This window comes from Agrobacterium radiobacter (assembly GCF_040801995.1).
In the GTDB taxonomy this organism is placed as follows: Bacteria; Pseudomonadota; Alphaproteobacteria; order Rhizobiales; family Rhizobiaceae; genus Agrobacterium; species Agrobacterium radiobacter.
Map to the genome: position 1 here is coordinate 2,644,498 of NZ_JBEGHX010000001.1, position 56,443 is coordinate 2,700,940.

At 59.2% G+C, this 56,443-nt stretch carries 54 protein-coding genes and 1 tRNA gene (2 of these 55 running past the window's edge); 32 read left to right on the plus strand and 23 right to left on the minus strand.

The genetic code is table 11. The annotated features are described in order from the left end of the window. The 9 genes from polA to MRBLRC7O_RS13000 all read left to right on the plus strand — a co-directional run. Positions 1–239, plus strand: the end of a protein-coding gene (gene polA / locus MRBLRC7O_RS12960; RefSeq protein WP_060727128.1) for a DNA polymerase I. 2,761 nt of this gene lie to the left of the window's left edge; the window shows 239 of its 3,000 coding nt (coding positions 2,762–3,000); its start codon lies off the left edge, out of view; it ends in the stop codon at positions 237–239. A gap of 266 nt (positions 240–505) precedes the next feature. Continuing rightward, on the plus strand, positions 506–691 hold the full coding sequence (gene rpmF / locus MRBLRC7O_RS12965; RefSeq protein ID WP_003507205.1) for a 50S ribosomal protein L32: 186 nt from the start codon (positions 506–508) through the stop codon (positions 689–691). 186 nt (positions 692–877) lie between these two features. Further along, a complete protein-coding gene (locus tag MRBLRC7O_RS12970; protein WP_060722720.1) occupies positions 878–2,680 on the plus strand; it encodes a sensor histidine kinase in 1,803 nt (600 codons plus the stop codon). Beyond that, positions 2,677–4,023, plus strand: a complete 1,347-nt coding sequence (locus tag MRBLRC7O_RS12975; RefSeq protein WP_080865692.1) for a sigma-54-dependent transcriptional regulator — start codon at positions 2,677–2,679, stop codon at positions 4,021–4,023. Before MRBLRC7O_RS12970 ends, MRBLRC7O_RS12975 begins: the two co-directional genes overlap by 4 nt. 197 nt (positions 4,024–4,220) lie before the next feature. After that, positions 4,221–5,204 (plus strand): tripartite tricarboxylate transporter substrate-binding protein, encoded by a 984-nt coding sequence (locus tag MRBLRC7O_RS12980; RefSeq protein WP_060723017.1) that lies wholly within the window; start codon positions 4,221–4,223, stop codon positions 5,202–5,204. 97 nt (positions 5,205–5,301) lie between these two features. Then, on the plus strand, positions 5,302–5,763 hold the full coding sequence (locus tag MRBLRC7O_RS12985) for a tripartite tricarboxylate transporter TctB family protein (RefSeq protein WP_035213079.1): 462 nt from the start codon (positions 5,302–5,304) through the stop codon (positions 5,761–5,763). 9 nt (positions 5,764–5,772) lie between these two features. Continuing rightward, positions 5,773–7,278, plus strand: a complete 1,506-nt coding sequence (locus MRBLRC7O_RS12990; RefSeq protein WP_003507211.1) for a tripartite tricarboxylate transporter permease — start codon at positions 5,773–5,775, stop codon at positions 7,276–7,278. Positions 7,279–7,426: 148 nt separating this feature from the next. After that, positions 7,427–7,639, plus strand: a complete 213-nt coding sequence (locus tag MRBLRC7O_RS12995; protein WP_035213112.1) for a SlyX family protein — start codon at positions 7,427–7,429, stop codon at positions 7,637–7,639. A 13-nt stretch (positions 7,640–7,652) separates the two neighbouring features. Continuing rightward, positions 7,653–8,204, plus strand: a complete 552-nt coding sequence (locus MRBLRC7O_RS13000; RefSeq protein ID WP_080865694.1) for a DUF924 family protein — start codon at positions 7,653–7,655, stop codon at positions 8,202–8,204. A gap of 67 nt (positions 8,205–8,271) precedes the next feature. Here MRBLRC7O_RS13000 and dnaJ read toward each other — a convergent pair whose 3' ends face one another. The 3 genes from dnaJ to MRBLRC7O_RS13015 form a co-directional block, all read right to left on the minus strand. Beyond that, on the minus strand, positions 8,272–9,408 hold the full coding sequence (dnaJ, locus tag MRBLRC7O_RS13005) for a molecular chaperone DnaJ (RefSeq protein WP_004439156.1): 1,137 nt from the start codon (positions 9,406–9,408) through the stop codon (positions 8,272–8,274). An 89-nt stretch (positions 9,409–9,497) separates the two neighbouring features. Next, entirely contained in the window at positions 9,498–11,399 is a 1,902-nt protein-coding gene (gene dnaK, locus MRBLRC7O_RS13010; RefSeq protein ID WP_080865696.1) for a molecular chaperone DnaK, read from the minus strand. A 296-nt stretch (positions 11,400–11,695) separates the two neighbouring features. Further along, positions 11,696–11,785 (minus strand) — tRNA-Ser (locus tag MRBLRC7O_RS13015). A 219-nt stretch (positions 11,786–12,004) separates the two neighbouring features. On the opposite strand from MRBLRC7O_RS13015, the gene MRBLRC7O_RS13020 reads away from it, so the two are divergent. From MRBLRC7O_RS13020 to deoA, 10 genes are all read left to right on the plus strand, one after another. Further along, positions 12,005–12,322, plus strand: coding sequence for a hypothetical protein (locus tag MRBLRC7O_RS13020; RefSeq protein ID WP_003507229.1), 318 nt, complete (start codon positions 12,005–12,007; stop codon positions 12,320–12,322). Between the two features lie 76 nt (positions 12,323–12,398). Further along, positions 12,399–13,049 carry a peptide-methionine (S)-S-oxide reductase MsrA gene (gene msrA / locus MRBLRC7O_RS13025; RefSeq protein WP_003507231.1) on the plus strand — a complete coding sequence of 217 codons (651 nt, stop codon included), beginning with the start codon at positions 12,399–12,401 and terminating at the stop codon, positions 13,047–13,049. A 215-nt stretch (positions 13,050–13,264) separates the two neighbouring features. After that, the gene (locus MRBLRC7O_RS13030; protein ID WP_003507232.1) at positions 13,265–14,257 is read left to right on the plus strand and encodes a BMP family lipoprotein; all 993 of its coding nucleotides are present in this window, start codon (positions 13,265–13,267) and stop codon (positions 14,255–14,257) included. 83 nt (positions 14,258–14,340) lie between these two features. Beyond that, positions 14,341–15,846, plus strand: a complete 1,506-nt coding sequence (locus tag MRBLRC7O_RS13035; protein WP_080865699.1) for an ABC transporter ATP-binding protein — start codon at positions 14,341–14,343, stop codon at positions 15,844–15,846. A gap of 7 nt (positions 15,847–15,853) precedes the next feature. After that, a complete protein-coding gene (locus MRBLRC7O_RS13040) occupies positions 15,854–16,957 on the plus strand; it encodes an ABC transporter permease (protein ID WP_003507236.1) in 1,104 nt (367 codons plus the stop codon). A 6-nt stretch (positions 16,958–16,963) separates the two neighbouring features. Beyond that, entirely contained in the window at positions 16,964–17,935 is a 972-nt protein-coding gene (locus MRBLRC7O_RS13045; RefSeq protein WP_003507239.1) for an ABC transporter permease, read from the plus strand. Between the two features lie 4 nt (positions 17,936–17,939). Beyond that, positions 17,940–18,344: a cytidine deaminase gene (locus MRBLRC7O_RS13050; protein ID WP_003507241.1), complete on the plus strand. Its 405-nt coding sequence runs from the start codon at positions 17,940–17,942 to the stop codon at positions 18,342–18,344. Continuing rightward, positions 18,344–19,144 (plus strand): purine-nucleoside phosphorylase, encoded by an 801-nt coding sequence (locus MRBLRC7O_RS13055; RefSeq protein WP_003507243.1) that lies wholly within the window; start codon positions 18,344–18,346, stop codon positions 19,142–19,144. Before MRBLRC7O_RS13050 ends, MRBLRC7O_RS13055 begins: the two co-directional genes overlap by 1 nt. Before the next feature lie 2 nt (positions 19,145–19,146). Continuing rightward, positions 19,147–19,920 carry a deoxyribose-phosphate aldolase gene (deoC, locus tag MRBLRC7O_RS13060; protein ID WP_003507245.1) on the plus strand — a complete coding sequence of 258 codons (774 nt, stop codon included), beginning with the start codon at positions 19,147–19,149 and terminating at the stop codon, positions 19,918–19,920. Then, entirely contained in the window at positions 19,917–21,233 is a 1,317-nt protein-coding gene (deoA, locus tag MRBLRC7O_RS13065) for a thymidine phosphorylase (RefSeq protein WP_080570326.1), read from the plus strand. Before deoC ends, deoA begins: the two co-directional genes overlap by 4 nt. On the opposite strand, the gene MRBLRC7O_RS13070 is transcribed toward deoA, so the two are convergent. From MRBLRC7O_RS13070 to cyoA, 9 genes are all read right to left on the minus strand, one after another. Then, the gene (locus tag MRBLRC7O_RS13070) at positions 21,226–21,747 is read right to left on the minus strand and encodes a TIGR02281 family clan AA aspartic protease (protein WP_003507249.1); all 522 of its coding nucleotides are present in this window, start codon (positions 21,745–21,747) and stop codon (positions 21,226–21,228) included. The two genes, deoA and MRBLRC7O_RS13070, sit on opposite strands and share 8 nt — an antisense overlap. Positions 21,748–21,880: 133 nt before the next feature. Continuing rightward, the gene (upp, locus tag MRBLRC7O_RS13075; RefSeq protein WP_003493096.1) at positions 21,881–22,510 is read right to left on the minus strand and encodes a uracil phosphoribosyltransferase; all 630 of its coding nucleotides are present in this window, start codon (positions 22,508–22,510) and stop codon (positions 21,881–21,883) included. A gap of 96 nt (positions 22,511–22,606) precedes the next feature. Beyond that, positions 22,607–23,584 (minus strand): adenosine deaminase, encoded by a 978-nt coding sequence (locus tag MRBLRC7O_RS13080; RefSeq protein ID WP_003507251.1) that lies wholly within the window; start codon positions 23,582–23,584, stop codon positions 22,607–22,609. Further along, on the minus strand, positions 23,581–24,801 hold the full coding sequence (locus MRBLRC7O_RS13085; protein WP_003507252.1) for a phosphopentomutase: 1,221 nt from the start codon (positions 24,799–24,801) through the stop codon (positions 23,581–23,583). Before MRBLRC7O_RS13085 ends, MRBLRC7O_RS13080 begins: the two co-directional genes overlap by 4 nt. Positions 24,802–24,914: 113 nt before the next feature. Next, complete coding sequence (locus tag MRBLRC7O_RS13090) at positions 24,915–25,676, minus strand: SURF1 family protein (protein ID WP_003507254.1); 762 nt, start codon at positions 25,674–25,676, stop codon at positions 24,915–24,917. 168 nt (positions 25,677–25,844) lie between these two features. Beyond that, a complete protein-coding gene (cyoD, locus tag MRBLRC7O_RS13095; RefSeq protein WP_003507255.1) occupies positions 25,845–26,237 on the minus strand; it encodes a cytochrome o ubiquinol oxidase subunit IV in 393 nt (130 codons plus the stop codon). Further along, positions 26,237–26,860, minus strand: a complete 624-nt coding sequence (cyoC, locus tag MRBLRC7O_RS13100) for a cytochrome o ubiquinol oxidase subunit III (RefSeq protein ID WP_367727437.1) — start codon at positions 26,858–26,860, stop codon at positions 26,237–26,239. The genes cyoD and cyoC overlap by 1 nt, the downstream gene beginning before the upstream one ends. Before the next feature lie 6 nt (positions 26,861–26,866). Next, the gene (gene cyoB / locus MRBLRC7O_RS13105; RefSeq protein WP_003507257.1) at positions 26,867–28,870 is read right to left on the minus strand and encodes a cytochrome o ubiquinol oxidase subunit I; all 2,004 of its coding nucleotides are present in this window, start codon (positions 28,868–28,870) and stop codon (positions 26,867–26,869) included. A gap of 72 nt (positions 28,871–28,942) precedes the next feature. Next, positions 28,943–30,073, minus strand: coding sequence for a ubiquinol oxidase subunit II (cyoA, locus tag MRBLRC7O_RS13110; protein WP_003507258.1), 1,131 nt, complete (start codon positions 30,071–30,073; stop codon positions 28,943–28,945). A 249-nt stretch (positions 30,074–30,322) separates the two neighbouring features. Here cyoA and MRBLRC7O_RS13115 point away from each other — a divergent pair, with 249 nt between their 5' ends. The 3 genes from MRBLRC7O_RS13115 to MRBLRC7O_RS13125 all read left to right on the plus strand — a co-directional run bounded on the left by MRBLRC7O_RS13115 (position 30,323) and on the right by MRBLRC7O_RS13125 (position 39,322). Continuing rightward, entirely contained in the window at positions 30,323–31,651 is a 1,329-nt protein-coding gene (locus tag MRBLRC7O_RS13115; RefSeq protein ID WP_003507259.1) for an MFS transporter, read from the plus strand. Positions 31,652–32,057: 406 nt separating this feature from the next. After that, positions 32,058–37,559, plus strand: coding sequence for a glutamate synthase-related protein (locus tag MRBLRC7O_RS13120; RefSeq protein ID WP_080865705.1), 5,502 nt, complete (start codon positions 32,058–32,060; stop codon positions 37,557–37,559). Beyond that, on the plus strand, positions 37,556–39,322 hold the full coding sequence (locus tag MRBLRC7O_RS13125; RefSeq protein WP_077998528.1) for a diflavin oxidoreductase: 1,767 nt from the start codon (positions 37,556–37,558) through the stop codon (positions 39,320–39,322). The genes MRBLRC7O_RS13120 and MRBLRC7O_RS13125 overlap by 4 nt, the downstream gene beginning before the upstream one ends. A 42-nt stretch (positions 39,323–39,364) precedes the next feature. Here MRBLRC7O_RS13125 and MRBLRC7O_RS13130 read toward each other — a convergent pair whose 3' ends face one another. The 5 genes from MRBLRC7O_RS13130 to fabA all read right to left on the minus strand — a co-directional run bounded on the left by MRBLRC7O_RS13130 (position 39,365) and on the right by fabA (position 43,366). Then, positions 39,365–39,958, minus strand: coding sequence for a TadE/TadG family type IV pilus assembly protein (locus MRBLRC7O_RS13130; RefSeq protein ID WP_060727113.1), 594 nt, complete (start codon positions 39,956–39,958; stop codon positions 39,365–39,367). Next, the gene (locus MRBLRC7O_RS13135) at positions 39,955–40,551 is read right to left on the minus strand and encodes a TadE/TadG family type IV pilus assembly protein (protein WP_003507270.1); all 597 of its coding nucleotides are present in this window, start codon (positions 40,549–40,551) and stop codon (positions 39,955–39,957) included. The genes MRBLRC7O_RS13130 and MRBLRC7O_RS13135 overlap by 4 nt, the downstream gene beginning before the upstream one ends. A 187-nt stretch (positions 40,552–40,738) precedes the next feature. Continuing rightward, positions 40,739–41,545 (minus strand): enoyl-ACP reductase FabI, encoded by an 807-nt coding sequence (fabI, locus tag MRBLRC7O_RS13140; RefSeq protein ID WP_003507271.1) that lies wholly within the window; start codon positions 41,543–41,545, stop codon positions 40,739–40,741. Positions 41,546–41,551: 6 nt separating this feature from the next. Beyond that, positions 41,552–42,775, minus strand: a complete 1,224-nt coding sequence (gene fabB / locus MRBLRC7O_RS13145) for a beta-ketoacyl-ACP synthase I (RefSeq protein WP_060722740.1) — start codon at positions 42,773–42,775, stop codon at positions 41,552–41,554. Between the two features lie 75 nt (positions 42,776–42,850). Then, on the minus strand, positions 42,851–43,366 hold the full coding sequence (fabA, locus tag MRBLRC7O_RS13150; RefSeq protein ID WP_003507274.1) for a 3-hydroxyacyl-[acyl-carrier-protein] dehydratase FabA: 516 nt from the start codon (positions 43,364–43,366) through the stop codon (positions 42,851–42,853). A 316-nt stretch (positions 43,367–43,682) separates the two neighbouring features. Here fabA and irrA point away from each other — a divergent pair, with 316 nt between their 5' ends. Further along, the gene (irrA, locus tag MRBLRC7O_RS13155; RefSeq protein ID WP_003507276.1) at positions 43,683–44,102 is read left to right on the plus strand and encodes an iron response transcriptional regulator IrrA; all 420 of its coding nucleotides are present in this window, start codon (positions 43,683–43,685) and stop codon (positions 44,100–44,102) included. Positions 44,103–44,178: 76 nt separating this feature from the next. On the opposite strand, the gene MRBLRC7O_RS13160 is transcribed toward irrA, so the two are convergent. Then, positions 44,179–44,817: a trimeric intracellular cation channel family protein gene (locus MRBLRC7O_RS13160; RefSeq protein ID WP_003507278.1), complete on the minus strand. Its 639-nt coding sequence runs from the start codon at positions 44,815–44,817 to the stop codon at positions 44,179–44,181. 78 nt (positions 44,818–44,895) lie between these two features. Between MRBLRC7O_RS13160 and MRBLRC7O_RS13165 the strand changes: the two genes are divergently transcribed. Further along, positions 44,896–45,414 (plus strand): hypothetical protein, encoded by a 519-nt coding sequence (locus MRBLRC7O_RS13165; protein ID WP_060722742.1) that lies wholly within the window; start codon positions 44,896–44,898, stop codon positions 45,412–45,414. 12 nt (positions 45,415–45,426) lie between these two features. Here MRBLRC7O_RS13165 and MRBLRC7O_RS13170 read toward each other — a convergent pair whose 3' ends face one another. Then, positions 45,427–46,137, minus strand: coding sequence for a YoaK family protein (locus MRBLRC7O_RS13170; protein ID WP_080865708.1), 711 nt, complete (start codon positions 46,135–46,137; stop codon positions 45,427–45,429). A 208-nt stretch (positions 46,138–46,345) separates the two neighbouring features. Here MRBLRC7O_RS13170 and MRBLRC7O_RS13175 point away from each other — a divergent pair, with 208 nt between their 5' ends. From MRBLRC7O_RS13175 to MRBLRC7O_RS13210, 8 genes are all read left to right on the plus strand, one after another. Continuing rightward, positions 46,346–47,287, plus strand: a complete 942-nt coding sequence (locus MRBLRC7O_RS13175) for an ABC transporter substrate-binding protein (RefSeq protein ID WP_060722744.1) — start codon at positions 46,346–46,348, stop codon at positions 47,285–47,287. 140 nt (positions 47,288–47,427) lie between these two features. Further along, positions 47,428–48,201 (plus strand): ABC transporter permease, encoded by a 774-nt coding sequence (locus MRBLRC7O_RS13180; RefSeq protein ID WP_003507293.1) that lies wholly within the window; start codon positions 47,428–47,430, stop codon positions 48,199–48,201. Then, positions 48,201–48,986 (plus strand): ABC transporter ATP-binding protein, encoded by a 786-nt coding sequence (locus tag MRBLRC7O_RS13185; RefSeq protein WP_003507294.1) that lies wholly within the window; start codon positions 48,201–48,203, stop codon positions 48,984–48,986. Before MRBLRC7O_RS13180 ends, MRBLRC7O_RS13185 begins: the two co-directional genes overlap by 1 nt. 34 nt (positions 48,987–49,020) lie before the next feature. Next, positions 49,021–49,758 (plus strand): histidine utilization transcriptional repressor HutC, encoded by a 738-nt coding sequence (gene hutC, locus MRBLRC7O_RS13190; protein ID WP_003507296.1) that lies wholly within the window; start codon positions 49,021–49,023, stop codon positions 49,756–49,758. Positions 49,759–49,951: 193 nt separating this feature from the next. Next, positions 49,952–51,109 carry a tonB-system energizer ExbB gene (gene exbB / locus MRBLRC7O_RS13195; protein WP_003507298.1) on the plus strand — a complete coding sequence of 386 codons (1,158 nt, stop codon included), beginning with the start codon at positions 49,952–49,954 and terminating at the stop codon, positions 51,107–51,109. A gap of 6 nt (positions 51,110–51,115) precedes the next feature. Continuing rightward, complete coding sequence (gene exbD, locus MRBLRC7O_RS13200) at positions 51,116–51,601, plus strand: TonB system transport protein ExbD (protein WP_003507299.1); 486 nt, start codon at positions 51,116–51,118, stop codon at positions 51,599–51,601. Beyond that, positions 51,598–52,524 (plus strand): TonB family protein, encoded by a 927-nt coding sequence (locus MRBLRC7O_RS13205; protein WP_003507301.1) that lies wholly within the window; start codon positions 51,598–51,600, stop codon positions 52,522–52,524. Before exbD ends, MRBLRC7O_RS13205 begins: the two co-directional genes overlap by 4 nt. A gap of 133 nt (positions 52,525–52,657) precedes the next feature. Next, positions 52,658–53,647, plus strand: coding sequence for an Ldh family oxidoreductase (locus MRBLRC7O_RS13210; RefSeq protein ID WP_003507302.1), 990 nt, complete (start codon positions 52,658–52,660; stop codon positions 53,645–53,647). Between the two features lie 225 nt (positions 53,648–53,872). Here MRBLRC7O_RS13210 and MRBLRC7O_RS13215 read toward each other — a convergent pair whose 3' ends face one another. The 4 genes from MRBLRC7O_RS13215 to MRBLRC7O_RS13230 form a co-directional block, all read right to left on the minus strand. Continuing rightward, on the minus strand, positions 53,873–54,118 hold the full coding sequence (locus tag MRBLRC7O_RS13215; protein WP_003507304.1) for a helix-turn-helix domain-containing protein: 246 nt from the start codon (positions 54,116–54,118) through the stop codon (positions 53,873–53,875). 465 nt (positions 54,119–54,583) lie between these two features. Further along, a complete protein-coding gene (locus MRBLRC7O_RS13220) occupies positions 54,584–55,624 on the minus strand; it encodes an AraC family transcriptional regulator (protein ID WP_035213083.1) in 1,041 nt (346 codons plus the stop codon). An 87-nt stretch (positions 55,625–55,711) separates the two neighbouring features. Continuing rightward, complete coding sequence (phnN, locus tag MRBLRC7O_RS13225) at positions 55,712–56,311, minus strand: phosphonate metabolism protein/1,5-bisphosphokinase (PRPP-forming) PhnN (protein WP_003507307.1); 600 nt, start codon at positions 56,309–56,311, stop codon at positions 55,712–55,714. Further along, positions 56,308–56,443, minus strand: the end of a protein-coding gene (locus MRBLRC7O_RS13230) for an alpha-D-ribose 1-methylphosphonate 5-triphosphate diphosphatase (protein ID WP_003507308.1). The gene runs 1,001 nt beyond the window's last position; 136 of the gene's 1,137 nt are visible here — the last part of the coding sequence; its start codon lies off the right edge, out of view — the gene reads right to left on this strand; its stop codon occupies positions 56,308–56,310. Before MRBLRC7O_RS13230 ends, phnN begins: the two co-directional genes overlap by 4 nt.

Here is a 56,443-nt window from a genome sequence, read left to right on the forward strand (position 1 = left end):
ATATCATCCGCCGTGCCATGGTCCGCATCGAGCCCGCGCTGGAGGCGGAAAAACTTTCCGCCCGCATGCTGTTGCAGGTGCATGACGAACTCATCTTCGAAGTCGAGGAAGCGGAGATCGAAAAGACCTTGCCCGTCGTCGTCTCTGTCATGGAAAACGCGGCCATGCCGGCGATTTCGATGAAGGTGCCGCTGAAAGTGGATGCTCGCGCGGCCGACAATTGGGATGAGGCGCACTGATCGGCGAACCGGCTTTCTGTGAATTCCGGGACATGAACCACTTCAAGGAGCGCGTCATTTTCGATAAGACGTGAGCCATGATTTGCGATGCCTGACGATCGCTTGTTGCGCTTATTCCGCTGAATCGGAAAAAATGCGCGTCAGGGCTGGTCAAAGCCCGTTTGGGCATGTATAAGCGCGCCAAATTTCCGATATCGAGACATCCGACATTCGGCCTTTGGTTCTGGCCGGTTCCGTTGTTTCGCCGCTTAAGTGGAGTAACAAAAATGGCTGTACCAAAAAGAAAAACAAGCCCGTCCAAGCGTGGCATGCGCCGCTCGGCTGACGGTCTCAAGTCTGCGACCTACGTTGAAGACAAGAACTCCGGCGAACTGCGCCGTCCGCACCATATCGATCTGAAGACCGGTATGTATCGCGGTCGTCAGGTTCTGACGCCGAAGGAAAGCGCATAAGCTTTTCTGAAATCATCTTTGCAAAAAACCGGTCCTCGTGGCCGGTTTTTTGTTTTTTGGACTGTCTGGCTGCCTTTTCCGCTCACTTGGAAAATTCGGCCGCTCCACCTACACTCTTTTAGGGAGAGCAGGTTTGATGCCTGCAACAGGAGGGGAGCTTCGGTGAAATATCGCTGGATTTTGTTGATGCTTCTCAGCTTCGGTCTCGGTTATGGCGCCGTGACGAGAGGCGGCGGCATCATTGCGGAAAGCTATTTCGGCGAAATGTCCGAGCAGGGCCGCACGACCCTCCGGTTGGCTGTCTCCGCTCTCGGCGGGCTTTTGAACCGTTACGAACCGCTGCCCGCCTTGATCGCCGATCACGACGACATTGAGGAACTGGTCGCACATCCCAAGGATGCCGAACTGCGCCAGCGCGCCAATGTCTACCTCAAATCTATTAACACCTTGCTGGAATCCTCCGATATCTACATCATCACGCTCGACGGGGAGACCATCGCCGCCAGCAACTATGATGGTCCGACGAGTTTCGTTGGTGAGAATTTCAGCTACCGCCCTTATTTTCAGGATGCCGCGAAGGGCTTGCAGTCGCGGTTCTTCGCGCTTGGCACCACCTCCCATAAGCGCGGCTATTATTTTTCCGCGCCCATCCTCTTCAATGAGGAAATCAAGGGCGTCATCGTCTTCAAGGTCGATATTGAAGGCATAGAGGCCTCATTCGGCGATGGTGAGAACCGAATTCTGGTCTCGGACCCTGAGGGCATCATCTTCATGACCGGAACGCCGCAATGGCTTTATTCCGGTCTGATGCCGCTGACGCCCGAACGGCTGGCACGAACGGAGGCTTCCCGCCGGTATGCCAATGCCACCCTCAAGGAACTGCCGCTGAAAAACGGCAATTTCGGTTCGCATCAGCTGATGACGATCGTCCAGGACGACGGCGAGAGGGAATATATGCTCCTGTCACAGCCCATGCCCGATGCCGGTTGGACGGTCAGCGTGCTGATGGATACAGGTTCGCTCAGGACGCAGGTCAAGACCGCGATGATCGCGATAATCCTGTGCCTGTGTCTGGCCGCCGCCGTGATTGCGGCCATGCTGCAAAGACGGCGGCGTCTGCGCGAACGGCTGATCCATCAGGCAGAGGCGCAGGCGGAACTGGAACGCCGGGTGGAGGAGCGCACTGCCGATCTGGCGCGGGTGAACCAGGAGATCGAACACGAAATCGCCGAACGCCGCCAGACGGAAAAACAGCTGCGCAAGATGCAGAACGATCTGGTGCAGGCCGGTAAGCTTGCAGCCCTCGGGCAGATGTCGGCGGCGCTGTCGCATGAGTTCAATCAGCCGCTTGCCGCGGCCAAGAACTATGCCGAAAATGCTTCGCTTCTCGTGGAGCGCGGGCGGCTGGAAGAGGTGACGGAAAACCTCAGGCGTATTTCAGGCCTTATCGACCGCATGGCGTCGATCAGCAAGCATCTCAGGAATTTCGCCCGCAAGCCCAACGAAAAAATGGCAGCGGTGGGTCTGGAGGCGGTGCTTCGGGATACGCTCGAAATTGTCGGTGCGCGGTTGAAGGCCGCCGATGCGGTGCTGGATGTTGATCTCGGGCCGGTGCAGCTTGCGGTGAAAGCCGGCCCGGTGAGATTGCAGCAGGTGCTCGTCAACATCATCTCCAACGCGGCCGATGCTGTGGAAGGGCGCGAGGATCGCCATATTGCGCTGCAAGCCGTCCAGCATGGCCAGATGGTATCGATTTTTATCCGCGATCGTGGTCCCGGCGTGCCGGCGGCGATTTCGGAGCGCATTTTTGATCCCTTCTTCACCACCAAGGGTGTGGGACGCGGCCTCGGTCTGGGCCTGTCCATCTCCTATAATATCATCAAGGATTTTGGCGGCCAGTTGCGGGTGAGAAACCATGAAGAGGGTGGGGCGGAGTTCGAGATCGAATTGCCAGCCGCCGCCTGGCGTGTGGAGGCGGCTGCGGAATGACCATGTCGCGGGTCCTGTTGATTGATGACGAGGAGGAGCTGCGCTTTTCCACCGCGCAGGCGCTGGAGCTTTCCGGCTTTGCCGTCACCATGCTCGCGAGTGCCGAGCATGCGCTCGAACTCATCGGTTACAGCTTTGATGGCGTCGTGGTCAGCGATATCAGGATGCCCGGCATGGATGGCATGACGTTGCTGCAGAAGGTGCGCGAGCTCGATCCGGAAATACCTGTCATCCTGATGACGGGCCATGGTGATGTGCAGCTTGCGGTCAACGCCATGCGCAACGGTGCCTATGATTTCATCGAAAAGCCGTTCACGCCGCAATATCTCGCCGGCATCATCAAAAGGGCGAATGACCGGCGGGCGCTGGTGCTGGAAAACCGCCGCCTGAAGGCGGTGGCGGGCAAGCACGACGATCTCGAAACACGTCTGCCCGGCAGAACCCAGATCATGGTCGATCTGCGATACCGCATCCGCGCGATTGGCGCGACGGACGCCGATACGCTGATCGTCGGCGATACGGGCGCGGGCAAGGAGGTCGTGGCGCGCGCGCTTCACGATATCAGTGCCAGAAGCAACCGGCCCTTCGTTGCGATCAATTGCGCCGCCCTCCCGCAGACGTTGATCGAAAGCGAATTGTTCGGTCATGAGGCGGGTGCGTTTCCGGGCGCGCTGCGCCCGCGCTACGGCAAGTTCGAACATGCCCGCGGCGGCACGATCCTGCTGGACGAGATCGGCTCCATGCCCTTCGAATTGCAGGGCCGGTTTCTGCGTGTCCTGCAGGAACGGGTGATTACCCGTCTGGGCTCGAATGAAACGGTCGAACTCGATGTTCGCTTCATCGCCACAAGCAAGGTGGATCTGGAACAGGAAGTCGCGGCTGGCCGGTTCCGTGCCGATCTTCTTTATCGGCTCAACGTGGCGACACTTCTCGTGCCATCTCTCTCGCAGCGCAGTGCCGACATACCGCTCCTCTTCCTGCATCTCGTGCGGGAAGCTGCTGCGCGCTACGGGCGGGAAGACATGGAGGTGCCGCAAAATCTGCTCTCGGCCATCTCCCTTCGTGAGTGGCCGGGCAACGTGCGTGAATTGCGCAATGCCGCGGACCGTTTCGTTCTCGGCCTGGAAAGCGACGTTTCCGAAGGGTCGTTGCCGTTTCAGGCTGACGGAAAAGCGGCTCTTGCTGCAAGGGTCGCGGCTTATGAAAAGAGCCTGATCGCACATGCAATTGCCGCCCACGGCGGAAATCTGAAATCCGTCTATGAGGCGCTCGGCATTTCGCGCAAAACGCTCTATGAAAAAATGCAGAAATACGGGCTGCACCGGCACATGACCGAGGTGTAGTGGGTGGATTTCCACCCATGAATAGGTGCTTATGGGTCGAAATCCACCCATTGCCTCTCGCGATAGCGATAAAAGCGCATCCCGGTGCAATACCGCCATTGCTGAACGGCAATCCCGGATCGCAAATATGTCACCCCGGTCGCCATGGAGGAGCATGCGCGGCTGAAGTGGCGAACATTTTCATCCGGGAGGAATCGATGAAAATACTGAAGACAGTCACCGGCCTTGCTGCCGCCGCTGCCGTTTCCCTTTTTGCGCTGTCCGCATCCGCTCAGAACTATCCAGAGCGCAACATCACCATGGTCGTGCCCTTTGCAGCCGGCGGCCCGACGGATACGGTCGCGCGTCTTGTTGCTGAATCCATGTCCAAGGATCTCGGTCAGCAGATCATCGTCGAAAATGTCGGCGGCGCAGGCGGCACGCTGGGTGCTGGTCGTGTGGCATCGTCCGATCCGGACGGTTACACCGTCCTTCTCCACCATATCGGCATGGCCACCAGCGCCACGCTCTACCGCAAGCTCGCCTATGACACACTGAACGCCTTCGAATATGTTGGTCTCGTCACCGAAGTGCCGATGACGATCCTGTCGCGCAAGACCCTTGAGACGAAGGATCTGAAGGGTCTGATCGAATACGCCAAGGCGAACAAGGACAAGGTCACGGTTGCCAATGCCGGCATTGGCGCTGCCTCGCATCTCTGCGGCATGCTGTTCATGAGCGCCATCGAGACGCCACTGGTCACCGTTCCCTATAAGGGCACCGGGCCGGCCATGACCGATCTGCTCGGCGGCCAGGTCGACATCATGTGCGACCAGACCACCAACACCACCAAGCAGATTCAGGGCGGAACCGTGAAAGCCTATGCCGTAACCACGGCCAAGCGGCTGGACGTGCTGCCTGACGTGCCGACGGTCGTCGAGGCGGGCCTGCCGAAGCTTGAGGTTGGCATCTGGCACGGCATCTATACGCCCAAGGGCACGCCGGCTGAAATCAACGAAAAGCTCTCCAAGTCGCTGCAGGTCGCGCTGAAGGACAAGAATGTCGCGGCTCGTTTTGCAGAACTGGGCACCACGCCCTCTTCGGAAAGCGATGCGACGCCGGCGGCACTCAAGGCCAAGCTCGAAAGCGAAATCGCCCGCTGGAAGCCGGTGATCGAAGCTGCCGGCCAATATGCCGACTGATGAACGCGGAAGGACCGGCGGCATCGCCGCCGGTCGACCGTGATCATTTTAACAGGCGGACCGGTGTGATGCCGGCCGCGGTGGAGGGGCATCTTTCATGAAGTCATTATTTAATGACCCTGCCGAGGCAGTCTGCGGGGCAATTTTTATGGGACTTGGCGTCTTTTTCGCCTTGCAGTCCTATGGGCTGGAGATCGGAACCGCCTTTCGTATGGGGCCGGGCTATTTCCCGCTCGTTCTGGCAATTATCCTCATTCTGCTCGGTGGCATCATATTCCTCCGCTCAGCCCGCCCGGCCGGGGAAGGGATCGGAGCGATCGCATGGCGTGGCATATTCTTCATCCTGCCCGCGCCGATCTTCTTCGGTTTTACTGTCCGGGGTCTTGGTTTCGTGCCGGCGCTGTTTTTTAGCGCGCTCATCGCCTCCTTTGCCTCGCACAAGATGAGTCCGATCATGGCGATTATTCTTTCCGCAGCCATCACGGCCTTCTCCGTCGCTGTTTTCAATTACGGTCTCGGCCTGCCGTTCCAGCGCTTCGGCCCCTGGCTTAAATTTTGAGGTGCTGCGATGGATTTGCTTGATAATCTTGCTCTCGGTTTCGTCACTGCCTCATCGCTGGCAAACCTGTTCTTCTGCCTGATCGGCGTGCTGCTCGGCACCCTGATCGGCGTGTTGCCCGGCATCGGCGCGACGGCGACCATTGCCATGCTGCTGCCCATCACCTTTCAGCTCGAGCCCGTCTCGTCGCTGATCATGCTCGCCGGCATTTATTATGGCGCGCAATATGGCGGTTCCACCACGGCCATCCTGATCAACATGCCCGGCGAATCCTCCTCTGCCGTCACCGCCATCGATGGTTATCAGATGGCGCGCAAGGGCAAGGCAGGGGCTGCTCTCGCTATTGCCGCCATCGGTTCGTTCTTTGCCGGCACGGTTTCCACCTTCCTCGTGGCGATCTTTGCGCCGCCTCTGACCGCAATTGCGCTGGAGTTTGGTGCAGCGGAATATTTCTCGCTGATGGTCGTCGGCCTCGTTTCGTCCATCGCCCTTGCCCATGGCTCCATCGTCAAGGCGCTGGCCATGGTCGTGCTTGGTCTGCTGCTCGGTCTGGTCGGCACAGATATCTATAGTGGTACGCCGCGTTTCACCCTTGGCATCCGCGAATATGCCGATGGTCTGAACTTCGTCGCCGTGGCTGTGGGTGTCTTCGGTATCGCCGAAATCCTGCGCAACCTCGAAAACGAGCGCACCCGTTCGGTGCTGATCGCCAAGGTCAGCGGGCTGATGCCCACGCGGGAGGATTTCCGGAAAATGGTCGGCCCGGTGCTACGCGGCACGGCCATCGGTTCCGCGCTCGGCATCCTGCCGGGCGGCGGCGCCATCCTCGCGGCCTTTGCGTCCTACACGGTGGAAAAACGCGTCTCCAAGAACCCGGAGGAATTCGGGCATGGCGCGGTGGCCGGTGTGGCCGGTCCGGAATCGGCCAATAATGCCGGCGCCCAGACCTCCTTCATCCCGCTGCTCACGCTCGGCATCCCCGCCAATCCGGTGATGGCGCTGATGATTGGGGCGATGATCATTCAGGGGATCGTGCCGGGTCCAAACGTTGCAATCGAGCAGCCGGCGCTGTTCTGGGGCATCATTGCCTCCATGTGGATCGGTAACCTGATGCTCGTTGTCCTGAACCTGCCCCTGATCGGGCTGTGGGTTAAGCTATTGACGGTGCCCTATTACGTGCTGTTCCCCATCATCATGGCTTTCTGCGCCATCGGGGTTTATAGCGTCAATTCCAACGTCTTTGATCTCTATGCCGTCGCCTTCTTCGGCTTCATCGGCTACGTGCTGGTGAAATTGCGCTGCGAGCCGGCGCCGCTGCTCCTCGGTTTCGTGCTTGGCCCGCTCCTGGAGGAAAACCTGCGTCGCGCGATGATCCTGTCCCGCGGTGATCCAACCACCTTCGTCACCCGGCCGATCAGCGCCACACTGCTTTTCATCGCTTTGGCCGTGCTGATCGTCGTCTTCCTGCCAAGCGTGAAGAAGAAACGAGAAGAGGTTTTCGTAGAAGAAGACTAAGCAATATCAAACTTCCCGACGCCGGCGATGGAAACATCGCCGGCTTTTTCCGTTTCCGGATCACCATGACGAATTCGCTTCACGAAAGCGACATATGGTTGACTCGCAAGCTTTTAGGCCCAAGGAAGGGCTGGAAAGAGAGGTCGATATGACATCGGAAACCGAAAAACGGATCATCGCGCTCGAGGAGACGGTCGCGCATCAGGTGAAGGTGATAGAGGAACTGTCCGACCAGCTGGCGGAACAGTGGAAGGTGGTGGAGCAGACCCGCGCCAAGCTCGACCGCTTGACGGAGAGGTTCCTTAGCCTTGAGGAGCAATCGCTGGACGCGCCTGCGATCACCCGGCCGCCGCATTATTGATAGGGAAGAGCAGATGAAAAACGACACAGCCGCGCTTGCCGCCGATATCGTCGATTTCTGGAAGAAGGCCGGGCCGGACAAGTGGTTCGACAAGGATGCCGCCTTCGACAGTCATTTCCACGACCGTTTCCGCGATACCCATTTCGCGGCAGCACGGCGCGAACTGGATGACTGGCTGGAGGGTGCGGAAAGCAGCCTTGCGCTGATGCTTCTGCTGGATCAGTTTCCGCGCAATTGTTTTCGTGGCACCGCCCACATGTATGCCACAGACCCCCTGGCGCGGCTTTTCGCCGACGAGGCCATTCGCCGTGGCCATGATCAGGCCGTGAGCGAGGATTTGCGCGTCTTCTTCTACCTGCCCTTTTCCCATGCGGAGGATATCGCCGCCCAGCGGCGTGCCTGCGACCTGAACCAGCCGCTCGGCGGGCTTTATCTTCATCATGCCGAAGAGCATCGCGATATCGTTGAACGTTTCGGCCGTTTTCCGCATCGCAACGACATATTGCTGCGGGAAACGACATCAGAAGAACGGCAATATCTGGAAGAAGGCGGCTTTTCCGGCTGAGCCCAAAACGAAAACGCCGCCAGTCTCAAGGGATGGCGGCGTCCTAAAAGCTTGGGACCGGCGGAAATCAGCCGTCGAAGAATTCCTTCATCCGGGCAAAGAAGCCCGTCGATTCCGGATTGTTCTCCTTCGAGGAGAGCTGCTCGAACTCCTGCAACAGCTCGCGCTGACGCTTGCTGAGTTTCTGCGGCGTCTCGATCTGAATCTGGATATAGAGATCGCCCGTCTGCGCCGAACGCAGCACCGGCATGCCCTTGCCCTTCAGACGGAATTGCTTGCCCGGCTGGGTGCCCTCGGGAACCGTGACGCGTGACTTGGTGCCGTCGAGTGTCGTGACATCGAAGGTGCCGCCAAGCGCTGCCGTCGTCATGGAGATCGGTACGGTGCAATAAAGATCGGCACCGTCGCGCTGGAAGAACTCATGCGGACGCACGGACAGGAAGATATAGAGATCGCCCGCCGGACCGCCGCGCATGCCGGCCTCGCCTTCGCCCTGCAGGCGAATGCGGGTGCCGTCTTCGATACCCGAGGGAATGTTGACCGAGAGCGAGCGCTCTTCCGTTACACGGCCCTGACCATGGCACTTGCCGCACGGATCGGAGATCGTCTGCCCGCGGCCATGGCAGGTGGGGCAGGTGCGTTCCACCGAGAAGAAGCCCTGTGCTGCGCGCACGCGGCCGGAACCCTGACAGGTAGCGCAGGTCTTCGGCTGTGTACCTGGTTTGGCGCCAGAGCCCGAACAGACATCACAGGTGATCGAGGTAGGAACCCTGATCTGCGCCGTCTTGCCGGTGAAGGCTTCTTCCAGCGTGATTTCCATGTTGTAGCGAAGATCGGCGCCGCGTTCGCGCCCGCCGGAAGAGCGGCGCGCACGGCCACCACCCATCATCTCGCCGAAGATGTCCTCGAAGATGTCGGAGAAGCCGCCATTGGCGAAACCGCCGCCGCCAAAGCCGCCACCGCCGCCCATGCCGCCATTTTCAAATGCGGCGTGGCCGAAACGGTCATAGGCCGCGCGCTTCTGCGGGTCCTTCAGCGTTTCGTAGGCTTCGTTGATTTCTTTGAATTTCCGTTCGGAATCGGCATCATCAGGATTCTTGTCCGGATGGTACTTCATCGCGAGTTTGCGGAAGGCGCTTTTCAGCTCTTTTTCGTCCGCGGTCTTGCTGACGCCGAGTGTTTCGTAAAAGTCTGCTTTCGCCATTAAGTTAACAAGCCCCGCAAATGGATTTCCGGCTGCACTCGGCAGCCGGATGTCTTGCATATGTTGTCAGGAGACGGGAAGTCACGCGATTATGCGGACTTCTTGTCGTCCTTGATTTCTTCATAGTCGGCGTCGACGACGTCGTCCTTGCCGCCTTCAGAAGCATCACCGGCCTCCGCCTGCTGCGCTTCGTAAATGGCCTGACCAAGCTTCATGGAAACTTCCATGAGGGTCTGGGTCTTCGCCTGAATGTCGTCTGCGTCAGGCTCGGCGGCTTCGACAGCGGTCTTCAGGGCGGCTATGGCGTCTTCGATTGCCTTGCGGTCGGTCTCGGAAACCTTGTCACCATATTCCTTCACCGACTTTTCGGTGGAGTGAATGAGGCTTTCGGCCTGGTTTTTGGCTTCCACACCGGCGCGACGCTTCTTGTCGGCTTCGGCATTGGCTTCGGCGTCCTTGACCATCTTTTCGATGTCGGCGTCGGAAAGACCGCCGGAGGCCTGGATGCGGATCTGCTGTTCCTTGCCGGTGCCCTTGTCTTTCGCCGAAACCTGCACGATGCCGTTGGCGTCGATATCGAAGGTGACTTCGATCTGCGGAACGCCGCGCGGCGACGGTGGCAGGCCGACGAGGTCGAACTGGCCGAGCAGCTTGTTGTCCTGGGCCATTTCACGCTCGCCCTGCGAAACGCGGATGGTCACGGCCGACTGGTTGTCTTCGGCGGTCGAGAAGGTCTGGCTCTTCTTCGTCGGGATCGTCGTGTTGCGATCGATCAGACGGGTGAAGACGCCACCCAGCGTTTCGATGCCGAGCGACAGCGGGGTCACGTCGAGAAGCAGAACGTCCTTGACGTCGCCCTGCAGAACGCCGGCCTGAATGGCGGCGCCCATGGCAACCACTTCATCAGGGTTCACGCCCTTGTGCGGCTCCTTGCCGAACAGCTGCTTGACGACTTCCTGTACCTTCGGCATGCGGCTCATGCCACCAACGAGAACGACTTCATCGATCTCGGCAGCGGTAACGCCGGCATCCTTGAGGGCAGCCTTGCAAGGGGCGACGGTGCGCTGCACCAGATCGTCCACCAGGCTTTCGAACTTGGCGCGGGTCAGCTTCAGCGTCAGGTGCTTCGGACCGGAAGCATCAGCCGTGATGAACGGCAGGTTGATTTCGGTCTGCTGCGAGGACGACAGTTCGATCTTCGCCTTTTCGGCAGCTTCCTTGAGGCGCTGCAGGGCAAGCTTGTCGTTCTTCAGGTCGATGCCCTGATCCTTCTTGAACTCGCCGGCCAGATATTCGACCAGACGCATGTCGAAGTCTTCACCGCCAAGGAAGGTATCACCATTGGTGGACTTCACTTCGAAAACGCCGTCGCCGATTTCCAGAACGGAAATATCGAAGGTGCCGCCGCCAAGGTCGTAAACGGCGATGGTCTTGCCGTCCTTCTTGTCGAGGCCGTAAGCAAGCGCTGCCGCGGTCGGCTCGTTGATGATGCGCAGAACATCCAGACCGGCAATGCGGCCGGCATCCTTGGTTGCCTGACGCTGGGCGTCGTTAAAATAGGCCGGAACGGTGATGACGGCCTTTTCGACCTTTTCACCGAGATAGGATTCAGCCGTTTCCTTCATCTTCTGAAGGATCATCGCGGAAATCTGCGACGGGGAATAATTTTTGTCCTGAGCCTTCACCCATGCGTCGCCATTGTCGCCCTTGACGATTTCAAAGGGGACAAGAGCCTTGTCCTTTTCGACGGTCGGGTCTTCGTAACGGCGGCCGATAAGGCGTTTCACCGCAAACAGGGTATTGGTCGGGTTGGTGACCGCCTGGCGCTTGGCCGGCTGGCCGACAAGGCGTTCGCCATCGTCGGAAAATGCCACCATGGACGGCGTGGTGCGCGCGCCTTCCGCATTTTCAATTACTTTCGTGTCCTTGCCGTCCATCACTGCGACGCAGGAATTGGTCGTGCCAAGGTCGATACCGATTACTTTTGCCATGCTCTTCTCTCCTTGAAGCGAGCCGTCGGAACCCCGTGAGGCATTCCATTGACAACTCCTTGACTTGGATTTGCAGTATTCGCTGCAGTTATGCGGCGTATATAAGGAGCGATTTTTCCTGCTGCAAGGCGCAAGAGAGGGGTAAGAGCAGCAAAAAGCGGATGAATCCCTTGTCTGTGCAGAAGCATAGCCATCAACGCATGCGGAAGCGGAAAAACGCGACTTTGACGCTACGTCCTTGCAACACGGTCGGCAACACCAAGGTTCATATGTAAGTCGGTGAAGATGAGGTGAAATGGCGGACAGGGTGGGATTCGAACCCACGGTACGCTTTCACGCACACACGCGTTCCAGGCGTGCGCCTTAAACCACTCGGCCACCTGTCCTTTTTCAAGTCTGCATGTCATGAAGAATGCAAATCACTGGAACGGCGCGATATATACCGATGAATTCGCAGGGATCAACACGAATCTGACAGTTTTTTGAAATGTCGGCAATTTCCTGTGTTCCGACGCGATTGCAAACCGGTTTTCCCACCTTTATCGATGCATTATAGGTTTCAAAAAGTGGCTGTCTGACCGGCAGATCGTGAGCGAGGTATACCAATGAAAGCTTTTTTGCGGTTTTTGAGCTTTCTTTTCCTCGTTGCGGCGGTTTTTCTGGGCGTGCTCGATTCGATCCGCTCGGTTTCCACATCCTCGATCGACATCACCGGCATCCTGTCCGTCTGGAACTATCTTCTTCCTGCTTCCCGCACCATGGTGGAAGCGGCCTTGGCTCACTATATTCACCCTGAAGCGTGGCGCTTCATTGAAAACGCCCTGACGGCGGTGCCCGCATTTGCCGTTTCCCTGGCGCTTTCCCTGCTCTGCTGGATGGCGGGGTACAGGAAACACAGGCCGATGAGGCGTTTGTCAGCCTGACTTGTGTCAGCCGAATTGCGCGCGCCCGCAGATGTGAACCATGAAAAGCGGCGGAGCTGGCCGCATGGAGGACCGAATGTTCCTGTTCGATACGCTTTCAAAAAAGACGACGATGCCGACGCAAGAAACCGCCTTGCCTGGCCGTGAAGCGGCGCTTGCGGTGCCGGAGGCCCATTTCGTCAATGGCCGGCCTTTGAAGGGGCCTTATCCCGACGGCCTTGAAACCATCTATCTCGGCATGGGCTGCTTCTGGGGCGCGGAACGGCTGTTCTGGAAAACGCCGGGTGTGTGGGTGACGGCGGTGGGGTATGCCGGCGGTTTCACCCGCAATCCCACCTATCAGGAGACGACGACAGGTCAGACGGGCCACGCGGAAGTGGTCAAGGTTGTCTACGATCCGGCCGTGATCTCGCTCTCGGGCCTCTTGAAGATATTTTTTGAGGAGCACGATCCGACGCAGGGCATGCGACAGGGCAACGATGTCGGCACGACCTATCGTTCCGCCATCTACGCGACGACGGAAGGCCAGTTGCAGCAGGCGCAGAAGGCCCGCGATGCTTTTCAACAGGCTTTGGAGGAGGCTGGCCATGGCAGTGCCATCACCACCGAGATCGGGCCGCTTGAAAAGTTTTATTACGCTGAAGACTATCATCAGCAATATCTTGCCAAGAACCCGGGTGGCTACTGCGGCCTCAGGGGAACGGGCGTAAGCTGCAATATCGACTAGATTTTTTGCAGGTCGCCCCGGTGGAAAGACCAAAAAAGCGCCAGAATAAAGTTTTTCCACCGGGTCAAAAAAACCGGATGAATTTTTCATTGAGCCATGCAAGGATATGAGCCAAGCACAGCCGGGAAACACGGCTGGCGGTTCCGCAGACATTCCCGGTCAACGGGTTTGCGGGAGGACCCTTAAAATATCAATTGCAACAACAGGGCTGCACAATGAAAAAATCCCTTCTGACGCTTTTTGCGCTTGCCGCAATGTCGGCTTCCGCGCTCGCCGCCGATATCAAGCCGGCACTGGTCTATGGCACGGGCGGCAAGTTCGACAAGTCGTTCAACGAAGCCGCTGCGGCCGGCGCTGAAAAGTTCAAGGCGGAAACGGGCATCGACTACCGCGACTTCGAACCGACCAGCGACACGCAGGGTGAACAGGCTATCCGCAACTTCGCGAGCAAGGGCTTCAACCCGGTTGTTGCTGTCTCCTTCGCCTGGACCTCGGCCATGGAAAAGGTCGCAGCCGAATTCCCCGATACCAAGTTCGTCATCGTTGATTCCGTCGTCGAGCTGCCGAATGTACGCTCCGTTGTCTACAAGGAGCACGAAGGCTCCTATCTCGTTGGTCTTCTGGCAGGCATGGCCTCCAAGACCGGTAAGGTCGGCTTCATCGGCGGCATGGATATTCCGCTGATCCGTAAATTCGCCTGCGGTTATGCTCAGGGCGCGAAGGCTGCCAACGACAAGATCGAAGTCTTCCAGAACATGACCGGCACCACGGGTGCTGCCTGGAACGATCCGGTGCGCGGTGGCGAGCTGACCAAGAACCAGATCGACCAGGGCGCCGACGTGATCTACGCGGCAGCTGGTGCGACCGGTATCGGCGTGTTGCAGACCGCCGCCGACAACAAGAAGTTCTCGATCGGCGTCGATTCCAACCAGAACCATCTGCATCCCGGTTCGGTTCTGACCTCGATGGTCAAGCGCGTCGATCTGGCTGTCTACAATGCCTACAAGGATGCCAAGGACGACAAGTTCACCCCCGGCATCGTTGCGCTGGGCGTCAAGGAAGACGGCGTCGCTTACGCTGTTGACGACAACAACAAGGCCCTGATCACACCGGAAATGACCGCCGCCGTGGACAAGGCAAAGGCCGACATCATTGCCGGCAACGTCAAGGTTCATGACTATATGGCGGACAATTCCTGCCCGAAATGATATGATATGTGACTGGGGCGCATGATGATTTTTCATCTTGCGCCCTTTTCATATCCAGCCTTCGGAGAGGTTTCGGTTTGAGTATGGACCCAGCAATCGAACTCGTAGGCATCGACAAGAAATTCGGTGCCGTTCACGCCAACAAGAATATCAATCTGACCGTTGCCAAGGGCACGATCCACGGCATCATCGGGGAAAACGGCGCCGGAAAATCGACCCTGATGTCGATCCTCTACGGTTTTTATCAGGCCGATGCCGGCGAAATCCGGGTGAATGGTGCGCCGGTCTCGATCCGCGACAGTCAGGCCGCGATCAGTTCGGGCATCGGTATGGTGCATCAGCACTTCATGCTGGTGGAAAATTTCACCGTGCTTGAAAACGTCATGCTGGGCGCGGAAGGCGGAGCATCGCTCGCCAAGGGTCGGGCAGCCGCGCGCAAGGAGCTGCAGCGCCTCGAGGACGATTACGGGCTGGAAGTCGATCCCGATGCGGTGATCGAGGAATTGCCCGTTGGCCTGCAGCAACGTGTCGAAATCCTCAAAGCCATGTATCGTGGCGCGGAAATCCTGATCCTCGATGAGCCGACCGGTGTTCTGACTCCGGCTGAAGCCGATCACCTTTTCAAGATCCTCGGCGTCCTGCGTGAGCAGGGCAAGACTGTCATCCTTATCACCCACAAGCTGCGCGAGATCATGGCGATCACGGATTCCGTCTCCGTCATGCGCCGCGGCGAAATGGTGGCGACCCGCAAGACCTCCGAAACCAGCGTCGAGGAACTGGCCGAACTGATGGTCGGCCGCCGGGTGCTGCTCAGGGTGGAAAAGGGCGAGACGACGCCGGGCGAAGTTCTCCTCTCCATCCGCAATCTCACCGTCAAGGACAGCCGTGGCGTCACCATGGTGGATGATGTCTCTCTCGATGTCCGCGCCGGTGAAATCGTCGGTATCGCCGGTGTGGCCGGCAATGGCCAGTCCGAACTCCTTGAGGCGATCGCCGGCATCCGCAAGCCTTACTCGGGTGAGATATGGGTGGCCGGACAGAAGGTCGACCGTCCCGATCCGGCCATTTTGCGCGAGCTCGGTCTCGCGCATATTCCGGAAGACCGACACCATATGGGGCTGGTGCTGAAATTCGAGGAATATGAAAACTCCATCCTCGGCTATCACCACGATGAGCGCTACGGCAAGGGACCGTTCCTCAACCCCGAAGCCATCCGCAAGGATGCGGTCGAAAAAATCGAGAAATACGATATCCGTCCGCCGAACCCGCAGCTGAAGACCGCCAATTTTTCCGGCGGCAACCAGCAGAAGATCGTCGTCGCCCGCGAAATCGAACGTGACCCCAAGATGCTGATCATCGGCCAGCCGACCCGCGGCGTGGATATCGGCGCCATCGAATTCATCCATCGCCGCATCATTGAAATGCGCGATGCCGGAAAGGCTATCCTGCTTGTTTCGGTCGAACTCGATGAAATCCGTTCCCTTTCGGACCGGATCATGGTCATGTTCGCCGGGCGTGTCGTTGGAGAAAAAACGGCGGAAGCCGAAGAACAGACGCTGGGCCTGATGATGGCCGGCATCGCCGCATGAGGCATGAATGAGCACCGCTTCCACCCCCCTGCCAAACTGGATCAGCTACGGCCTGCTGCCGCTGCTGAACGTCGTCACCGCCTTTCTGATTTCCGGCCTCGTCGTCTGGTCCATCGGTGAAAATCCGCTGGCGGCACTTCGCCTGCTCGTCGAAGGCGCCCTCGGTCGTGGCGACGCCATCGGCTTCACGCTGTTTTACACGACGAGCTTCATCTTCACCGGCCTCTCCGTTGCGGTCGCTTTCCATGCCGGCCTGTTCAATATCGGCTCCGAAGGTCAGGCCTATATTGGCGGGCTGGGTGCCGCACTGGTGGCGCTTGCGCTCGACCGTTATGTGCCCTGGTATGTGACGATGCCCTTCGCCGTCATCGGTGCTGCACTTTTCGGCGCGGCCTGGGCTTTCATTCCGGCATGGCTGCAGGCAAAACGCGGCAGCCACGTCGTCATCACCACCATCATGTTCAACTTCATCGCCGCGGCCTTGATGGTCTATCTGCTGGTGAATGTGCTGATCGTGCCAGGCAAGATGGCCCCGGAAACGCGCACCTTCTTGGCCGGTGGCCAATTGCCGAAGCTGGACTGGCTGATGGCGCTGTTCGGCCTCAAGCTCGGGCCGGCGCCGTTCAACGTCTCCTTCATCATCGCGCTGGTCATGTGTTTCCTCGTCTGGGTGCTGATCTGGCGCACCAAGCTCGGGTACGAGATGCGCACGCTCGGCGTCAGCCCTTCAGCGGCCGTTTATGCCGGCATTCCCTATGCGCGCACCGTCATCATCGCCATGCTCATTTCTGGTGGTCTGGCGGGAATGATGGCGCTGAACCCTGTCATGGGCGCTTCCGCCCGCCTGCAGGTGGAATTCGTCGGTGGCGCAGGTTTCGTCGGCATCGCCGTGTCGCTGATGGGGCGAAGCCACCCGCTCGGCATCATCTTCGCGGCATTGCTGTTCGGCATTCTCTATCAGGGCGGCGCGGATCTTTCCTTCGAAATGCCTAACATTACCCGCGAAATGATCGTGGTCATTCAGGGTCTGGTGATCCTCTTCGCTGGCGCGCTGGAATATATGTACCGGCCGGCGATCGTCCACATCTACCAGCGCTTGGCAAAGGGGTGAGCTGATATGGATTTCTTCGATATGATGGTCAGCATCCTCGGCTCGACCGTCCGTCTCACCATCCCGCTGCTCTTCACCGCGCTTGCCGGGCTTTTTTCCGAACGCGCCGGCGTGTTCGATATCGGCCTTGAAGGCAAGATGCTGGCGGCGGCCTTCGCGTCCGCCTGTGTTGCCTATATCACCGCAAATCCCTGGGCCGGTCTGCTGGCCGGCATTGCCGTCTCCATCCTGTTCTCGCTGATCCATGGTTTCGCTGTCATCACCAATCGCGGCAACCAGATCGTATCGGGCGTGGCGTTGAACTTCATTGCTGCCGGTCTGACCGTGGTTCTGGGGCAGGCCTGGTTCGGGCAGGGCGGCCGCACGCCGCAATTGCCGGGTGAGGGCCGTTTTGCCCCGATCATTTTGCCCGGTGCGGATACGATGCGGGAGGTGCCTTTCATCGGCCCGCTCTACGCTAACGTAATCTCCGGCAATAACATCCTCACCTATCTCGCCTTTCTGGCGGTGCCGCTGTCCTGGTGGGTGCTTTATCGCACCCGTTTCGGCCTGCGTCTGCGCGCTGTCGGTGAAAATCCGGGTGCCGTCGATACGGCAGGCATTTCGGTGACGTGGATGCGCTACCGCGCCGTTATCGTTGCCGGTTTCCTTTGTGGTTTTTCGGGCGCCTATCTCGCCGTTGCGCAATCGGCGGCCTTCATTGCCAACATGTCGGCGGGCAAGGGCTATATCGCGCTGGCGGCGCTGATCTTTGCAAAATGGAAGCCGGTGCCGGTCATGTTCGCCTGCCTGCTGTTCGGTTTTCTGGATGCCTTTGCCAACTTCATGCAGGGCAAATCCGTGCCCGGCATCGGCGAGGTGCCGGTGCAGATATTCCAGGCCATGCCCTATATTCTGACCTGCATCCTGCTTGCCGGTTTCATCGGCGTCGCCAAGCCACCAAAGGCCGGTGGCGTTGCCTATGCGAAGGAGCGTTAAGCTTATGTCCTCCGATACCCAATCCCATGCCCTGTTCGAGGCAGCGGTGGAGGCAATGGCCTTTGCCCACGCGCCCTATTCGAAATTCCCGGTCGGTGCAGCAATCCGCGCCGAAGACGGCAAGATCTACAAGGGCGCCAATATCGAGAACCTTTCCTTCCCGCAGGGCTGGTGCGCCGAACCTTCCGCCATCAGCGCCATGATCATGGGTGGGGCAAAAAAGATCAGCGAAATCGCCGTCATCGCCGAAAAGCTTGCTCTCTGCCCTCCCTGCGGCGGCTGCCGGCAGAAGATCGCCGAATTCGCCACGCCGGAGACGAAAGTCTATCTGTGCGACGAAACCGGCGTCCAGAAGGTCATGACCATGGAAGAGCTTTTGCCCTTCAGCTTCAAGACAGAGCTGCCCTGATGCCGGATATGCTGATCGATATTCTGGTGGAGCGCCTGAACGGCCTGATGCCGCGCGTGGCCATCGTCCTCGGCTCGGGTCTGGGTTCTCTGGTGGAAGAGGTCAGCGATCCGATCCGGGTGCCCTATGCCGAACTCCCTGGTTTTCCCGCAAGTGGCGTCTCTGGCCATGCGGGCGAGCTGGTGGCCGGTTATCTCGGTGGTGAACCGGTCATGATGCTCTCCGGCCGGGTGCATTATTACGAAAAGGGCGATCCCTCCGCCATGCGTGCGATCATCGGGGCGCTGGCTGGTCTCGGCGTGCAGTCGCTCATCCTCACCAATTCGGCGGGTTCGGTAAGGCAGGATATGCCGCCCGGCTCGGTCATGCAGATCACCGATCACATCAACTATTCCGGCATGAACCCGTTGATCGGCGAGGAAAGCGACCGACGCTTCGTCGGCATGACGACAGCTTACGATCCTGATCTGATGCTTGCCATGCGCAATGCCGCGATCCGCGCGACGGTGCCTTTGTTCGGCGGCGTCTACATGTGGTTTTCCGGCCCGAGCTTCGAGACGCCGGCGGAAATCCGCATGGCGCGGCTGCTGGGAGCGGATGCCGTCGGCATGTCCACCGTGCCGGAAGTCATCCTTGCCCGCTTTTTCGGGATGCGTGTTGCCGCCGCATCGGTTATTACCAATTACGGTGCCGGCATGACCGGCGCGGAACTGAGCCATGAAGAAACCAAGGATATGGCTCCCGTGGGTGGCAAGAGGCTTGCCGCCATTCTGAAGGAAATGATCGCAGGAGGAGCGTGACCATGGAACTCCAGCGTCCGCGCGAAGCGGCTGCCCTGACACTGTCCTTGCTGGACCTGACAAACCTCAAGGAAGACTGCACGCCTGAGCAGATTGCTGCTTTGTGCCAGAGGGCGCATACGGAATATGGCAATACGGCGGCGATCTGCATCTGGCCCCGCTTCGTCGCTCAGGCGCGTGCGGCGTTCGGAAAGGACCACGCGATCCGCATCGCCACGGTCGTCAACTTTCCTTCGGGTGACCTCGACGTCGCAAACGTGGTCGCGGAAACCGAGGCCGCGATCCGCGACGGCGCCGACGAAATCGATCTGGTCATTCCCTATCGCAAATTCATAGCAGGCGATGAATCGGCGGTTTCCACCATGGTGGCCGCTGTGCGTAAGGCCTGCGCAGCACCCGTGCTTCTCAAGGTCATTCTTGAAACCGGTGAGCTGAAGGACAAGGCGCTGATCCGTCGCGCTTCCGAGATCACCATTGCCGAGGGGGCCGATTTCATCAAGACCTCTACCGGCAAGGTCGCGATCAACGCCACGCTGGAAGCCGCCGACATCATGTTGCAGGCGATCCGCGACAGCAGGCAAAAGGTTGGCTTCAAGCCCGCTGGCGGCATCGGTACGGTGGAAGACGCCACGCTTTATCTGCGGCTGGCGGAAACCATCATGGCGCCCAACTGGGCCATGCCGTCCACCTTCCGTTTCGGCGCTTCCGGCGTCCTCGACGACGTATTGAACGTGCTGGCCGGCGGTGAGCCGGCCAAGGCTGCCAGCGGGTATTGAGCTTGATCCCGCAGGAAATCATCCGCCGCAAACGCGATGGCCTGTCTCTGGAACCGCAGGAGATCGCCGCTTTCATAAGCGCGCTTTCGAAAGACGGCATATCGGAAGGCCAGGCGGCGGCCTTTGCCATGGCGGTGTTTTTCCGCGGCATGAACCGGGACGAGATGGTGGCGCTGACGCTCGCCATGCGCGACAGCGGCGATGTTCTGTCCTGGAGCGATATCGGCAGGCCGGTGGCGGACAAGCACTCGACCGGCGGTGTCGGCGACAATGTCTCCCTGATGCTTGCTCCCATCGTTGCCGCCTGCGGTCTCGCCGTGCCTATGATCTCCGGCAGGGGTCTCGGCCATACCGGCGGCACGCTGGACAAGCTGGAGGCGATCCCCGGTTATAACGTCATGCCGGACGAGGCGCTGTTTCGCCAGACGGTGAAAACGGTCGGCTGCGCCATCATCGGCCAGACGGGCGATCTCGCCCCCGCCGACAAACGCCTCTATGCCATCCGCGACGTGACCGCGACGGTGGATTCCATACCGCTGATCACCGCCTCCATCCTGTCGAAGAAGCTTGCAGCCGGGCTGCAGACGCTGGTTCTGGATGTGAAGGTCGGTAACGGTGCTTTCATGCAGAGCGTGGAGGATGCCCGCAATCTCGCCCGCGCGCTGGTCGATGTGGCGAATGGCGCGGGCCTGCCGACGACGGCTCTGATAACCGACATGAACCAGCCGCTTGGCGATGCCGCGGGTAATGCGGTCGAAATCGTCAATTGCCTGGATTTTCTGGCTGGCCGCAAGGTGGGTACCCGTCTCGAACAGGTCGTGCTCGCCTTCGCTGCTGAAATGCTGGTGCACGCCGGAAGCGCTATTACGCTGGATGAAGGCGAGGCGCTCGCTGTGGCCGCTCTTTCCTCCGGCAGGGCCATGGAGGTCTTTGCGCGGATGGTTTCGGCACTCGGCGGGCCTTCGGATTTCGTTGAACGCCCGTCCCATTACCTGCCATCCGCACCGGCCACTCTCCCTGTTCCGGCTCCGCGCAGCGGCTGGCTCGCATCCTGTGCGACGCGCGATCTCGGTATGGTCGTTGTCGAGCTTGGCGGCGGCAGAAGAAAACCGTCGGATACCATCGACGCTGCGGTCGGTATTTCGGACATCCTGCCGCTCGGCACAAAAGTAGAAAAGGGCGAACCTATCGCCCTCGTCCACGCGGCTTCGAAAGAAGAAGCGGAACGCGCCGCCGAAAGGATTGCGGCCTGTTACGGGATTGGGGACTCTGTGACAGAGACCGGCAACGTGGTTCTTGAGCGGATTATCTGACCAGCCGCATTTCGCCGTTCGACACCTTGAATGACGACAATTGCTTCAAAAAGCTCATGCCGATCAGCATGTTGCTCAGCGCATTGTCTTTGAGCACCATGGCATCGACATTCTGGACACGGATCGTGCCGATTTCCACGCGGTCGAGCTTCACATAGGCCGCCATGGTCTGGCCGTTGGCGGTTGAGATCGCATATTTAAAGTCGAGGCTGTTGACGCCGAAACCGAGCCGCCGGGCGATCGTCTCGTTGATGGCGACCGTGGAGGCGCCTGTGTCGACAAGCCCGTCGAAAGATTTGCCGTTGATACGGAAGGTGGCGTTGAAATGACCGCGCGCATCCGCCTTCAGACTGACGCCGCCCAGCGACACCGGCTGCGGTTTGGCAAGTTCGGTGGTGGCATCGGATTTTGCCGCGCCGGTTTCCGGGCGTGGCTGAAATTTTTCCATCAGCGCCGGGATCTGCGTGGCGCTGACCGAAAGACCGACAAGCAGAAAAATCGCACGCGCCAGCAAGTGATTGCTCCTAATCGCAAGGTTTATCCACATGCAGCATAGGCGCAAAACATGCTGAAATCTTAAAAGAAAAAGCCATCCGCCGCGTTGCGTGCGGCGAATGGCTCAAGCGGTTAAGCAATGATGAACGGTATTACTTGGTGCCGTACATGCGGTCGCCGGCATCGCCGAGGCCAGGAACGATGTAACCCTTTTCGTTCAGCTGCTTGTCGATTGCGGCGGTGTAGATCGGCACATCGGGATGCGCTTCACGGAAATTCTTGATGCCCTCGGGGGCGGCCAGCAGACACAGGAAGCGAATGTTCTTAGCACCACGTTCCTTCAGCTTTTCCACGGCGGCAATCGAGGAATTGCCGGTCGCCAGCATTGGATCGACAACGATGATAAGGCGCGCATCGAGACTTTCGGGAGCCTTGAAGTAATATTCGACGGCCTCCAGCGTATCGTGATCGCGATACACACCGATATGGGCAACACGCGCCGAAGGCACGAGTTCCAGCATGCCTTCCAGCAGGCCGTTGCCGGCGCGCAGGATGGAGGCGAAAACCAGCTTCTTGCCCTCCAGCACCGGAGCCTCGATGGTTTCGAGCGGCGTATCGATGGTTTCCATCGTCATTTCAAGGTCGCGCGTCACTTCATAGCAGAGCAGCGTCGAGATTTCCCTGAGCAGGCGGCGGAAGCCGGCCGTTGAGGTTTCTTTCTTGCGCATGATGGTAAGTTTGTGCCGCACCAGCGGATGTTCGATGACTGTGACGCCGTCCATGAAACTGGCCTTCCTTTTTATCTTGTGCCCCTGTAATTCACCGAAAGTACGCTTTTCGCAAGCCTTCTTCGCGGTTTTACCCCGCGAACCGCAGCGTCACGCACAATCGAGTTTTGCGAGCAGCTGGTTGCGCGTTTCCTCGTCCACGAAGGCGCATTCCAGCGCGGTTCGGGTCATGCGGTTGATCTCGGCATCGCTGAAACCGAACTCGTCCGCGGCCAGCGCGTATTCCCGTGCAAGCGAGGTGAAGAAAAATGGCGGATCGTCGGAACTGATGCAGACGCGCACCCCCGCGTCGTGCAACGCCTTGAGTGGATGGCTGCCGAAATCGGGATAAACGTCGAGTGCGATGTTCGATCCGGGGCAGACCTCCAGAACCGTTCCCGTCTCGACCAGCCGGGCGATGAGGCCGGCATCTTCGATGGCGCGCACGCCATGGCCGATGCGGGCTGGTTTGACGAGATCGAGCGCATCGGCAACGCTTTCAGGGCCGCAAACCTCGCCCGCGTGAATGGTCAGCCCGAGACCCGCATCGCGGGCGATATCGAAGGCGCGCACATAATCGGCGACGCGACCCATGCGCTCCTCGCCCGCCATGTTGAAGCCGGTCACCAGTGGATGCCGGGCGCGTGCTGCATATTCCGCCGCTGCGATCACCCGTTCAGGACCGAAGTGGCGCTCGCCGGTGACGATGATGCGGGTCTCGATGCCGGTCTTTTCTTTGGCGATCCTGATGCCCTCGGCAATGCCGGCGAGATAGGCGTCTGCACCGAGCCCGATGCGGTCACCATGGTCGGGCGAGATGATCAGTTCACTATAGATCGTGTTGGCCTCGGCAAGTTCAGTCAGATAGGTTTCCGTCAGAACCGCGTAGTCTTCGTCCGTCTTGAACACCTGCGCCACCGCATCGTAGCACTGGATAAATTCGGCGAAATCCGACCAGACATATTGGCCATCGCGCAAAAAGCCGCTGGTGTCTATGCCGTATTTCTCCGCCTGTCGTGCGACAAGCGCGGGCGATGCCGCCCCTTCAAGATGGCAGTGGATTTCCGCTTTCAGCAAATGGGATGTCAAATGAAGCTCCTGCCGTGTGAACCGGCCTCGATGCCAAGATGGTGGGCGATGCTTTCGCCGATATCGGCGTAGCTTGAACGGATGCCGACATCACGGGAACGGATACCCGGTCCGAATGCCATGATCGGCACCCTTTCCCGCGTATGGTCGGTGCCCCGCCATGTGGGGTCGCAGCCGTGATCAGCGGTGAGAAGGGCGATATCGCCAGGCGCCATCTTGCGATGGATTTCGGGGATGCGCGCATCGAAGGCCTCAAGCGCCGCCGCATAACCCGCAACGTCGCGACGATGGCCGTAAAGCATGTCGAAATCGACGAAATTGGTGAAGACGAGATCGCCGTTTTCAGCTTCGTCGATGGCCTGCAACGTTGCGTCCATCAGGGCGCTGTTGCCATTTGCCTTGATGACGCGCGAGATACCCTGATGGGCATAGATATCGCCGATCTTGCCGATCGCGTGCACCTTGCGGCCGGCCTCCACAAGCCTGTCGAGCAGGGTCGGTTCCGGTGGCAGAACGGAAAAATCGCGGCGGTTGCCGGTGCGTTCGAAGGTTGCGACCGTTTCGCCGATGAAGGGGCGGGCGATGACGCGGCCGATATTCAGCGGATCGAGCAGCTTGCGCACCGTCTCGCAGAGCGCGATGAGCCGCTGCAACCCGAAATGTGTTTCATGCGCGGCTATCTGGAATACGGAATCGGAAGAGGTGTAGCAGATCGGCTTGCCGCTCCTGATATGCTCCTCGCCGAGCTTCGCGATGATCTCTGTGCCGGAAGCATGACAATTGCCGAGAATGCCGGGAATATCGGCTTGCCTGCAAATGGCCTCCACCAGATCGGGAGAAAAGGCGCCGCCCTCCGTCGGGAAATATCCCCAGTCGAACGTTACCGGCGTGCCGGCGATCTCCCAATGGCCGGAAGGCGTATCCTTGCCTTTGGAGATTTCACTGGCGGAACCGTGAAGGCCGAAAATACGCTCAGGCGGTTCCATGCCGGCGGGAATGTCGCCGCTTGCCTGTTTCGCGATCTCCAGCAGGCCGAGCGAACACATGTTCGGCAGTTTCAGCGGACCGGAGCGAAGCCCGGCTTTGTCGGCAGCGCCCGCGGCACAGAATTCCGCGATATGGCCAAGCGTGTTCGCGCCAAGATCGCCATAGTGTTCCGCATCGGGTGCACCGCCGACACCGAAGGAATCCAGAACGAAAAGAAATGCTCTTGCCATAACTCACCGAAACAAAATGCGCCGACGGGCAATGTCAGGCCGAGCTGTCGTTATAGATCAGCAAAACGTGAAGAAGGAAGTGCTTTTATGAACCATCCGGTAAAACCGGTCGTTCAATCCTCGCCCCGTTTCGATTTGGGAGCGTTGAGATTGTGCAGGACATACCAGCCCGCGGCCACCACCATGGCCGCCAGAATATACCACGTAACGGCATAGGAGAGGTGGTTGTTGGGGAAGGTGAGCATGGTCTTGCCGCCGACCGGCAGGCCGTCCGGATTGGGTGTTGCGTCGGCGTCGACATAGAACGGCGCGACATCGGAAAGGCCGGATGCCTGCGAAATCTGAGGAATATTGCGGGAATACCAGCGGCCATTTGCCGGATCGTTGGTGCGCAGGAAAAGCCCGCCGGTTTCGGGCGCGCGCATCAGCCCGGTGATCTCGACGTTGCCGGCTGGTTCGCCTTCCCGGCGGGAGGACGGGTCACGCCGGTCGGACGGCACGAAGCCTCGATTGACGATGATGCTGGAGCCATCGTCGCGCTTGAGCGGCGTCATCACCCAATAGCCGGGACCGAGGTCTGTGACCGTATAGACCTGAACCTCCCTGTCGTTGAGGAAGGTGCCGGACAGTTTCACACGGCGATATTCGTATTCTGCGGGGTCTTTGAGGGCTGGCCATTCGCCGGCGGCAGGGGCATCGACGGGGTCGGCATGGGCGCGGGCTTCGATGCGCTCGATAAGATCGAGCTTCCAGGAAAGGCGTTTGACCTGCCATGTGCCGAGCACCAGCAGCAGACCCGTCAGGACAACGGTCAGAAACAGAACGATGATCGCGGCGGGGCGGATACGCCGGTTGTGGGGTGTGGTGTCACTCATGTCACGGTCCTTGCGAAGCGCGGCTGGCGGGAAAGGCCATCTGCTTTGGCGTCCACCGGGGGCTTCCTCCAGCAAATAACCCCATAAATCGCACCGGGATTCATGGGGTTATGTGTTGGCGCGGAACGCGGCCCGCCGGAAAACCGGCAGGCCGCTGATATCTGCTGCTCAGGGCAGGTTCTTCACATCCTCGATGTGCAGCGGCATCATGTTCTTGTTCATGTTGTACATGACCCAGAGCGAGCCGGAGAGCGTGATCAGGAGCACCACGACGGTGAAGATCAGCGCCATGAAGGTCCAGCCGCCTTCGGACTTGGTGTCCATGTGCAGGAAGTAGATCATATGCACGAAGATCTGGATGACGCCGAGACCCATGATCGCGATGACCAGCAGGGTCTTGTTTTCAAGAACGTCGCCCATGACCAGCCAGAAGGGGATCGCCGTCAGGATAACCGACAGGATAAAGCCGATCATGTAGCTCTTGAACGTGCCGTGGCTGGCGCCATCATGATGATGGTCGTCGCCATGCGCGTCGTGATGTGCGTGTGCTTCGGAACTCATCAAAGAACTCCCATGAGGTAAACGAAGGAGAAGACGCCGATCCAGATGACGTCAAGGAAGTGCCAGAACATCGACAGGCACATCAGGCGGCGTTTGTTTGCCGCGATCAGGCCATGCTTGGTAACCTGAACCATCAACGTGACGAGCCAGATGATGCCGAAGCTGACGTGCAGTCCGTGCGTACCGACCAGCGCGAAGAAGGCTGACAGGAACGCCGAGCGCTGCGGGCCGGCGCCTTCCGCGATCAGGTGGTGGAATTCGTAGAGTTCCACGGCAAGGAAGGCGAGGCCGAAGAGACCGGTGACGCCGAGCCAGACCAGCGTGGCCTTCACCTTCTGCTTTTCCATTTCCAGCATGGCGAAGCCATAGGTGATGGAGGAGAAAAGCAGGAAGCCGGTATTGATCGCCACCAGCTTCAGATCGAACAGGTCGGCGCCCGAAGGACCGGCCGCATAGTTGCGGCCGACAACGGCATAGGTGGCAAACAGCGTTGCGAAGATGAGGCAGTCGCTCATCAGATAGAGCCAGAAGCCCAGCGAGGTGCCGTTCTCCGGGTGGTGGTCTTCCTTCAGGTAGAAGACCGGTTCAGCGCCGTCGACGCTTTGTGCAGGTGTATGAGACATGTTCCGTTACGCCTGTTCCGCGAGCAGCTTGGTACGTTCCGCCTCGACCGTCGAAACGTCGGACGCCGGAATGTAATAATCGCGATTGTAGTTGAAGGTATGGGCGATGGAGACCGCGATGATGGCGAGCATGGAGAGAGCCGCAAGCCACCAGATATGCCAAACCAGGGCGAAGCCGAGAACCACGCTGATGGCGCTGATGATGACGCCTGCGCCGGTGTTCTTCGGCATATGGATCGGGATGAAGCCTTCCTTGGGACGGTTGTAACCGCGCTTCTTCATGTCCGCCCAGGCGTCGACATCATGGATAACAGGCGTGAAGGCGAAGTTGTAGGCCGGCGGCGGCGACGAGGTCGACCATTCCAGCGTACGGCCATTGTAGGGGTCGCCGGTCACGTCGCGCAGCTTGTCGCGATTGAGGAAGCTGACGATGAGCTGGATGACGAAGGAGGCGATGCCGAGCGCGATCAGGAAGGCGCCGAAGGCGGCGATGAGGAACCAGATCTGCAGGGAATTATCCTCGAACTGGCTGATACGGCGGGTAATGCCCATCAGGCCGAGAATATAGAGCGGCATGAAGGCGAAATAGAAGCCGATGAACCAGAACCAGAAGGACAGCTTGCCCCAGAACGGATCGAGCCGATAACCGAAGGCCTTCGGGAACCAGTAGACGATGCCCGCAAGCACACCGAACACCACGCCACCGATGATGGTGTTGTGGAAGTGGGCGATGAGGAACAGCGAGTTGTGGAGCACGAAGTCCGCAGGCGGAACGGCGAGAAGAACGCCGGTCATGCCGCCGATGACGAAGGTGATCATGAAGCCGATCGTCCACAGCATCGGAACATCGAACTTGATGCGGCCCTTATACATGGTGAAGAGCCAGTTGAAGATCTTCGCACCCGTCGGGATCGAGATGATCATCGTGGTGATGCCGAAGAAAGCGTTGACGCTTGCGCCGGAACCCATGGTGAAGAAGTGGTGCAGCCACACGATATAAGCGAGGATGGTGATGACACCCGTGGCGTAAACCATCGAGGCATAACCAAAGAGACGCTTGTTGGAGAAGGTCGAAACGATTTCCGAGAAGACGCCGAAAGCCGGCAGCACCAGGATGTAAACTTCGGGATGGCCCCAGATCCAGATGAGGTTAACATACATCATCGGATTGCCGCCGAGATCGTTGGTGAAGAAATTGGTGCCAACGTAACGGTCAAGGGTCAGAAGGGCGAGCGTGCCGGTCAGGATCGGGAACGAAGCCACGATCAGGATGTTCGAACACAGAGACGTCCAGACGAAGATCGGCAGGCGCATCATGGTCATGCCAGGGGCGCGCATCTTGATGATCGTCACGATCAGGTTGATGCCCGATAGCGTCGTTCCCACACCGGCGATCTGCAGACCCCAGATGTAATAGTCCACACCCACACCCGGACTGCCGTCGATACCGGAAAGCGGCGGATAGGCGAGCCAGCCGGTCTGCGCATATTCACCGATGAACAACGAGATCATGGTGATGACCGCGCCGGCCGTGGTCATCCAGAAGGAGAAATTGTTGAGGAAGGGGAACGAAACGTCGCGGGCGCCGATCTGCAGCGGCACGACGAAGTTCATGAGACCCGTGATCATCGGCATGGCCATGAAGAAGATCATGATGACGCCATGGGCCGTGAAAATCTGGTCGTAATGGTGTGGCGGAAGGTAACCTTCCGATCCGCCGGAGGCGATCGCCTGCTGAACGCGCATCATGATCGCGTCGGCGAAGCCGCGCAACAGCATGACCAGCGCCAGAATGATGTACATGATACCGATCTTCTTGTGATCGATGCTCGTGAACCATTCGTTCCAGAGATAACCCCACAGGCGGAAATAGGTAAGGGCGCCGACGACGGCGATGCCGCCCAGAGCCACGGCCGCGAAGGTCGCGACAAGAATGGGCTCGTGAAGCGGGATGGACTCCCAGGTCAGCTTCCCGAACAGGAACGACGTTTGATCGGAATTGACGATCATTTTAGCCTCTTGCGATTCGAAAACGTAAATTCGGCGCGGACAGGCCGCGCCGCAGAATGCCGGGACGTATCGTCAGCCAGCGACTTGTTTCTTTTCCGGCAGCGCCGCAGGCTCGAAAGTCTGACCTTCGATCGCAGCCGGAGTGGATTGGGGGCCGCTGGCGACGCCGTAAGGCGCAAGCGGTGTGCAGACGACGGAGTTCAGCGCCTTGGCGATGTCGATGCCTTCCTTGCCGCCGCCGCCATTGGCGTCGATATGCATCATGTCGCGCATGCAGAGCTTGTTCGGCTCAACGCAGCGGTTGAGAATGGCGCTGTAGAGCTCCGGATCGACCGAAGCGAAATATTGCACCGGCTCACGCTCGGAAGGCTTGGCGAATTCCAGATATTCCTGCCGGCCAAAGCCCTTGCCGCCTTCCTTCGCCCTGGCAACCCACTGGTCGAAGCCCTGCTGGCTGAGGCCATGGAACTTGAAGCGCATGTGGGAGAAGCCCGGGCCGGAGAAGTTGGCCGAGAAGCCGTCGTAGACGCCTTCCTTGTTGATGACCGCATGCAGCTTGGTCTGCATGCCGCCCATGGCATAGATCTGGCCCGCAAGCGCTGGAACGAAGAAGGAGTTCATCGCGGTCGTGCCGGTGATCTTGAAATTGATCGGAACATCAACCGGAGCGGCGAATTCATTGACGCTGCCAATGCCGAGTTCGGGATAGAAGAACAGCCACTTCCAGTCCATGGCCACCACTTCGACGGTGATCGGCTTGGTCTCGGCGGTTACCTGGCGGGTCTCGTCGATACGCTCCAGCGGGCGATAGGGGTCGAGACGGTGGGTGGAAATCCAGGTCACGGTGCCGAGCATCAGGATGATGGCGACCGGAGCCGACCAGATAACCATTTCAAGGCGCGTGGAGTGGTGCCACTCGGGATCGTAGTCTTCGGCTTTCCCCGATTCGCGATACTTCCATGCGAAGAACAGTGTCAGGGCAATGACCGGGACGATGATGAGCAGCATCAGAACCGTGGACGTGATGATAAGGTCGCGCTGCTGGATGGCGACGTCGCCCGAAGGGTTCATCACCACGAGGTTACAGCCGCTGAGCAGCAGCAGAGCCGGGATTGCCAGAAGGGCGGATAGGATTTTTTTGATCGTGCGCACGTTCTTTGAACTCGTACAGTTTGGATTATGCCGCGAATAATTGCCGAACATCATTTTTCAAATGAGGTATATTGTCGCGGTGCAGCGAAACCTTCGCGATGCACCATGTCTCGGGCAGAGCTGCGTTTGAAGGCGGAGCGCGTGCATTATCGCATGGTCGACCGACTGGGCAACCCTTTATTGCCAAACTTCAATTGACGTTACGTAGGGTGCGTGTGACAATCCGTCGCATCGTAACGCAACGGAAGAGGAGCCGGCGCGTTACAGGAAATGGTTCGTCCATGACGCAGGAGGGATATTATGAGTTATACGAATGCTGCTCCATCCTTTGGGCAGGCGCCGGAAGCGAACGGACATGGGGCCGGTCCCGTCAAGGTCGATCCGGATCGCATTACGATTGCAGTCATTCTCGCGAGAATGACGGAGTTTTTCGACTTTTTCATCTATGCCATCGCCTCCGCGCTCGTTTTCCCGCATGTCTTCTTTTCTTTCGTCGATCCGCTGACGGCCACGCTCTATTCCTTCGCGGTTTTCTCATTGGCCTTTATCGCAAGGCCGATCGGCTCGCTGATCTTCCTCCAGATCGACCGAAAATTCGGGCGCGCCGTGAAGCTGATGGCCGCCCTCTTCACGCTCTGTGGTTCCACCATGGCGATCAGCTTTCTTCCGTCCTATGCGGAAGCAGGCGTGCTTGCTCCCTGTCTTCTGGCGGTATTCCGCATCGGCCAGGGTCTTGGCCTTGGCGGTGCTTGGGACGGTCTAGTCTCGCTGCTCGCCATGAATGCGCCGCCGAAGCAGCGCGGCTGGTACGCCATGATGCCGCAGATCGGTGCGGCCATGGGCTTTGGCCTCGCCAGCGCCTTCTTCATCGTCTTCGTCACGCAGCTTTCCAATGCGGAATTCCTTGCCTGGGGCTGGCGTTTCCCCTTCTTCGTGGCGCTGGCGCTCAATGTTCTCGCACTGTTTGCCCGTCTTCGCATGATCGTGACGCCGGAATTCCAGGCCATGCTGGAGCAGCATGAGCTGGAACCGCGCCCGATGTTCAAGATGCTGCGTTCGCAGTTTCCGGTGGTCGCCACCGGTGCCTTCGTGCCGCTGGCGAGCTTTGCGCTCTTCCATCTCGTCACGGTCTTTCCGCTGAGCTGGGTTTCGCTCAACACCAGCCAGCGTGTCTCGGACTTCCTGTTCGTGCAATTCGTCAGCGCCATCATCGCTGGCGGCATGATCGTGGTTTCAGGCATACTGGCCGACAGGATCGGCCGGCGGAAGCTTCTGGCTGTCGCGGCGGTGCTGATTGGGCTCTTCAGCCTCGTGGCCCCTGTTCTCCTGAGTTCGGGCGATATCGGTCGCTATCTCTTCGTGCTGATCGGCTTCTCGCTGCTTGGCCTGTCCTTCGGTCAGGCGGGCGGCGCACTCGCCTCCCGCTTCAGTCGGGAATACCGTTATACCGGCGCATCGCTCACCTCGGATATTTCCTGGCTGATCGGGGCCGGTTTCGCACCGCTGGTCGCACTCGGATTTTCGTCCAAATTCGGCCTTTTCGCGGTTGGCATCTATCTGATGTCGGGCGCTCTTTGTACCCTGATTGCCCTCTGGTTCAGCCGTACGCTGGACATGCCGTCTGAGTGATCTCGGCAATTTAAAAATCCCTGCAGCCATCGCGCCGGGGAATCCTGTCGGATTTCGCGGCGTTTTTGTTTTTTTATTGCGCAAGGCCGATTTTAATCTTGACTCGGTCGATCATGAAATATTATGTAAGTACTACTGACGTAATTCAGTGTATCTCACCGCCGGAAAGCCGGCCATCAGGGAACGCGATGCGAACGATGACGATCATTATTTGCGAGAAAGCGGCCATCGCCGCCACGCCGTTTGCCGGCCGCAAAACGACCGTTCGCGCCATTAAACGCCGATAAGCAGAAGAAGAGGAGCAGCCAGGTCGCCTGCGGCTCCGCCCGCAGAGTGCCGGTTGCCGCGCCGAATTTCGGGAAAAGAGGGTGATGCCGCGCGAAATGCGCAACGAGAGGAGAGTGCCTTGAGTGTGACGGAGCAAAAATTCGGCCTTTACGATGCCGCTTTTGAAAAAAGCAGCTGTGGCGTCGGTTTCATCACCCGCAAGGATGGCGCGCAGACACATGATGTATTGAAGCGCGGCCACGAGGCGCTCTGTGCTGTGCCGCATCGCGGCGGCATGTCGGCGGAAGGTGTCGGTGACGGTGCCGGCGTGTCGCTCGACATCTCGCTCTCCTTTTTCCAGAAGCTGACGGGCAACGATACCTTGCAGGCCGGCCGGTTTGGCGTCGGCAATTTTTTCCTGCCGCAGAACCCAGCTTTCCATGAACAGGCGGTTGGCATTATCGGCAGCGCGCTGCAGCAGCAGGGGTTTTCGATCCTCATCGTCCGCGACGTGCCGGTGAATGACGCGGCCATCCGCCCGGCTGCCATCCCTTACCAGTTGCCGATCCGGCAATGGGTTTTTTCGGCTCCAGTGGAATGCGCAACTCTCGTCGAATTCGACTGGCGCATCCACAAGGCGCTGCTTGCCATTGAAGCGCTTGCCTATACGGTGCCGGAACTCACCGGTTTTTATCCGCTATCGCTCAGTGCGCGGACGCAGGTGCTCAAAGGGCGTCTGAACTCGCACGAGGTCATGCCCTATTTCTGCGACCTCACCGATCCGCGCCATGAAGTGCATACGATGTATTTCCACACGCGGTTTTCAACCAATACCGATCCACACCCCTCCATGGCGCAGCCTTTCCGCCTGATGGCGCATAATGGTGAGCTCAACACCGACAAGAAGAACCGGTTGTCGGAAGCGGCCGTGGCGCTGGCGAAGAATGCCAGCATCGTCAGGCCCAAGGGCCAGTCGGACAGCTGCCGGCTGGACCAGACCTTGCAGGCGCGGGTGATGGAGGATGGTCTCGACCTCGTCACCGCCGTGGTCTCGATGATGCCGCCGGCATGGGAAAACGACGACACCCTGTCGCCCGGCGTCAAGGCGATGCTGGAATATTTCTCGCTCTATGAGGAGAAGAATGACGGCCCGGCCGCGCTGATTTTCGGCGACGGCACCATCATCGGTGCCCGGCTCGACCGCCTCGGCCTGCGCCCGCTGCGCACCGTCGAGACGGAGGATTATCTCTGTGTCATGTCGGAGGCGGGGCAGATCGCCTTTCCGGCCGAAAGCGTCATCCGTCGCGGCCGCATCGAGGCGGGCGGCATGCTTTATTACGATCACGCCGAACGTCGCGCCTTTTCCACCGTCGAGGCGTTGGAGCTTCTGGCGGCGCGGAGGGACTATCCGGCGCTGCTGTCCGAATCCCGGGTAATGCTTGATGATTTACCAGAAGTGTCCGCCGAAAAGCAGGGCTCGCCGCTTCGTTACAATGGCGATCTGGAACGGCATCAGCGCTACGTCGCCTATTCGCACAATCAGGAAAGCTTCAAGTTCCTGATGGACCCGATGCTGGCGTCGGGCGCGGAAAAAATCTCGGCCATGGGTTATGGCAACGCCATCAACGCGCTCTCCGATCAGGAAGGCGGGGTTGCCAAATATTTCTCGCAACGTTTTGCGCAGGTCACCAACCCGCCGCTCGACAGCATTCGCGAGGCTGACGGCATGACGCTGCGCGTCGCTCTTGGTGCAAAGCCGAACAGCGGCGCGAAGAAGGCTCGCCAGATCGTCGTGCGCTCGCCGATCCTGACCCACCTCGATATGCTGCGCATTCGTGAACAGCCCGAGACGCCGGTTCGCCGTTTCGAGATGCTCTATACGCCAGTCCTCGATGTCGCGGATGCCAACGAAGCGGCCTTGCGGCAGGCGATCGACGGTCTCTGCGACGAGGTCGTGGCTTTCGCGGCGCAGGAAGGCGGGATTGCCGTCATCACCGATCGGCATGTCTCGGCAGGCCGCGCGGCTTTGCCTATGATCATGGTCGTCTCCGCCATCAATCAGCGACTGATCGAGGAAGGTCTGCGGCTGCGTGTTTCGCTGATCGTTGAAAGCGGGCAGTTTTCCTCCTCGCATCACATTGCGGCGAGCCTCGGCTTCGGCGCTTCGGCCGTCTATCCGCTCGGCGTGCAATTCCGCGCCGAGGAGAAATTTGGTGCTGATGCCGACAAGGCCTTCAAGCGTTTCGCTAAGGCGGCTGAAAAGTCGTTGATGAAGACCATGGGCAAGGTCGGGCTGTGCACGGCGGAAAGCTATATCGGCGGCGAGTTCTTCGAACCGAACTTCCTCGACACCAACGATCCGGTGCTGAAGCGTTATTTCCCGAATGTGAAGACCCCGGTCGGCGGCGTCAATTTCGCCGTCATCGCGCAGGCGGTGGCCGATTGGCATCGGAAGGCGCTTTCCGTGAAGGGGGAAAATGACATTCCCCTGCTCGGTCTTTTCAAGGAGCGCGCCGAAGGTGCCGGCCATTCCTATGGCACGACGGCCGTTCGCGGTTTTGTGGACATGACGGAGGAAAAGATCGGTTTCGACAAGGGAACCGACAATGAAGAGGCGCTGCGCCTCCTGCCGCTCAATCGGCTGGAAGACGCTTTCGGTCTCAACGATGCGGCCTATTATCACAACAGCTTCGACCGGCTGACCCCGGAGGCGATCGACGCCTTCGAGGTAACGCCTGGTTACCGTGCCTTCGCCCGCATGATGGCCGAAGAAAGGGCGCGCCGTCCCGCCGCCCTGCGCGATGTTCTGGAATTGCCGGCCGATGTGACTTTCGCCGGTTCGGCAGAAGAATTCCGCCGGGAGATGGGTCGCTTTTCCCGGCATGGCAATAACAGTTTCATGGTGCGCGGATTGCTTTGCGAGAGCGCGGGAGACGGTGCGTTCCGGCTGCAATTGACCGGCCCGCACGGTCATGAACTTGCCCGGCTTGCCGCACTCGGCCAGTCATTGCTCGACCGCTTCGGAACTGATATCCCCGGCCATTGGCTGGAAGGGGGCGCGCTGCTGGTTCAGGCGAAGGGCGAGGCATTCACCCACCTGTCTCTCATCCGCACAGCGCCGGCAGGCATTCCGCTCGATGCCGTGCAGAAGGCCAGCGAGATCACCAAGACCCTCGCATCGGGCGCCATGAGCCATGGCGCACTGGTCGCGGCTGCCCATGAGGCGGTGGCGCATGGCACCAATATGGTCGGCGGCATGTCCAATTCGGGTGAGGGCGGCGAGCATATTTCCCGTTACGGCACCATCCGCGCCTCCCGCATCAAGCAGTTCGCCTCCGGCCGTTTCGGCGTCTGGGCCGGTTATCTTGCCGATCCGATGCTGGAGGAAATCGAGATCAAGATCGGCCAGGGTGCAAAGCCGGGCGAGGGCGGGCAATTACCGTCTCCCAAGGTGACGGTCGAAATTGCCGCCGCGCGCGGCGGCACGCCGGGCGTCGAGCTTGTCTCGCCGCCACCGCATCACGACACTTATTCGATCGAGGATCTGGCCCAGCTCATCCATGACGCCAAGGCGGCGCGTGTGCGCGTCATCGTCAAGCTCGTCTCGTCGGAAGGTATCGGCACGATCGCGGTCGGCGTCGCCAAGGCTGGGGCGGATGTCATTAACGTTGCCGGCAATACCGGCGGCACGGGTGCAGCCGCCGTGACCAGCCTCAAATATACCGGCCGTGCGGCGGAAATCGGCATTGCCGAGGTGCATCAGGCGCTTTGCGCCACCGGCCTGCGCGCCAAGGTGCTGCTGCGTTGCTCCGGCGCGCACCAGACGGCGAGCGACGTGGTGAAATCAGCACTTCTCGGCGGTGACAGTTTCGAGTTCGGCACCACGGCGCTGATGATGCTGAAATGCGTGATGGCGAAGAACTGCAACATCAAGTGCCCAGCGGGTCTCACTACCAATCAGGAAGCTTTCAACGGTGATCCGCGCGCGCTGGCGCAATATCTCATGAACATCGCCCATGAGACCCGCGAGATCCTGGCCGCACTCGGGCTGCGCTCGCTGCGCGAAGCACGGGGCCGTTCCGATCTTCTTCACCTTCTCGATCATTCGGCCAGCGTCGGCCAGCTTGACCTCCGGGCGATGCTTGCCGTGGTCGAGGAAGTGAAGATCGACAACCCCGTCTATATGGAAAAGGACTTCGCGCTTGATGATGCCTTCATCGAACTCGTCCGCTCGGCACTGATCGACAGCAGACGGGAAAACATCGAGCTTGGCGGCAATCGTTTCCTCAACAATTGCAACAAGAGCGTCGGCGGCCAGCTCGCCGTCGATATCGAGCGCATGCTGAACCACGAGCTTTCCGACGAAGAGGCGGATGCGCTGCCGGCAGTGAAGCAGGACAGCCGTGGCCGCCGGTTCCTCGAGGCTGGGTCGGTGCGCATCGATACTTCAGGGTCGGCCGGGCAGTCCTTCGGCGCTTTCTGCAATGACGGCATGGTCATGGTCCATACCGGCACCTGCAATGACGGCGTTGGCAAAAGCGCCTGCGGGGGCACCATCGTCGTACGCTCTCCGGGCGGCGGTTCGCAAGAGGCTGGCGGCAATGTGCTGGTCGGCAATTTCGCGCTGTTCGGCGCCACTGGCGGCCGCACTTTCGTCGAGGGTCAGGCGGGCGACCGTTTCGCGGTGCGTAACTCCGGCGCGACCGCCGTGGTCGAAGGCGTGGGCGATTTCGCCTGCGAATACATGACCAACGGTGCCGTTCTCAACCTTGGCAGTTTCGGCAAGGGTTTCGGCAACGGCATGAGCGGCGGTTTCGTCTATCAGTATGATCCCTATGGCGATCTGCCGAAGAAGGTCAGCCACGATTCCATCCTGCTCGGTTCGATCACCGGTGAGGACGAACAGGCCGCGATCCACAATCAGGCCGTCCACCAGCTTTTGACCTGGCATGTCGCGGAGACCGGCTCGGCCAAGGCCGCATGGCTTCTGGAAAACTGGGAGAGCGAACAGCACAATTTCGTCTATGGCATGCCGCGCGCCCTGCTGCTTTATCAGGACAGCGATGAAATTCTGAAGGCGAAGCCCCGCAAGGAGCTGCTGGAGGAACTGGCATCTGCGCTTGCCGCCCATCAGGTGCGGAAGTTCAAGCTCGCTTACCGCGACCGTAAGGCCGTTTTGAACGGAACCGTACCGGGTTATGGCGAGACGGACACGGAGGACATGTATGCGCTTCTCAACAACTACACGGTGTTGAGCATGGCGCAGGCAATCGCCCTGCAGCGGCTGCCGATGGCGGCGGGCCCTTCCGATCCCGCAATCGAAAAAGCCGTACGCAATCTCATCCTCACGGAAGACTACGCATTGATGCAGCGTTTGCTGAAATACGCCCGCGAGGCGCTCTCCGATCATAGCGATGAACAGCTTGCGGTGATGATCGCCGCCAAGCGTCTCGACGACTACAAGCAGGCGCTGGCGCGCCGCAACATCTGGTCGGTGGACAGCCCCGGCACCTATGGCTGGATCATTCAGCAGAACCGGAAAAACATCGAGAGGATCGGCCGTCTGCCGGGCTTCGAGGAGCTTTTCGCGGTGCGTGCCATTCCAGATCTCGCCACCGCATCCAGCCACAGGGCAGCATGATGAAGATACCTTATATTCCCGAAGACGCGCCCTTCAATGGTGATCAGCGCGCATGGCTTTCCGGTTTTCTGGCCGGGCTCCATTCCCGCGCCGCCATAGGTATGGAGACTTCTGTTGCCGCCGCCGCCCCAAAGGCGGCGGCCAGTGTGCTGAATATTCTCTTCGGCACACAGACCGGCAATGCCGAGGCCTTAGCCATGGATATCGCCGCCGCCGCCCGTGCGCAGGGCATGCGGCCGGTGGTGGCTGCGCTGGATGATGTCTCGATGGACGGTCTCGGTGCCATGAAGCGGGTCATCGTCGTCACCTCGACTTACGGCGAAGGTGAAATGCCTGACAATGCCCAGCTTTTCTGGGAAGCACTTTCCACCGACGCCGCGCCGCGTCTGGACGAGATGAATTTTGCCGTGCTTGCGCTTGGCGACACCGGTTATGACGGTTTCTGCCAGGCGGGCAAGCTCATCGATACGCGGTTCGAGCAACTTGGCGGCAAGCGGATGAAGACGCGTATCGACTGCGATATCGACTTCGAGGATGCGGCCGCCGCATGGATCGGCGAGACCCTGCCACTTGCGCTTGCTGTCGATGGTGGCAATGCGGCAGCTGTCATGCCGGATGTTGCCGAACCTACTGTGCCGACAAAGCAGGGCTGGAACCGCAAGAATCCCTATTCGGCTGAGGTGAGCGTCAATCGCCGCCTGTCCGGTCCCAGATCGTCCAAGGAGATTCGTCACTACGAATTCGGTCTCGGCGAAAGCGGGCTCGACTATGAGGCGGGTGATGCCCTTGGCGTCGTGCCCCTGAACGATCCGAGACTGGCGGGCGCGCTGCTGGAACACTTCGGAGCGGCCGCGGACAGCCAAATCAGCGGGCTGGACCGGCCCGTTGGCGATGCGCTTCTCAACATGTTCGAGATATCGACTCCCTCGCGCGAACTCGTTGCCGAAATCGGCAAGCGTGCGGGGCATGAGGAACTCAGCCACATCATCGCAAACGGAGACAGGGAGCAGATGGGCGCCTTTCTCTGGGGCAAGGATATTCTCGACCTCATCAATCTCGGCGGAAAGCCGCTATTTGATGTCGCTGAATTCGTGACATTGCTGAAGCCGCTGCAGCACCGGGCCTATTCCATCTCCTCCAGCCCTCTGGTTGCGAAAAACAGCGTGCATCTGACGATTGCCAGCGTTCGTTATCGCGCCGAGGGCCGTGAGCGCGGCGGCGTGTGCTCCACCTATCTGGCCGACCGGGTGGAGGCTGGACGGAATGCCGGAATTTTCGTCTCGCCGAACAAGTCATTCCGTGTGCCGCAGGACAATGATGCGCCTGTTATCATGGTGGGACCGGGAACGGGCATCGCGCCCTTCCGGGCATTTCTGCAGGAACGACAGGCGCGCGGCGCCAAGGGCAAGAACTGGCTGTTTTTCGGTGATCAGCACCGGCAGTCGGACTTCATCTATGAAAACGAACTTGCCGACATGAGCCGCGACGGCGTGCTGACCCGTCTCGACCTGGCCTTTTCACGGGATCAGGTGGAGAAGATCTATGTCCAGACACGTATGCGGCAGAACGGCAAGGCGCTCTATCAATGGCTTGAAGAGGGCGGTTATTTCTACGTCTGCGGTGATGCGACCCGCATGGCGAAAGATGTCGATGATGCCCTGCATAGTATCGTCAGCGATGAGGCCGGCATTTCTGCCGAAGCGGCAAGCGATTATGTGAACCGGCTGAAGCGCGAAAAACGCTATCTGCGCGATGTCTACTAGAGATTTCCCTGGATGAAAGATTACCGTCTGCGCCCAACTGCGTCAGCAATTGGTGCAGGCGGTCTCCGTATCGCGCTGCTTGAAAAAATAATCACGGCCGATGGTGATCGACTTTACCCCGGATGAGGAAATATCTGTCATGAACATCAGCAATTCATGCGGGATGGAAAGCTCGACATGGATGAGGAAGCTGTTTTCCGCGAGCAGCCGTGTCGGAACCGCGACCGCTGATCCTACCGCGTAGGGTCTCTGGTTTTTCTCATTCCAGGACCAGACAATTTTGGCCTGCTTCTGCGCGTCGATCTTGATGCCGCTGATCTTCAGTTGCAGACCCTTTGTGCTGTAGGGCGCAAAGACCGCGGATGCGACATCTTGCATGCCCGCAAGATACGTTTTGTCGACGGAACCCGTCTTCGATATCAGGTCGTTGATAGTGGCGGCGGCGCTGCTTGCGCGTTTGTAGGTATTATAGCCGATCGTCAACTCGAAAGAGGTCACATAAAGCGCGAGCAATATAGGGAAGAGGATCGCAAACTCCACCGCGCCCACGCCGCGCTTGTCTTTTGCAAAGCTTGAGGCGAGCGCCATCAGGCGTCGTTTGCACTTCGTCGCGACGGACACCATCCCTGCCATCATGAGCCCCCGCTTGTGATGTATTTCTCGTTCATGAAAGCACCGGTCGCGACAATGAGGAAATGCGAGGGCATCGACCCGTCGGCCGGTCGGATCTTGGTCAGATACGGCCGGATGATATCGGCGATCACACGCCAGCGATAATAGACGCGCAACATGTTGATGGTTTCCGGTCCACCCGGCTTGAAGCCGAATTGGGCCGTATCAAGATCGTAATATTCGCCAAAGGCTTTGAGCGGTATCTTGGTCGGAATATCCTTGAAGGCGGTGAAGGAGCGAAGATCGATATAGAGTTTCTGTTCCTTTTTGATCTCATCCGCCGAGCAGGTAATCATCACTGAAACTTCATTACAGAAACTCTTGCGAAAATCCTCTTTCGAAATCGAACTGCTTATCTGCCCGGTCCTCAGACGCCGGGCCATGTTTTCAGTGGCATTGACGACCACCTGTTCTGCCATCATGGCGATGAAGGTTTCGATGATCGCAAAAACAACAAGGAAATAGGGAATGGCGAGGATCGCAAATTCGATGGCTGCGGTCCCGTCGCGCGAGACTCCGAATTTTTCCAGCAATGGCTTCAGTCTGGCCAGTCGCATGAGGTGGTGTCTATCTCTAAGAATATGCGGCAAGCGCAACCGTTGAATTTGTTGCGGACCATAACCACCCGATGTTTAAATTCAGTTACTCCGATGAATTATACTTTAGTGAATTCCGAAATTGATACGACCCGCAATATAAAAGCCCGGCGCACGGCCGGGCTTTTGTCGAAATTGAAATGGGCGATTATTCCGCATCCGCTCTGGAGAGAACCTCCAGCGTCGGCGTGGAGGTGATGTTATAACCGCAGTCCACATAGTGGCACTCGCCGGTAACACCACGCGACAGACTGGACAGCAGGTAAAGTGCCGATCCGCCGATATCATCGATATCCGCCGTCCGCCGAAGCGGCGCGTTTTTCTGGTTCCATGCGTAGATCGCCCGCGCATCCGAGATGCCGGCGCCCGCCAGCGTGCGGACCGGACCGGCCGAGATGGCGTTGACGCGAATATCGCGCGGGCCGTAATCGGCGGCGAGATAGCGAACCGATGCCTCAAGGGCCGCCTTGGCGACGCCCATGACATTGTAGTTCGGAATGACGCGCTGTGAACCATTATAGGTCAGCGTCAGCATGGAGCCGCCGTTTGTCATCAGTTCGGCGGCGCGCTTGGCGATTTCCGTGAAGGAGAAACAGGAAATGACCATGGTGCGGCTGAAATTCTCCCGCGTCGTATCCGCATAGAGACCCTTCAGCTCGTTCTTGTCGGAAAAGCCGATGGCGTGCACGACGAAATCCAGTACACCCCATTTTTCGCGGATCGCCGCAAAAAGCGCGTCGACCGAGGCAACATCCTCGACATCGCACGGCACGATGAAATCGGAACCGAGTTCGGCGGCGAGCGGCTTCACACGCTTGCCGAGCGCCTCTCCCTGATAGGTGAAGGCGAGTTCCGCGCCCTGTGCCGCAAGCGCCTTGGAGATACCCCAGGCGATGGAGTGATTGTTTGCGACGCCCATGATGAGGCCGCGTTTACCCTGCATGATGCCGTTCATTGGCAATTATCCGTTATGACGCTGGAAGACGAGCGTGGCGTTGGTGCCGCCGAAGCCGAAGGAATTGGAAAGGATGGTGTCGATCTTGGCGTTGTCGATGCGGCTGCGAACGATCGGGACGCCTGCAAATTCCGGATCGAGCTCGGAAATATGCGCGCTTTCGCCGATGAAGCGTTCCTGCATCATCAACAGGCCGTAGATCGATTCCTGAACGCCGGCGGCACCCAGCGAATGGCCGGTGAGCGACTTGGTCGACTGGATATGCGGGATCCTGTCGCCGAAGACTTCCCGGATCGCGCCGATTTCCTTGCTGTCGCCAACCGGCGTCGAGGTGCCGTGGGTATTGATGTAGTCGATATCGCCCTTGACGGTGGAAAGCGCCTGCCGCATGCAGCGGATCGCGCCTTCGCCTGAGGGAGCCACCATGTCGTAACCGTCGGAGGTCGCGCCGTAACCGACGATTTCGGCATAAATCTTGGCGCCGCGCGCCTTTGCATGTTCCAGCTCTTCGAGAACCAGCACGCCAGCACCGCCGGCAATCACGAAACCGTCGCGATTGACGTCATAGGCGCGCGAGGCAACGTCCGGCGTATCGTTATATTTGGACGACATGGCACCCATGGCGTCGAAAAGGTTGGACATGGACCAGTCGAGATCCTCATGGCCGCCTGCGAACATCACGTCCTGTTTGCCCCACTGGATCATTTCAGCCGCGTTGCCGATACAATGCGCCGAGGTGGAGCAGGCCGACGAGATGGAATAGTTGACGCCGTGGATCTTGAACCAGGTGGCGAGCGTGGCCGAAGCGGTGGAGGACATGGCCTTCGGCACGGCGAAGGGGCCGATGCGCTTCGGGCTGTTGTTCTTCAGCGTGATATCGGCGGCTTCGACGATGGTACGGGTGGAAGGACCGCCCGAACCCATGATGATGCCGGTACGCTCATTACCGCTGATATCGCTCTCTTCGAGACCGGAATCGGCGATCGCCTGCTTCATGGCCACATGGTTCCACGCGCCGCCCTGCGACAGGAAGCGCATGGCGCGGCGGTCGACCAGATCGGTCGGGTCGAGAGAGGGCTTGCCCCAGACCTGGCATTTGAAACCGTGTTCGGCAAAATCCGGCGAAAATGAAATGCCGGATTTGGCATTGCGCAGGGATGCGGTGACTTCAGCGGCATCACCGCCGATGGAAGAAACAATACCGAGGCCGGTGACAACAACTCGTCTCATGAAAGGGACCTTTTCTTAAGATTTCGGCTGGACGACCGAAGCCGCCCGGCGTTTGTCAGGACTATTCCGTCTGCCTCAGGCAGCCTTTTCCTTCGACAGGCCTACGCGCAGGTCCGTCGCCTGATAAATGGTTTCGCCGTCCGCCTTCAGCCAGCCGTCGGCGGTGCCGAGCACCAGACGACCGCGCATCACGCGCTTGAAATCAATACCATATTGAAGGAGCTTCGTGTGAGGGCGAACCATGCCCTTGAATTTCACTTCGCCGGTGGAAAGCGCCATGCCGCGGCCTTCTTCGCCCAGCCAGCCAAGGAAGAAACCCGTCAGCTGCCACATGCCGTCAAGGCCGAGGCACCCCGGCATGATCGGGTTGCCCTGGAAGTGGCAGGGGAAATACCAGTCGTCGGGGCTGACATCATATTCGGCACGGATGAAACCCTTGTCGAAGGCGCCGCCGGTTTCGGAAATTTCGGTAATGCGATGGACCATGAGCATGGGGGGCAATGGGAGCTGTGCATTTCCCGGGCCGAACAATTCGCCGCGACCGCAGGACAGGATCTCCTCATAATTGTAACTTGATTGCCTCGTTGCCATACCGCTTTCACTTCCCCAGTTACTGGTGTTGATCGACTTCACTAGAGCAAGTTAGGTTCAAAATGAAGCGCTGCAAGGGCAGAGGCCGCTCGGGCGTCATTCTTTGTCTTCGAACCTTCTTTGCAGAAGTCATTACCTCAATATGCCGTCCGCATACAGGAACCATCCGGCTGGAACCAGAGGAAATTTGCAAGAATGGCCGGTTTGCCGCCATTTGCCGCGCCTGACGGCGCTGAAACTATTGAAAGCGCTCGCTGCAAAAGATATATGCTAATGCAATTGATGAGTTTTACTCCTGTGCTCGGAATGGGATTGCATGGCATTTGACGCCACATTGGATATCGGAACGAGGCTGCGGCGCTCGGGGCTGCGCCCCACGCGACAGCGTGTGGCTTTGGGCGATCTTCTCTTCGCAAAGGGCGATCGCCACCTGACGGTCGAGGAACTGCATGACGAGGCGGTCACAGCCGGCGTGCCCGTTTCTCTCGCCACGGTCTACAATACGCTGCACCAGTTCACCGAGGCCGGTCTTATCCGCGTTCTCGCTGTGGAAGGCGCCCGCACCTATTTCGACACCAACGTTTCGGATCACCACCACTTCTTCGTGGAGGGCGAGAACGAGGTTCTCGATATTCCCGTCAATAACCTCCAGATCGACAATCTGCCGGAAGCGCCCGAAGGCATGGAAATCGCCCATGTGGACGTGGTCATCCGCCTTCGCCGCAAGCGTGGCTGAAGCTCTTTGTCCGATAACGGATGTGAAAATGGCGCCCATGGGCGCCATTTCTGTTTTCATCGGTCGTTTTTATATGTCACTTCATGACATCTTCTGGCCGCCTGCCTGGCTTGGCCTTGTAGGGCGGGAAAGTCCAGCCGAAGATCAGCGCGCCGGACCGGATGCCAAATGCCGTCAGGAAACCCGCCGCTGATGCGGCATAAAGCGGCGCGCCGAAAAAATAGACGACAATGAAGGTGGAGGAGCCCAAAAGCGCGCAGGTGATATAGATTTCCGGCCGCAGGAGCACGGAAGGTTCCCCGGCGAGAATATCGCGCAGTACACCACCGAATGTCGCCGTCAAAACGCCGGTGACGATGGCGACTGTTGCGGAGCCGCTGGCGGCAAGACCCTTGGCTGCTCCCATGACGCAATAGGCGGAAAGGCCGAGCGCATCGAGCCAGATCAGCACCCGGTAACGGGATTCGAAGAGATGCGCGGTGAAGAACAGCAGCACCGCGACCGAGACGCAGACGAGAATATAGGTGGGGTTTATCACCCAGAACACCGGCGTCCTGCCCAGCACGAGATCACGCACCGTGCCGCCGCCAATGCCGGTCGCGGCTGCGAAAAACAGGAAGCCGATCAGGTCGAGCTGCTTGCGCGAGGCGGCGAGCGCGCCGGTTGCGGCAAAGACGGCGACCCCGGCATAATCGAGAAAACCTAGAAGCGTCATGAAAAGGTTCCCCCCGGAAACACGGGCTGCGAACACGTCAGTGTCGCGCAAGCACTAAACTCTAGGCTGGCCGCCCGGATGATCGCAACATCCATAACCGAAACGGATGCAAAGGAAAATGCCGTGCGAATCGCTCTCGTTGCCGCTCTTCAGGCGCTGGTTCTCTTGATGTTTCCGGTGACACTCTCGGCGCAGCAGCAGCTGGTAAGTGACCCCGAGATTTATGAAAAGGACCATTTCCGCAACGAGTGCAAGGTGGCGGCCTTCGGCGACGATTTCGTCACGCGGCTGGATATCAACAATGACGGGCTGATGGATGCCGTCGTCAATCATGGCGTTCTCGATTGCGATGGCGAAAAAGGCCGTGCCTGCGACGAAGAGGGATGCCCCTATAATTTTTACGTCCAGGTGAAAGAGGGCGGTTATCTGATGATCGCGACGGCCCGGATTTACGGTTATGATTTCATCAAGCGTTTCGGCAACATGGTTTTCGTGCTGAAGATGCACCCGCGTTATTGCGAGCGCACCGACAAGGAACCCTGCCTGATGACGGTGCGGGTGCGCGGCACGAAATTCGTCACCATCTCGCGAAAGTGACGGCGACGATCTTCACGGCGTAATCCGCCGGATTTTGACCCTTTGATTGTAGCGCTGCCGAAGCGAGCGCGGAATGATGAGGGTGGCGATGGCGGCGGCGAAAACCGTGGCCGCAACCACCCACAGGGCATTGGACTGCAGCGTGGCGCCCAGAATGGCGCCGCAGATCGCGCCGCTGATCATCCCGAGCCAGGGCACGATCTGAATACCCCAGTCGAGGCTTCGTTCGCCCAGAAGAAAACGGCCAATGCCGCGGCCGAAGCGGGAAAGAGCGCCTGTCACATAGGTAAGCCCGATCGGCAGCCCCTCTATATGTTCGACGGCGGCGTTGACCATGCCCATGGCGAAAACGACGCAATAAAATTGCGCGAGAGCGGAGGCCTCGTCGCCGAGCAGCGCGGCAATGACCACCAGCGATCCCACCGCCATCAGGACGGCAAAGATGCGCCGGTCGAACTTATGCGCCACCACGATGCCGCCGGCATTGCCCGCCACGAAGGCGATGATCGCGAAAAGCAGTTTTGCGGCATGGGAATAGAGGCCGGCCTCCACCGAAACGGCGGCGCGCGTGGTGTTGCCGGTCATGAAGGACACGAAGTCGCCTGAAATATGCAAGCCCACGGCATCCGTCATGCCGGCGATGAAGGAAATGGCGGCAACCAGCGCAATTCCAGTTCCGGTCCGCCTTGCTCTGATGATACTGCGACGTCTTTGTCTGGTCATGGTAAGAGCTCGATATGGAAAAACAGCATGCCCGTGCAGAGGGCCGTGTTATCCTATGTCTAGAATGCCGGGCGGTGCGTTTGCAATCGTTCTGGAGGCGCTCGGAAGCTTCTATTTTGTCTAGACAAATATAAAATCCCTGCCTACCATGCCTCAAATAAAGCGAAAAACAACATCGCACAAAAATAAATCAAAAGGGGTTCAGATCATGAGAAAAACGTGGGTTCTCGCCACCATTGCAGCGCTCGTCTCATCCGCTTCAGCCTATGCCGAGACGTCGGTAACGATCGGCATGTCCGGCTGGACTGGTTTTGCGCCGCTGACGCTTGCCAAGCAGGCCGGCATTTTCGAAAAGAATGGCCTGAAGGTCGATATCAAGAAGATACCGCAGGCCAGCCGGCATCTGGCCCTTGCTTCTGGTGATATCCAGTGTGCCGCCACCACGGTGGAGACATGGATCGCGTGGAATGCCAATGGTGTGAAATCCACGCAGATTTTCCAGATGGACAAATCGCACGGCGCCGATGGCATTGCGGTGCGCAGCGATGTCTCGAAGATCACGGATCTCAAGGGCAAGACGGTTGCAGCGTCTGCGCCGGGCACGTCCCCTTATTTCTTCCTTGCCTGGATTCTCAAGGAGAATGGTCTGACGCTCAAAGACGTTAAAGTCGTCAACCTTGAGCCGGGACCGGCCGCGCAGGCATTTGTCGCCGGTCAGAACGATGCAGCCATGACCTATGAGCCCTATCTCTCCACAGTGCGCGCCGCGCCCGACAAGGGCAAAATCCTTGCGACGACGCTGGATTACCCCGCCGTCATGGATACGTTCGGCTGCACGCCGGATTTCCTGAAGGCCAATCCGCAGGCGGCGAAAGCCCTGGCGGACAGCTATTTCCAGGCTCTCGACCTCATCAAGTCCGACCCCGAAAAGTCCTATGAGACGATGGGAGCGGATGTGAAGCAGGCGGGCGAGGCTTTTGCCGCTTCGGCAAAGTTCCTCGAATGGCAGGACAAGGCCGCCAACCAGAAGTTTTTCGAGGGTGAATTCAAGACCTTCTCTGAAAAATCGGCCGATCTGCTGCTGGAAATCGGCGTGATAAAGTCGAAACCCGATCTTTCGACACTCGCGGATACCTCCTTCATCAAGTGACAGAAAAAGGCGGCCGCATTCCCTGCGGGGAATATTGCGGCCAAAAATAAGTGAGAGCGTCGATTTGTGCACCACGACAGGCGCACGGCGCTCTGATGGCGCGGCGAAAATGCCGCGCCGGTTTTTTAGACAGGCGACAGATGCAACCTCTTCAACCCATAACGAACAGTACGAGGATTATCCTCGGCATCCTGTTTTTCGTGCTGTTTTTTTCCGCCTGGGGCTTTGCCACGCTGGGCGGCTTCGTGTCGCCAACCTTTCTGGCCGACCCCATTACCATGCTGAAGGACGGCATCTATCTTCTGACCGATCAGGGGTTTGCCAGCGATATCGGCATGACGATCTGGCGCGTGGTGGGTGGTTTCGTGCTGGCGTCGCTCATTGCTGTGCCGGTTGGCATCGCCATGGGAGCTTATAAGCCCATCGAGGCGCTGCTTGAACCCTTCGTCTCCTTCGCGCGCTATCTGCCGGCTTCCGCCTTCGTGCCGCTGCTCATTCTCTGGGCCGGCATCGGCGAGATGCAGAAGCTGCTGGTTATCTTCATAGGTGCGGTGTTCCAGATCATCCTGATGGTGGCCGTAGCGGTTGCCGGCACGCGCCGGGATCTGGTGGAGGCAGCCTATACGCTGGGCGCGAAGGACCGGGGCGTGGTGCGCCGTGTCCTCATTCCCGCCAATGCGCCCGATATTGCCGAAATCCTCCGCCTTGTCCTTGGCTGGGCCTGGACCTATGTCATCGTGGCGGAACTGATCGGCGCTTCCTCGGGGATTGGCTATATGATCATCAACAGCCAGGCGCTGATGGCGACCGGCCAGATCATCTTCGGCATCATCGTCATCGGCATTATCGGCCTTATTTCGGATTTTGCATTCAAATCGCTGAACCGGAAGCTTTTCGCCTGGAGGCTTGCCTGATGAGCGAACTCGTTATCAAGGGCGTCAGCCGCACCTTTCCCGGTGTTCAGGGCGGGCAGCCGACGCTGGCCTTGCAGCCGACGAATCTGGAAATCCCCCGCAATGATTTCGTCACCATCCTCGGCCCGTCGGGATGCGGGAAATCAACCCTGCTGCGCATCATCGCCGGTCTCGACCGCCCGACGACGGGTGAGGTCCTTCTCTCCGGCAAGGCGGTGACGGGCCCGGGGGCGGATCGCGGCATGGTGTTCCAGTCCTATACGCTGTTTCCCTGGCTGACGATCCGCGAAAACGTCGCCTTCGGCCTGCGCGAACGCGGCGCGGCCGAGAAGGAAAAATGGGAGATTGTCGATAGCTATATCGACAAAGTCGGCCTGCGCGGCTTCGAAAACCATTGGCCGAAACAATTGTCCGGCGGCATGCAGCAGAGGACAGCCATTGCCCGCGCTCTGGCGAACGGCCCGAAAATCCTGCTGCTCGATGAGCCTTTCGGCGCTCTCGACAACCAGACGCGCGGGCTGATGCAGGAATTGCTGCTCGGTATCTGGGAGCGGGAGCAGAAGACGGTCATTTTCGTCACCCATGATATCGAGGAGGCGGTCTTCATGGCGTCGCGTGTGGTGACCATGTCCGCAAGGCCGGGCCGTATCAAGTCGATCACACCGGTCGACCTGCCGCATCCGCGCCACTACACCGTCAAGGCCAGCCCGGAATTTTCGCAGCTGCGCGCCAAGCTTACGGAGGAAATACGCAGCGAGGCGATTGCCGCCGCTGCCCATGGATAGTCGATCCGGCAAAGGGGAGGATGGAAGCATCGGGATGAGGAGCACAGACGCCGATCTTCAGGAGAAATCGCTACACGAGCGCATCCGCAATGATGTCGAGCGCCACATCATGTCGGGCGAATGGCCGCCGGGTTATCGTATTCCCTTCGAACACGAGATGACCCGGCAATATGCCTGTTCGCGCATGACGGTGAACAAGGCTCTCGGCGAACTGGTGCAGCGGGGCCTGATTGAAAGACGCCGGCGTCTCGGCACTTTCGTTCGCCAGCCCCATGCGCAATCGGCCGTGCTGGAGATCCATGACATTGAACGGGAGGTGCAGGCGCTCGGTCTCGTTTACGGTTATCGTCTCGACAAGCGACATCTGCGCCCTGCAGGGGAAAAAGACGGCGCAGCCATGGCCCTTGCGGCCGATGCCCCGGTTCTGGAACTCACCTGCACGCATTTTGCCGGCGGCGTTCCCTTTTGCCTTGAAGAACGCATCATCAATGCCACCGCCGTTCCTGACGCCGAATTTGCGGATTTTTCGCAGGTTGGGCCAGGAACGTGGCTGCTGAAGATGGTGCCCTGGAGCGCTGCCGAACATCGGATCAGCGCCGTTTCCGCCGACCGTAAAAATGCGATGGCGCTGGGTATCGCTTCCGGTGCGGCCTGTCTGGTCATTGATCGGCGGACCTGGCATGGGGCGGATCATATTACCCGCGTCCGGGTCACCTATCCCGGCGATCGACATGCGCTCATTGCGCAGTTTTCACCCTCACAGAACAGCTGAAGACCGTCGATCGGTCAATTTTTTGTAAAGAAGAGTTTACGGGTCGTCTTTTGACAATATAATAGTTGTCAAAAGAACTCAGGTTTATTATCGGAACGTCAAGCTTTCACGACGGCATCCGTTCATGACCCCGGTTTTAAGGAACCGGTCAATCTGCGGATGAGTTCATCGACGGAAATCCGGGATAAAAATTATGTCAGCTGAGACCTCAACTTCCTCCGCATCTTTCAACAGGGCAAATACAACACGGCATCTCTCCCTTGCCATGGCTGTCACCTTGCTGGCCGGCTTAAGCGCCGGCGCGGTTTTCGCTCAGACGGCATCGGAAACCCAGATACAGCCGGCACCGCAAACGCAAGCGGTTCAGCCTGCAACACCGAGTGCTCCGGCCACCGCGCCCGTTCAGCCTTCCGCGACAGCGCCGGAACAGCCGGCCGCTAGCGCACCGTCGCAGCCCTCGTCAACTGAACCCGCACAGGCCCAGCCTGCACCCACACAGCCCGCGACAGATACCGCGCCGCAGCCGACGCAGCCCGTGCAGACGAACCAGACGGCCGCGCCGAATGAAGCCGCGACCCCGATAGAGCCTGTCAGCGCTGTGCCCGCAAGCGCCGAACATCGTGCGGATATCCCGCACAACCTGTCTCCCTGGGGCATGTTCATGGCGGCGGACTGGGTCGTGAAGGGCGTGATGATCGGTCTTGCCTTCGCATCACTGGTCACCTGGACGGTCTGGGTAGCAAAATCAGTTGAGCTTGCGGGTGCGCGGGTGCGCGCTGGCGCGACGCTCAAGGTCATTCGCAGGGCAAAAACCTTGAACGAGGCCACCGAGGCAGTTGAAAAGAGGGGCGGTCCGGCAGCCTTGATGCTGCGCATGGCAACCCACGAAATGCAGCTTTCCGATGCGGTGGTCGAACATACCGACGGCGGCGGCATCAAGGAGCGTGTGTCCTCGGCGCTGTCGCGTATCGAAACCCATGCCGGTCGCCGCATGTCGCGCGGAACGGGTGTTCTGGCGACCATCGGTTCCACCGCTCCCTTTGTCGGCCTGTTCGGCACCGTCTGGGGCATCATGAACTCCTTCATCAGTATTTCGGAATCGCAGACCACCAATCTCGCCGTCGTCGCGCCTGGTATTGCCGAGGCGCTTTTGGCCACCGCCATCGGCCTCGTCGCCGCTATTCCGGCCGTGGTGATCTACAACGTCTTCGCCCGTTCCATTACCGGATACCGGCATCTGCTGGCGGATGCGGCAGCCGGCGTGGAACGCCTCGTCAGCCGCGACCTCGATTTCCGCCGCATTCCGCCGGGCAGTGCGAGCAAGCCCGCCGTGTCGCTGGTTGGACGGTGATTGGTCATGGCTGGCGGCATTCGCGAAAATAGCGGAGACGATCTCTCCGAAAACCACGAGATCAACGTCACGCCCTTCATCGACGTGATGCTTGTTCTGCTCATCATCTTCATGGTGGCCGCACCGCTCGCCACCGTTGATGTGAATGTCGATCTGCCGGCATCCACCGCCAAACCGGCGGAGCGCCCGGAAGAGCCGCTTTATCTGACTGTCAAGGACGATCTGTCGCTCAATCTCGGCAATGATGCGGTTGCCCGCGAAGCATTGGCGGCAGCGATCGACCGGCAGACGGGTGGCAAGAAGGATACGCGCATCTTCCTGCGCGCCGATAAAGCGGTTGATTATGGTCACTTCATGGAAATCATGAACCTGCTGAGAGATGCCGGCTATCTGAAGATCGCCCTTGTAGGGCTGGAAAACGCGGCTGCCGCATCGCAGCCCGCTGCCGCTGGCCAACCAGCAGCGCCGGCGGGGCAGGGAACCGCGCCATGAGTGAAAACGGCTATCCGCAGGCTCGGCATTCCCGTCTCGGGGAAGTGACGCTGTGGTCTGCCGCGGCGGTGCTCATGCTGAGCGTTCATGCGGGGTTTGCTTATTATCTGATGCAGGAGCCCGAGGAGCTGGATGCCGGCGGGCCGCCGCCTGCCGCGATCATGATCGAAATGGCGGCGATACCGGAAGCCGTCAACACCGAAGAAACGACGCAGGCGCAGGATGTCGAAGACGCCGAAGAGGTAAAGAGCGACAGCAGCGAACCGGTGGAGGAAGCAGCCCCCGAAGAGCCGCCGCCACCGGAGCCGGTGGCGGAAACGCCGCCGCCAGAGCCCGTGCAGCCACCTGAACCGCCGGTCGAGGAGATCGTCGAACCGCAGGAAATTCCCGAGCCGGTGGAGCCGATCGATCCCGTCCAGGAGCAGATGATGGCGGAACTCGAAAATGTCGAGGTTCCCTTGCCCGTCATACGGCCTCCGCCGCCACCTGTCGAAAAGAAGGTGGAAAAGAAAGAGCCGGAAGAGAAAAAGAAGGTCGAGCGCCAGCGTCCCAAACCGCAACAGGCATCGGAACTGCGTGAAACGGCGAAAGCAGAAGCCCAGCAGTCCGACCGGACGGCGGCATCGCGCAGCAATGCCGGCTTTTTCTCGTCCTCGTCCGCCTCGCCGGCGAAATGGGGATCGAAGGTCCGTTCGCATATTCAACGGCGCAAGCCCCGGTCGCTGCGCAGTGATGCTATGACTGCGACGGTTCGCTTCAGGGTTAATGATGCTGGCGCCATCAGCGGGGTCAGCGTTGTGCAGTCCACAGGCGATTCCTCGATCGACCAGCAGATTACGGCATGGATTCAGAGCGCCTCACCCGTGCCTGCTCCGCCTCCGGACGCAAACAAAACGATCACATTGCCGATCAGCATCCGCTAGGCCGCCCGCTTAAGTCACCCCTTGGGTATGTTCACTATTCCTCGCGCGCGGCCCGGTTTGGGCGTGAATAACATTTCGCGAATGTTTTTGATGGTGTAGGTCTTGTCGACTTCACAAGCAGAGGCATTCCGGAATGAAATTCTCAATCGCAGAGGCGGAGGATCTCGTATCCTCTATCTTTGAGCGCAACGGCGTTCTGCCGCAAAACGCCCGTTCGGTGGCGAAGGCACTTGTCGCCTCCGAGGCGGCTGGCCAGAGCGGACACGGTTTTCGTCGCATCCCCGTCTATGTCCGCCAGGCGCGGGTTGGAAAGGTTGATGGCAAGGCGCGTCCGGTGGCGACGCGCGTGAAGCCGGGTGTGCTCTCCATCGACGCCAATCACGGTTATGCCTATCCGGCGATCGATTGCGCCCTTGGGGAGTTGCCTGAAATGGCCCGGCAGCAGGGCATCGCGCTCGCCGCGATCCACCGCTCCCATCATGCCGGTGTTATGGCGCTGACCGTCGAGCGGCTCGCCGAAATGGGTCTTGTAGCGCTCATGTTCGCCAACGCGCCCGCATCCATGGCGCCCTGGGGCGGCAGTAAACCGCTTTATGGAACCAATCCAATCGCCTTCGCCACCCCCGTCGGCGGCGCCGATCCGCTGGTCATCGATCTCGCGCTCTCAAAGGTCGCGCGCGGGAAGATCATGGCCGCCCGCCAGAAGGGTGAAACGATCCCCGGCGACTGGGCGCTCGACAGAAACGGCCGGCCGACGACCGATCCCGAAGAGGCCATAGAGGGTACTATGGTGCCCGCAGGTGAGGCCAAGGGTGCTGCGCTGGCGTTGATGGTAGAGATCATGGCCGCTGCGATTACCGGCGGGAATTTCGCATTCCAGGCTTCTTCGCTTCTGGACGACAAGGGCGCTCCGCCCTCCCTCGGCCACACGATCATCGCCATTGACCCGGTATCGTCGGGCGGCGCGGCCTTTACCGAGCGGCTGGCGCTTATCGCCGGCGAGATCGAAAAACAGGAAAGTGTGCGTCTGCCCGGTCGTCGCAGTCAGGGTATTCGCAAACAGGCGCTGGAAAGTGGCATCGTGATCGAAAGCGATATTCTGGCCGAAATTCAATCGCTCTAAAGTCCCCACAATAATAAAACCCGGCGGGTCGAATAGGACCCGCCGGGCAAACCGTAAATGGCTGCTTTGCATCTGCGTCGATAGGGCGGGACATCATGTCCAGCCCACCTTTGGTCCGCCATCCCGCCATTGATATGGAAGGATTTTGACGCAGAAAGCCGCTCATTCGGTTTTCAGCTTACGGGAGGGGACGTTCGCGTAAGCTTGGACTTGAGCAGGTGGTGACTACGCTTCCTGTTCGATCAGGCCGCGCAGCAGTGCGATGCTGACGGCATTCAGCAGATTGGCCGCGCCCAGCCTTTGGCGCACGCGTTCAAGAGTATCCTTCACGTCTGCTTCGTCCGCACCTGTAATCAAGGCGACGTGGGAGGGATGCTTGCCTCTCGCCACCAGCCCGAGATATTGCCGCTCACGCTCCGAAAGGATGATTTCGCGTGTCTGGCGATGTTCATGCGGCGTATTTGAAGACATTTCTTTCAGCCTCAAAAGAGATTGACCTTCCCGGGGCACGATCAGGCAATGGTTCATTCCCCGAAACCAGCTCGCTAACCGCTCTGTCTAGACGCGAACAGAAACGTTAATTTCGCCAATAGGTTTCATCTGGCATCGGGAATTATGCAGTAAAAGGTCGCTTTCGCAGCCAGCTGATCCCGGCGTGGACGCTCTATTCCGGGGCATTGGGAGGAACTGCGACAACCGATATCGCCGGAGACCATAATCGGTCCGGCGCGAAGGCAGCTTCCAAGCTCTGGAATGTTTTTTGTCACACCCTAGGGATATGCGGCGTTCTCATAGGCGATGTACTACGCCGATAGAATAACATCTCGCGCCAAGTTTTTCGTTTTATTGTTATGTTTCGGCACATATTGCGATGAGAGGCGACATATTTCTCAAATTGAATGCGTCATTCCGAAATATTGATACCGTAAACATGTATCATCCGGTGGAATGATGCGCGTGTTTCTTGCGAATGTCCGTCGGTGTTGCCCCGAACCAGCGGGAAACGGAACGCGAAAACGCACCTGGCGTCGAATAGCCAAGCCTGTAACTGATGTCGGATACCGGAAGATCGCTTTCCACGAGGAGTTTAAAACCGGCGTTTTTGCGAATGGCATCCTTTATCTCGTTGAGATTGGTGCCGAGCTCAGCGAGCCGCCGTTGAAAACTCCGTTCCGACAGGTTGAAATAGGGAGCGATCTCGCTGAGCGAAAGCTCGGCATCCGAGAGCCGCATCTGCATATACCGCTTCACCTGGTCGATGAAATGGGTCGCATCCGCCGATGTCTCCGGTCGCAACATGCGGCATTGCAGATTCATCAGTTCGAACAGCCGCTCATCCGTATTCGGATTGACCACATCGAGAAGCGATACCGGAAGACGCATGGTATGGATCGGCTGGGAAAAACTGACGCGCCGGGTCATTTTTTCTTTAAATAGCTGAATATTATTCGGTTTCGGCCGCTCCAGACCGATCTCGATCTGGTTGATACGATCTCCGAGAATATCACGGAGGCGCTGTACCAGGACGGCGAGCGACAAATCCACATATTGATCGCGTTTGGCAATCACCGGTGCGAAGGACCATGACAGGGTTACCTGCGTGGCATCCGTTACCATGGTGAAATTGCTGTTGTTGGTGGCGTAATAGACATGGTCCTGAAGAAAGCGCAGGAAGGCCCGTACCGTCGGCGCGCTGATCAGGCCATATCCGAACGCGCCGGATGCGCCCGCTGGAAAGGCGGAGGCGCATTGCAGGCCAAAGGCGTCGTCACCGGAAATCAGTGCGCAGGTTTCGAGCAGACGGGAAAATCTATCGAGGCTGATGCGTTCCGTCAGGCTGCTGAATGTGGCGGGATCAATATCAAGAGCCTTGCAGATGGGAGTGATATCGATGCCCCGTGACCGGGCATAATTGCTGACGCCGGCAGCCAGACCGGCCACCACACTTATCTCGTCACTGACCCTTTTTTCAGGCATCCCTCGCCTTGGCGTACCATGTTTGGAAATTGTCGCCTGATGGTAAGCCCTGAGACAGCGTTTGTCGAGCAGCCCGGCTGCGGGATTCTAAGTACGGCTGGAGCCGACACTCTGCTGCAATAGCCGCAGGATGGTTTTGCCGGCGTCTTCGATTGCGCCGCTATTATCGACGGTCGTCACGTCGAAGTCCCCTACGACCGTCAGGGAACTGCGTTCCAGCCGTCGGAGAATATCTTCCCGGCTTTCCCGTCCGCGCTGCTCCAGCCGCCTTGCCAGCACGTCCGGCTGTGCGACGATGTTCACGACCTTGAGACGGGAAAAGGCGGTGCCGAAATGGGGCAGGGCGGAACGTGATCCGTTGGCGATGACCACGTCTCCCGCGTCGAGATGATGATAGACGGCAGCTGGAATGCCGTATTTCAGCCCATGCGCCTCCCAGGAAACCGCGAAGGCGCCTGCATCTTTCAGGCGGTTGAATTCGTGCATCGAAACGGCATCGTGATTTTCACCGCCCGCGTCGCCGCTGCGGGTAATGACGCGACGCGTGAAGTGGAAACCCGGCCGGCCGGAAAGCTGGGTCGCCGCATAATCCATCAGCGTGTCCTTGCCGGCCCCGCTCGGGCCGACAACCACGATCATCGTACCGGGCGATTGTTCGCGCCGGCTATCATGCCCATCGTCGGTCATGCCACGCGCTTGCCCTGACGCCAGACGGAACGGGCGACCGGCACGCCATCCTCGCGGTGAACCCGGACCAGATCGGCCCGCAATCCCGTCGCAATACGACCGCGATCAAGTAGGCCAACAGTCCGGGCGGGC

Coding starts and splice junctions, on each gene's coding strand:
- MRBLRC7O_RS12995 (WP_035213112.1), top strand. CDS start 7,427: ATGACATCGGAAACCGAAAAACGGATCATCGCGCTCGAGGAGACGGTC.
- MRBLRC7O_RS12985 (WP_035213079.1), top strand. CDS start 5,302: ATGAAGTCATTATTTAATGACCCTGCCGAGGCAGTCTGCGGGGCAATT.
- MRBLRC7O_RS13180 (WP_003507293.1), top strand. CDS start 47,428: ATGCAACCTCTTCAACCCATAACGAACAGTACGAGGATTATCCTCGGC.
- MRBLRC7O_RS12975 (WP_080865692.1), top strand. CDS start 2,677: ATGACCATGTCGCGGGTCCTGTTGATTGATGACGAGGAGGAGCTGCGC.
- cyoB (WP_003507257.1), bottom strand. CDS start 28,870: ATGATCGTCAATTCCGATCAAACGTCGTTCCTGTTCGGGAAGCTGACC.
- dnaJ (WP_004439156.1), bottom strand. CDS start 9,408: ATGGCGAAAGCAGACTTTTACGAAACACTCGGCGTCAGCAAGACCGCG.
- MRBLRC7O_RS13130 (WP_060727113.1), bottom strand. CDS start 39,958: ATGATGGCAGGGATGGTGTCCGTCGCGACGAAGTGCAAACGACGCCTG.
- MRBLRC7O_RS13205 (WP_003507301.1), top strand. CDS start 51,598: ATGAGTGAAAACGGCTATCCGCAGGCTCGGCATTCCCGTCTCGGGGAA.
- phnN (WP_003507307.1), bottom strand. CDS start 56,311: ATGACCGACGATGGGCATGATAGCCGGCGCGAACAATCGCCCGGTACG.
- MRBLRC7O_RS13185 (WP_003507294.1), top strand. CDS start 48,201: ATGAGCGAACTCGTTATCAAGGGCGTCAGCCGCACCTTTCCCGGTGTT.
- msrA (WP_003507231.1), top strand. CDS start 12,399: ATGTTCCTGTTCGATACGCTTTCAAAAAAGACGACGATGCCGACGCAA.
- MRBLRC7O_RS13000 (WP_080865694.1), top strand. CDS start 7,653: ATGAAAAACGACACAGCCGCGCTTGCCGCCGATATCGTCGATTTCTGG.
- MRBLRC7O_RS13050 (WP_003507241.1), top strand. CDS start 17,940: ATGTCCTCCGATACCCAATCCCATGCCCTGTTCGAGGCAGCGGTGGAG.
- upp (WP_003493096.1), bottom strand. CDS start 22,510: ATGGACGGCGTCACAGTCATCGAACATCCGCTGGTGCGGCACAAACTT.
- fabB (WP_060722740.1), bottom strand. CDS start 42,775: ATGAGACGAGTTGTTGTCACCGGCCTCGGTATTGTTTCTTCCATCGGC.
- cyoA (WP_003507258.1), bottom strand. CDS start 30,073: ATGTTCGGCAATTATTCGCGGCATAATCCAAACTGTACGAGTTCAAAG.
- fabA (WP_003507274.1), bottom strand. CDS start 43,366: ATGGCAACGAGGCAATCAAGTTACAATTATGAGGAGATCCTGTCCTGC.
- fabI (WP_003507271.1), bottom strand. CDS start 41,545: ATGAACGGCATCATGCAGGGTAAACGCGGCCTCATCATGGGCGTCGCA.
- MRBLRC7O_RS13090 (WP_003507254.1), bottom strand. CDS start 25,676: ATGAGTGACACCACACCCCACAACCGGCGTATCCGCCCCGCCGCGATC.
- MRBLRC7O_RS13135 (WP_003507270.1), bottom strand. CDS start 40,551: ATGCGACTGGCCAGACTGAAGCCATTGCTGGAAAAATTCGGAGTCTCG.
- MRBLRC7O_RS12990 (WP_003507211.1), top strand. CDS start 5,773: ATGGATTTGCTTGATAATCTTGCTCTCGGTTTCGTCACTGCCTCATCG.
- cyoC (WP_367727437.1), bottom strand. CDS start 26,860: ATGTCTCATACACCTGCACAAAGCGTCGACGGCGCTGAACCGGTCTTC.
- MRBLRC7O_RS13040 (WP_003507236.1), top strand. CDS start 15,854: ATGAGCACCGCTTCCACCCCCCTGCCAAACTGGATCAGCTACGGCCTG.
- MRBLRC7O_RS13170 (WP_080865708.1), bottom strand. CDS start 46,137: ATGACCAGACAAAGACGTCGCAGTATCATCAGAGCAAGGCGGACCGGA.
- MRBLRC7O_RS13085 (WP_003507252.1), bottom strand. CDS start 24,801: ATGGCAAGAGCATTTCTTTTCGTTCTGGATTCCTTCGGTGTCGGCGGT.
- MRBLRC7O_RS13160 (WP_003507278.1), bottom strand. CDS start 44,817: ATGACGCTTCTAGGTTTTCTCGATTATGCCGGGGTCGCCGTCTTTGCC.
- MRBLRC7O_RS13045 (WP_003507239.1), top strand. CDS start 16,964: ATGGATTTCTTCGATATGATGGTCAGCATCCTCGGCTCGACCGTCCGT.
- MRBLRC7O_RS13055 (WP_003507243.1), top strand. CDS start 18,344: ATGCCGGATATGCTGATCGATATTCTGGTGGAGCGCCTGAACGGCCTG.
- deoC (WP_003507245.1), top strand. CDS start 19,147: ATGGAACTCCAGCGTCCGCGCGAAGCGGCTGCCCTGACACTGTCCTTG.
- MRBLRC7O_RS12980 (WP_060723017.1), top strand. CDS start 4,221: ATGAAAATACTGAAGACAGTCACCGGCCTTGCTGCCGCCGCTGCCGTT.
- MRBLRC7O_RS13175 (WP_060722744.1), top strand. CDS start 46,346: ATGAGAAAAACGTGGGTTCTCGCCACCATTGCAGCGCTCGTCTCATCC.
- MRBLRC7O_RS13115 (WP_003507259.1), top strand. CDS start 30,323: ATGAGTTATACGAATGCTGCTCCATCCTTTGGGCAGGCGCCGGAAGCG.
- MRBLRC7O_RS13030 (WP_003507232.1), top strand. CDS start 13,265: ATGAAAAAATCCCTTCTGACGCTTTTTGCGCTTGCCGCAATGTCGGCT.
- MRBLRC7O_RS13215 (WP_003507304.1), bottom strand. CDS start 54,118: ATGTCTTCAAATACGCCGCATGAACATCGCCAGACACGCGAAATCATC.
- dnaK (WP_080865696.1), bottom strand. CDS start 11,399: ATGGCAAAAGTAATCGGTATCGACCTTGGCACGACCAATTCCTGCGTC.
- MRBLRC7O_RS13035 (WP_080865699.1), top strand. CDS start 14,341: ATGGACCCAGCAATCGAACTCGTAGGCATCGACAAGAAATTCGGTGCC.
- MRBLRC7O_RS13165 (WP_060722742.1), top strand. CDS start 44,896: ATGATCGCAACATCCATAACCGAAACGGATGCAAAGGAAAATGCCGTG.
- exbD (WP_003507299.1), top strand. CDS start 51,116: ATGGCTGGCGGCATTCGCGAAAATAGCGGAGACGATCTCTCCGAAAAC.
- hutC (WP_003507296.1), top strand. CDS start 49,021: ATGAGGAGCACAGACGCCGATCTTCAGGAGAAATCGCTACACGAGCGC.
- exbB (WP_003507298.1), top strand. CDS start 49,952: ATGTCAGCTGAGACCTCAACTTCCTCCGCATCTTTCAACAGGGCAAAT.
- MRBLRC7O_RS13220 (WP_035213083.1), bottom strand. CDS start 55,624: ATGCCTGAAAAAAGGGTCAGTGACGAGATAAGTGTGGTGGCCGGTCTG.
- cyoD (WP_003507255.1), bottom strand. CDS start 26,237: ATGAGTTCCGAAGCACACGCACATCACGACGCGCATGGCGACGACCAT.
- rpmF (WP_003507205.1), top strand. CDS start 506: ATGGCTGTACCAAAAAGAAAAACAAGCCCGTCCAAGCGTGGCATGCGC.
- MRBLRC7O_RS13020 (WP_003507229.1), top strand. CDS start 12,005: ATGAAAGCTTTTTTGCGGTTTTTGAGCTTTCTTTTCCTCGTTGCGGCG.
- MRBLRC7O_RS12970 (WP_060722720.1), top strand. CDS start 878: ATGCTTCTCAGCTTCGGTCTCGGTTATGGCGCCGTGACGAGAGGCGGC.
- MRBLRC7O_RS13210 (WP_003507302.1), top strand. CDS start 52,658: ATGAAATTCTCAATCGCAGAGGCGGAGGATCTCGTATCCTCTATCTTT.
- MRBLRC7O_RS13125 (WP_077998528.1), top strand. CDS start 37,556: ATGATGAAGATACCTTATATTCCCGAAGACGCGCCCTTCAATGGTGAT.
- irrA (WP_003507276.1), top strand. CDS start 43,683: ATGGCATTTGACGCCACATTGGATATCGGAACGAGGCTGCGGCGCTCG.